The organism is Paenibacillus sp. FSL R7-0345 (assembly GCF_038595055.1).
Taxonomy (GTDB): Bacteria; Bacillota; Bacilli; order Paenibacillales; family Paenibacillaceae; genus Paenibacillus_AQ.
Genome location: NZ_CP152002.1, coordinates 602,809 through 660,479 on the forward strand (window position 1 = coordinate 602,809; position 57,671 = coordinate 660,479).

Annotated in this window: 48 protein-coding genes and 1 pseudogene (2 of these 49 only partly in view); 36 read left to right on the top strand and 13 right to left on the bottom strand. The window is 53.5% G+C overall.

What is annotated here, in order from left to right:
- The 3 genes from NST84_RS02645 to NST84_RS02655 all read left to right on the top strand — a co-directional run.
- Positions 1 to 322: the final stretch of a glucose-1-phosphate adenylyltransferase gene (locus NST84_RS02645; protein WP_342564120.1), read on the top strand. It extends 842 nt beyond the left edge of the window; the window shows 322 of its 1,164 coding nt (coding positions 843–1,164); its start codon lies off the left edge, out of view; the stop codon is at positions 320 to 322.
- Between the two features lie 21 nt (positions 323 to 343).
- Positions 344 to 1,447, top strand: a complete 1,104-nt coding sequence (gene glgD / locus NST84_RS02650; RefSeq protein WP_342564121.1) for a glucose-1-phosphate adenylyltransferase subunit GlgD — start codon at positions 344 to 346, stop codon at positions 1,445 to 1,447.
- A 106-nt stretch (positions 1,448 to 1,553) separates the two neighbouring features.
- A complete protein-coding gene (locus NST84_RS02655; RefSeq protein ID WP_342564122.1) occupies positions 1,554 to 3,983 on the top strand; it encodes a glycogen/starch/alpha-glucan phosphorylase in 2,430 nt (809 codons plus the stop codon).
- A gap of 78 nt (positions 3,984 to 4,061) precedes the next feature.
- Here the strand turns inward: NST84_RS02655 and NST84_RS02660 are convergent, their stop codons facing one another.
- Positions 4,062 to 4,541, bottom strand: a complete 480-nt coding sequence (locus NST84_RS02660) for a GAF domain-containing protein (RefSeq protein ID WP_342564123.1) — start codon at positions 4,539 to 4,541, stop codon at positions 4,062 to 4,064.
- Between the two features lie 208 nt (positions 4,542 to 4,749).
- Here NST84_RS02660 and NST84_RS02665 point away from each other — a divergent pair, with 208 nt between their 5' ends.
- The 3 genes from NST84_RS02665 to NST84_RS02675 all read left to right on the top strand — a co-directional run bounded on the left by NST84_RS02665 (position 4,750) and on the right by NST84_RS02675 (position 7,389).
- Complete coding sequence (locus NST84_RS02665; protein WP_342564124.1) at positions 4,750 to 5,046, top strand: hypothetical protein; 297 nt, start codon at positions 4,750 to 4,752, stop codon at positions 5,044 to 5,046.
- Positions 5,047 to 5,293: 247 nt separating this feature from the next.
- Positions 5,294 to 5,851: a GNAT family protein gene (locus tag NST84_RS02670; protein WP_342564125.1), complete on the top strand. Its 558-nt coding sequence runs from the start codon at positions 5,294 to 5,296 to the stop codon at positions 5,849 to 5,851.
- A 29-nt stretch (positions 5,852 to 5,880) separates the two neighbouring features.
- Positions 5,881 to 7,389: an MDR family MFS transporter gene (locus tag NST84_RS02675; protein ID WP_342564126.1), complete on the top strand. Its 1,509-nt coding sequence runs from the start codon at positions 5,881 to 5,883 to the stop codon at positions 7,387 to 7,389.
- Between the two features lie 411 nt (positions 7,390 to 7,800).
- Here NST84_RS02675 and NST84_RS02680 read toward each other — a convergent pair whose 3' ends face one another.
- Complete coding sequence (locus NST84_RS02680) at positions 7,801 to 8,268, bottom strand: MarR family transcriptional regulator (RefSeq protein ID WP_039869523.1); 468 nt, start codon at positions 8,266 to 8,268, stop codon at positions 7,801 to 7,803.
- 380 nt (positions 8,269 to 8,648) lie between these two features.
- Between NST84_RS02680 and NST84_RS02685 the strand changes: the two genes are divergently transcribed.
- Both NST84_RS02685 and NST84_RS02690 read left to right on the top strand, forming a co-directional pair.
- A complete protein-coding gene (locus NST84_RS02685) occupies positions 8,649 to 9,380 on the top strand; it encodes an ABC transporter ATP-binding protein (RefSeq protein ID WP_342564127.1) in 732 nt (243 codons plus the stop codon).
- Entirely contained in the window at positions 9,377 to 10,672 is a 1,296-nt protein-coding gene (locus NST84_RS02690) for an ABC transporter permease (RefSeq protein WP_342564128.1), read from the top strand. The genes NST84_RS02685 and NST84_RS02690 overlap by 4 nt, the downstream gene beginning before the upstream one ends.
- A gap of 87 nt (positions 10,673 to 10,759) precedes the next feature.
- Here NST84_RS02690 and NST84_RS02695 read toward each other — a convergent pair whose 3' ends face one another.
- Positions 10,760 to 12,022, bottom strand: coding sequence for an NAD(P)/FAD-dependent oxidoreductase (locus NST84_RS02695; protein WP_342564129.1), 1,263 nt, complete (start codon positions 12,020 to 12,022; stop codon positions 10,760 to 10,762).
- A 151-nt stretch (positions 12,023 to 12,173) separates the two neighbouring features.
- On the opposite strand from NST84_RS02695, the gene NST84_RS02700 reads away from it, so the two are divergent.
- The 3 genes from NST84_RS02700 (at position 12,174) to nadE (ending at position 15,343) form a co-directional block, all read left to right on the top strand.
- On the top strand, positions 12,174 to 13,883 hold the full coding sequence (locus tag NST84_RS02700; RefSeq protein ID WP_342564130.1) for an ATP-binding protein: 1,710 nt from the start codon (positions 12,174 to 12,176) through the stop codon (positions 13,881 to 13,883).
- Between the two features lie 118 nt (positions 13,884 to 14,001).
- Positions 14,002 to 14,436: a BrxA/BrxB family bacilliredoxin gene (locus tag NST84_RS02705; protein ID WP_342564131.1), complete on the top strand. Its 435-nt coding sequence runs from the start codon at positions 14,002 to 14,004 to the stop codon at positions 14,434 to 14,436.
- 97 nt (positions 14,437 to 14,533) lie between these two features.
- Complete coding sequence (gene nadE, locus NST84_RS02710; RefSeq protein WP_342564132.1) at positions 14,534 to 15,343, top strand: ammonia-dependent NAD(+) synthetase; 810 nt, start codon at positions 14,534 to 14,536, stop codon at positions 15,341 to 15,343.
- Positions 15,344 to 15,442: 99 nt separating this feature from the next.
- On the opposite strand, the gene NST84_RS02715 is transcribed toward nadE, so the two are convergent.
- A complete protein-coding gene (locus NST84_RS02715; RefSeq protein ID WP_342564133.1) occupies positions 15,443 to 16,276 on the bottom strand; it encodes an alpha/beta fold hydrolase in 834 nt (277 codons plus the stop codon).
- Between the two features lie 173 nt (positions 16,277 to 16,449).
- Here NST84_RS02715 and acpS point away from each other — a divergent pair, with 173 nt between their 5' ends.
- The gene (gene acpS, locus NST84_RS02720) at positions 16,450 to 16,842 is read left to right on the top strand and encodes a holo-ACP synthase (RefSeq protein WP_342564134.1); all 393 of its coding nucleotides are present in this window, start codon (positions 16,450 to 16,452) and stop codon (positions 16,840 to 16,842) included.
- Between the two features lie 65 nt (positions 16,843 to 16,907).
- The gene (mutY, locus tag NST84_RS02725; RefSeq protein ID WP_342564135.1) at positions 16,908 to 18,182 is read left to right on the top strand and encodes an A/G-specific adenine glycosylase; all 1,275 of its coding nucleotides are present in this window, start codon (positions 16,908 to 16,910) and stop codon (positions 18,180 to 18,182) included.
- A gap of 1,129 nt (positions 18,183 to 19,311) precedes the next feature.
- On the opposite strand, the gene NST84_RS02730 is transcribed toward mutY, so the two are convergent.
- Positions 19,312 to 19,920, bottom strand: a complete 609-nt coding sequence (locus tag NST84_RS02730; protein WP_342564136.1) for a superoxide dismutase — start codon at positions 19,918 to 19,920, stop codon at positions 19,312 to 19,314.
- A 597-nt stretch (positions 19,921 to 20,517) separates the two neighbouring features.
- On the opposite strand from NST84_RS02730, the gene NST84_RS02735 reads away from it, so the two are divergent.
- The 6 genes from NST84_RS02735 (at position 20,518) to folE (ending at position 24,614) form a co-directional block, all read left to right on the top strand.
- Positions 20,518 to 20,937 (top strand): GNAT family N-acetyltransferase, encoded by a 420-nt coding sequence (locus NST84_RS02735; RefSeq protein ID WP_342564137.1) that lies wholly within the window; start codon positions 20,518 to 20,520, stop codon positions 20,935 to 20,937.
- Between the two features lie 206 nt (positions 20,938 to 21,143).
- Positions 21,144 to 21,761, top strand: a complete 618-nt coding sequence (gene lepB, locus NST84_RS02740) for a signal peptidase I (RefSeq protein ID WP_342564138.1) — start codon at positions 21,144 to 21,146, stop codon at positions 21,759 to 21,761.
- A gap of 50 nt (positions 21,762 to 21,811) precedes the next feature.
- Entirely contained in the window at positions 21,812 to 23,011 is a 1,200-nt protein-coding gene (gene queG, locus NST84_RS02745) for a tRNA epoxyqueuosine(34) reductase QueG (RefSeq protein ID WP_342564139.1), read from the top strand.
- Positions 22,998 to 23,573, top strand: a complete 576-nt coding sequence (locus NST84_RS02750; protein ID WP_342564140.1) for a methylated-DNA--[protein]-cysteine S-methyltransferase — start codon at positions 22,998 to 23,000, stop codon at positions 23,571 to 23,573. The genes queG and NST84_RS02750 overlap by 14 nt, the downstream gene beginning before the upstream one ends.
- A gap of 134 nt (positions 23,574 to 23,707) precedes the next feature.
- The gene (locus tag NST84_RS02755; RefSeq protein ID WP_342564141.1) at positions 23,708 to 23,968 is read left to right on the top strand and encodes a YneF family protein; all 261 of its coding nucleotides are present in this window, start codon (positions 23,708 to 23,710) and stop codon (positions 23,966 to 23,968) included.
- Between the two features lie 52 nt (positions 23,969 to 24,020).
- A complete protein-coding gene (gene folE / locus NST84_RS02760; RefSeq protein ID WP_342564142.1) occupies positions 24,021 to 24,614 on the top strand; it encodes a GTP cyclohydrolase I FolE in 594 nt (197 codons plus the stop codon).
- Positions 24,615 to 24,710: 96 nt separating this feature from the next.
- Here the strand turns inward: folE and NST84_RS02765 are convergent, their stop codons facing one another.
- Positions 24,711 to 25,895, bottom strand: coding sequence for a Fe-Mn family superoxide dismutase (locus tag NST84_RS02765; protein WP_342564143.1), 1,185 nt, complete (start codon positions 25,893 to 25,895; stop codon positions 24,711 to 24,713).
- A gap of 165 nt (positions 25,896 to 26,060) precedes the next feature.
- Positions 26,061 to 27,101: an alpha/beta fold hydrolase gene (locus NST84_RS02770; RefSeq protein WP_342564144.1), complete on the bottom strand. Its 1,041-nt coding sequence runs from the start codon at positions 27,099 to 27,101 to the stop codon at positions 26,061 to 26,063.
- A gap of 226 nt (positions 27,102 to 27,327) precedes the next feature.
- Between NST84_RS02770 and NST84_RS02775 the strand changes: the two genes are divergently transcribed.
- Both NST84_RS02775 and NST84_RS02780 read left to right on the top strand, forming a co-directional pair.
- Complete coding sequence (locus NST84_RS02775) at positions 27,328 to 28,071, top strand: IclR family transcriptional regulator (protein WP_342564145.1); 744 nt, start codon at positions 27,328 to 27,330, stop codon at positions 28,069 to 28,071.
- A gap of 2,280 nt (positions 28,072 to 30,351) precedes the next feature.
- A pseudogene (locus NST84_RS02780) lies at positions 30,352 to 30,555 on the top strand (helix-turn-helix transcriptional regulator); the annotation flags it as partial.
- A 105-nt stretch (positions 30,556 to 30,660) separates the two neighbouring features.
- On the opposite strand, the gene acnA reads toward NST84_RS02780, so the two are convergent.
- Positions 30,661 to 33,405: an aconitate hydratase AcnA gene (gene acnA, locus NST84_RS02785; RefSeq protein WP_342564146.1), complete on the bottom strand. Its 2,745-nt coding sequence runs from the start codon at positions 33,403 to 33,405 to the stop codon at positions 30,661 to 30,663.
- A gap of 332 nt (positions 33,406 to 33,737) precedes the next feature.
- On the opposite strand from acnA, the gene NST84_RS02790 reads away from it, so the two are divergent.
- From NST84_RS02790 to def, 8 genes are all read left to right on the top strand, one after another.
- On the top strand, positions 33,738 to 34,766 hold the full coding sequence (locus NST84_RS02790; RefSeq protein ID WP_342564147.1) for an amidase domain-containing protein: 1,029 nt from the start codon (positions 33,738 to 33,740) through the stop codon (positions 34,764 to 34,766).
- Between the two features lie 19 nt (positions 34,767 to 34,785).
- Positions 34,786 to 35,877, top strand: coding sequence for a D-alanine--D-alanine ligase (locus NST84_RS02795; protein WP_342564148.1), 1,092 nt, complete (start codon positions 34,786 to 34,788; stop codon positions 35,875 to 35,877).
- A gap of 56 nt (positions 35,878 to 35,933) precedes the next feature.
- Positions 35,934 to 36,251: a hypothetical protein gene (locus NST84_RS02800; protein WP_342564149.1), complete on the top strand. Its 318-nt coding sequence runs from the start codon at positions 35,934 to 35,936 to the stop codon at positions 36,249 to 36,251.
- On the top strand, positions 36,248 to 37,255 hold the full coding sequence (gene uvsE / locus NST84_RS02805; protein WP_342564150.1) for a UV DNA damage repair endonuclease UvsE: 1,008 nt from the start codon (positions 36,248 to 36,250) through the stop codon (positions 37,253 to 37,255). Before NST84_RS02800 ends, uvsE begins: the two co-directional genes overlap by 4 nt.
- A 145-nt stretch (positions 37,256 to 37,400) precedes the next feature.
- Positions 37,401 to 38,285 carry an inositol monophosphatase family protein gene (locus NST84_RS02810; RefSeq protein WP_342564151.1) on the top strand — a complete coding sequence of 295 codons (885 nt, stop codon included), beginning with the start codon at positions 37,401 to 37,403 and terminating at the stop codon, positions 38,283 to 38,285.
- A 14-nt stretch (positions 38,286 to 38,299) separates the two neighbouring features.
- Positions 38,300 to 38,596 (top strand): hypothetical protein, encoded by a 297-nt coding sequence (locus tag NST84_RS02815; RefSeq protein WP_342564152.1) that lies wholly within the window; start codon positions 38,300 to 38,302, stop codon positions 38,594 to 38,596.
- A gap of 109 nt (positions 38,597 to 38,705) precedes the next feature.
- Positions 38,706 to 40,001: a stalk domain-containing protein gene (locus tag NST84_RS02820; RefSeq protein WP_342564153.1), complete on the top strand. Its 1,296-nt coding sequence runs from the start codon at positions 38,706 to 38,708 to the stop codon at positions 39,999 to 40,001.
- 62 nt (positions 40,002 to 40,063) lie between these two features.
- Entirely contained in the window at positions 40,064 to 40,624 is a 561-nt protein-coding gene (gene def, locus NST84_RS02825) for a peptide deformylase (RefSeq protein ID WP_342566333.1), read from the top strand.
- A 70-nt stretch (positions 40,625 to 40,694) separates the two neighbouring features.
- Here the strand turns inward: def and NST84_RS02830 are convergent, their stop codons facing one another.
- Together NST84_RS02830 and NST84_RS02835 are read right to left on the bottom strand one after the other, a co-directional pair.
- Positions 40,695 to 42,014, bottom strand: a complete 1,320-nt coding sequence (locus NST84_RS02830) for a glutamate-1-semialdehyde 2,1-aminomutase (protein WP_342564154.1) — start codon at positions 42,012 to 42,014, stop codon at positions 40,695 to 40,697.
- Between the two features lie 175 nt (positions 42,015 to 42,189).
- Positions 42,190 to 43,236, bottom strand: a complete 1,047-nt coding sequence (locus tag NST84_RS02835; protein WP_342564155.1) for an LCP family protein — start codon at positions 43,234 to 43,236, stop codon at positions 42,190 to 42,192.
- A 126-nt stretch (positions 43,237 to 43,362) separates the two neighbouring features.
- On the opposite strand from NST84_RS02835, the gene bcp reads away from it, so the two are divergent.
- Both bcp and NST84_RS02845 read left to right on the top strand, forming a co-directional pair.
- Positions 43,363 to 43,830: a thioredoxin-dependent thiol peroxidase gene (gene bcp, locus NST84_RS02840; RefSeq protein WP_342564156.1), complete on the top strand. Its 468-nt coding sequence runs from the start codon at positions 43,363 to 43,365 to the stop codon at positions 43,828 to 43,830.
- 122 nt (positions 43,831 to 43,952) lie between these two features.
- Positions 43,953 to 48,233 carry an acyl-CoA dehydratase activase-related protein gene (locus NST84_RS02845; protein ID WP_342564157.1) on the top strand — a complete coding sequence of 1,427 codons (4,281 nt, stop codon included), beginning with the start codon at positions 43,953 to 43,955 and terminating at the stop codon, positions 48,231 to 48,233.
- 377 nt (positions 48,234 to 48,610) lie between these two features.
- On the opposite strand, the gene NST84_RS02850 is transcribed toward NST84_RS02845, so the two are convergent.
- Positions 48,611 to 49,282 carry a DinB family protein gene (locus NST84_RS02850; RefSeq protein ID WP_342564158.1) on the bottom strand — a complete coding sequence of 224 codons (672 nt, stop codon included), beginning with the start codon at positions 49,280 to 49,282 and terminating at the stop codon, positions 48,611 to 48,613.
- A gap of 318 nt (positions 49,283 to 49,600) precedes the next feature.
- Here NST84_RS02850 and NST84_RS02855 point away from each other — a divergent pair, with 318 nt between their 5' ends.
- Positions 49,601 to 50,050, top strand: a complete 450-nt coding sequence (locus tag NST84_RS02855; protein WP_342564159.1) for a MarR family transcriptional regulator — start codon at positions 49,601 to 49,603, stop codon at positions 50,048 to 50,050.
- 2 nt (positions 50,051 to 50,052) lie between these two features.
- Positions 50,053 to 51,585: a DHA2 family efflux MFS transporter permease subunit gene (locus NST84_RS02860; protein ID WP_342564160.1), complete on the top strand. Its 1,533-nt coding sequence runs from the start codon at positions 50,053 to 50,055 to the stop codon at positions 51,583 to 51,585.
- Positions 51,586 to 51,655: 70 nt separating this feature from the next.
- Here NST84_RS02860 and NST84_RS02865 read toward each other — a convergent pair whose 3' ends face one another.
- A complete protein-coding gene (locus tag NST84_RS02865; RefSeq protein ID WP_342564161.1) occupies positions 51,656 to 52,615 on the bottom strand; it encodes a YafY family protein in 960 nt (319 codons plus the stop codon).
- A 157-nt stretch (positions 52,616 to 52,772) separates the two neighbouring features.
- Between NST84_RS02865 and NST84_RS02870 the strand changes: the two genes are divergently transcribed.
- Complete coding sequence (locus tag NST84_RS02870) at positions 52,773 to 54,044, top strand: MFS transporter (RefSeq protein WP_342564162.1); 1,272 nt, start codon at positions 52,773 to 52,775, stop codon at positions 54,042 to 54,044.
- Positions 54,045 to 54,481: 437 nt separating this feature from the next.
- Here the strand turns inward: NST84_RS02870 and NST84_RS02875 are convergent, their stop codons facing one another.
- Entirely contained in the window at positions 54,482 to 55,150 is a 669-nt protein-coding gene (locus NST84_RS02875) for a DedA family protein (RefSeq protein WP_342566334.1), read from the bottom strand.
- Between the two features lie 108 nt (positions 55,151 to 55,258).
- Here NST84_RS02875 and NST84_RS02880 point away from each other — a divergent pair, with 108 nt between their 5' ends.
- Both NST84_RS02880 and NST84_RS02885 read left to right on the top strand, forming a co-directional pair.
- Positions 55,259 to 56,605, top strand: a complete 1,347-nt coding sequence (locus tag NST84_RS02880; RefSeq protein ID WP_342564163.1) for a polysaccharide deacetylase family protein — start codon at positions 55,259 to 55,261, stop codon at positions 56,603 to 56,605.
- A gap of 161 nt (positions 56,606 to 56,766) precedes the next feature.
- A protein-coding gene (locus NST84_RS02885; RefSeq protein ID WP_342564164.1) for a DUF58 domain-containing protein crosses the window boundary here: on the top strand, positions 56,767 to 57,671 show its 5' portion. It continues 481 nt past the right edge of the window; 905 of the gene's 1,386 nt are visible here — the first part of the coding sequence; the start codon lies at positions 56,767 to 56,769; the stop codon falls past the right edge of the window.

Here is a 57,671-nt window from a genome sequence, read left to right on the forward strand (position 1 = left end):
CCAGCCTGCACAATATGTGGCTCCGGAAGCCAAAGTGTCGAGCTGCATTATCAATGAGGGCTGCATTGTGCGCGGGGAAGTCAATCATTCCGTGCTGTTCTACGGTGTGGAAGTGGGCGAAGGCAGCGTCATTACCGACTCTGTTATTATGCCCAAGGTGAAGATCGGCAAGAACGTGAGAATTCATAAAGCAATCATAAGCGAAAATACAGTAATCGAAGATTATATGGAGATCGGCAATGACCGGGAGAATGAGAATGAGATTCTGCTGATCGACAATCGTAGCAAAAAGCGCAAAACAGTTGCAGCCAAAACCATATAATTATAGAGGACGGTGACCGCGATGAAAGAGCTTATGGGCGTAATCAATCTTGATCATGAACTGGACAAATTAAACGAATTAACCTATTTCCGCTGCGGGGCGGCCGTGCCTTTTGCCAGCCGTTACCGGCTGATCGACTTCGTACTGTCTAATATGATGAGGGCGGAGCTGGAGAGTGTCGGATTGTTTGTCCGCCGCAAATACCGTTCGCTGATGGACCATCTCGGTGACGGCAAGTCCTGGGATATGAACCGCAAGCACGGGGGGCTGTTCATCCTGCCTCCTGACTGGAACGATCCGACTGATACATCAATCGGCGATCTGCAGCATTACCATAACAACCTCGACTTTTTCAAAAGAGCATCCGCCAAGTACATTGTTTTCTCGGGCAGCCAGCATATTAATACGGTTGATCTGCAGGACGCTTTCCAGTATCATCTGGAAAAAGGAGCCGATGTCACGCTTGTCTACAAGGCGACCGACCAGCTTCAGCCTGAGCATGACCCTTGTCTGCGGCTTGAATTAAATGAAGATAATCTCGTAACAGAGATTCATCAGGAGAAACATCATCCCAATGTGTATCTGGACATCTTCATCATGGAGAAGAAATTGTTCCTGGAGCAGGTGGAGTATTGCATAGCGCACGGGGAGAGCTTTTTCTTCCGCGATGTGATCCAGAAGAACCGGGCGAATTTCAAAATCGCCGGCTATGAATATAAAGGCTACCATGCCGTAATCAATTCACTGGAGAGCTATTACAAGAATAGTCTTGAGCTTCTTAAACAGGAGAATTATCTGGGTCTGTTCAAAGAAAATCCGGTACAGACCAAGATCAAATATGAAGCGCCGACCCGTTATCTGGACAGCGCCAACGTTACTAACTCCCTGGTCGCCAACGGCTGTGTAATCGGCGGAACCGTCGAGAACAGCGTGATTTTCCGGGGCGTGCAGATCCGTGAGGGTGCGAGAATCGTCAATTCGGTCATTATGCAAAAGTGCGTCATTGAAGCGAATGCGGTAATCGAGAATGTCATCATGGATAAGGACGTGCATCTCAGCAAAGACAGGATACTCGTAGGGGATAGCAAGCGTCCGTTTGTCATCGCCAAGAGCAGCAAAATTTAACCCCAGGATCAGCTGGACTGCGTAAGCATGCAGTCCGGCTGGTCCTGAATTTCCATAAAGGCCATGTATCTCACAAAAATACACATCCGACTGGAGGAACCTGCTGTTGTTTAACGACAAAGAAAGCTTCAAGAAGGTATTCCGCGAGACACTTATCGGAAAACTGGGCAAACCGCTGGAAGAAGCATCGAATGGTGACGTGTACAAAATTCTGGGCAATATGATCCGTGAAAATGCGGGGAAAAACTGGGCTGAAACGAATCACAAATATAAGATCAGCCAGGAGAAGCAGGTTTATTACTTCTCCATGGAGTTTCTGATCGGCCGGCTGCTGGGCAATAACCTGCTGAATATGGGTGTGCTTGAGGTAGTACGGGATGGTCTGCAGGAGCTGGGCTTTGATCTGCGCGAGGTGGAGGAGGACGAAGCAGATGCAGGGCTGGGCAATGGCGGCCTCGGCCGGCTTGCCGCCTGTTTTCTTGATTCACTGGCCTCCCTGCAGTATGCAGGCCATGGCTGCGGCATCCGTTATAAATACGGCTTGTTCGAACAGAAGATTGTTGACGGCTATCAGGTAGAGCTGCCTGATTACTGGCTGCAGAACGATAATGTGTGGGAAGTGCGCCGGGAAGACAAACAGGTGGAGGTCCGCTTCTGGGGCCGGATTGAGACCCGTGAGGAGAACGGCGAGCTGGTTTTTGAACATAAGGATTATGAGGCAGTGCGTGCGGTACCGTACGATGTTCCGGTTATCGGCGCTGACCGCAAGCATGTCAATACGCTGCGCAACTGGAGTGCCGAGTCAATCACCCCGGCTTCCCGGATGTCCGGCTCGCTTGCCGGCTCGGATTACCACAAGTTCCTGGAGTACAAACGCTCCGTGGAATCCATTTCGGAATTCCTGTATCCGGACGATTCGCAGTATGAGGGCAAGCTGCTCCGGCTGAAGCAGCAGTACTTCCTGTGCAGCGCCGGCGTGCAGAGTATTCTGCGCACCTTCAGCAAGACCGGAGCGCCAATCGAAGCACTGCCGGACAAAGTAGCGCTGCATATCAATGATACTCACCCGACACTGCTTATCCCTGAGCTGATGCGGATTCTAATGGATGTGCACGGCCTAGGCTGGAATACAGCCTGGGATATGACAACCCGGATGGTCTCCTATACGAATCATACCATTCTCAGCGAGGCGTTAGAGAAATGGCCGATGAACATGGTAAAAGAGCTGCTGCCGCGGATTTTCCTGATTATTGAGGAGATCAACGCCCGGTTCTGCGGTGAGCTGATGAGCAAATACCCCGGTGACCAGAACCGGATTAACCAGATGGCGATTATTCATGATGATCAGGTACGCATGGCCAATCTGGCGATTGTGGCCAGCCACAGTGTTAACGGAGTGGCCGCGCTGCATACGGAGATTCTGCAGAAGCGTGAGATGCGGCTGTGGAATGAGATGTACCCGCACCGGTTCAATAACAAGACCAATGGCATTACGCACCGCCGCTGGCTGCTGCACGCCAATCCCGAGCTGGCCGGCCTGATCAATGATTCTATCGGGACACGCTGGATTCATCATCCGCAGGAGATGATCGGGCTAATCAAATACTGTGAGGATGCTTCCTTTCAGGAGCAGGTGGCTGCAATCAAGAGGCGCAACAAGCTGCGCCTGGCCGAATATATCACCAAGAAGCACGGCGTTCAGGTCGATCCGGATTCGATCTTCGATGTGCAGGTCAAGCGGCTCCATGCTTATAAGCGTCAGCTGCTGAACATTCTGCATATTATGCATCTGTATAACCAGCTTAAGGATAACCCGTCTATGGATATGGTGCCGCGCACCTTTATTTTCGGAGCCAAAGCAGCCCCAAGTTATCATTTGGCTAAACGGATTATTAAGCTGATCAATACGGTAGCTGATGTAGTGAACAAAGACCCCGACATTAAGGGTAAGATCCGTATTTTCTTCCTTGAAAATTATTCAGTCTCCCTGGCGGAGAAGATTATTCCTGCCGCTGATGTAAGTGAGCAGATTTCTACGGCCAGTAAGGAAGCTTCGGGTACCGGGAACATGAAATTCATGATGAATGGTGCACTGACCATCGGAACGATGGACGGGGCGAACGTCGAGATGCATGAAATGGTCGGCGACAACAATATGTTCCTGTTCGGGCTGCGGGCAGAGCAGGTCATGGATTATTACCAGTTCGGCGGATACCGCTCCCGGGACATCTATTATGGTGACGGACGAGTGAAGGAAGTACTGGATCAGCTGGTTACTCCGGGACCAATCTGCTGTCATACCCAGGAATTCGATTCGCTGTACCAGTCGCTGATTGACAATAATGATGAGTTCTTTGTGCTTAAGGACTTTGCAGGCTATGTAGAGACTCATGTCAAAATCGACCTCGCTTACCGCAACCAGCGTGAATGGCTGAAGAAGTCGATCGTCAATATCGGACACTCCGGCAAATTCTCCAGTGACAATACGATCAGCCGCTATGCAGCTGAAATCTGGAAAATCAATCCGGTCAGATAATCGGCAGAGCTACACAAAGAGGCCGCCACAGCTTCAGGGGATCCCTGATCTGTGGCGGCCTTAAGTGTGCCGTATTGTCTACAGCACTGCAGAAATCATGGCTGCGAAGCGCTCCAGAAAACGCCGCTCTTCATCATCAAAGCGGTGCTTGAGCGGGCTGTCGATATCGAGTACTCCGATAAGCTGATCATCCTTGATCAGCGGGACTACGATCTCGCTGTTTGATGCGGCATCGCAGGCGATGTGCCCCGGGAAGGCATGGACATCGTCTACCACAAGCGTCCGCCGTTCTGCAGCGGAGGTTCCGCAGACTCCACGGCCCAGCGGAATGCGGATGCAGGCCGGCAGACCCTGGAACGGGCCGAGAACCAGCTCTGTGCCGTCGAAAAGGTAGAATCCGGTCCAGTTGGTATCCGGCATAGAAAATTTAAGCAGCGCTGAGGCATTGGCCAGATTGGCTATTGCACTTGGTTCGCCGTCGATCAGTGCTGCAAGCTGTGACAATACGGATTCGAACCGTTCACTGCGTGTCCCGTCATAGGGCATTGCCTGAAACATGAAGCATCACCTTCCTGTACCTTGAATCAGTAATGAAATATAACTGTAATTAACAACATAGTACAGGGGGACTCGGATCGTCAAGTATTACCGTATATTTGAATAAATCACAATAGGACCCTTATCTGGAGCTGTGATAATGTTTCCGCATCCCCCTGTCAGGGTAATGCTTAATATATCATAGGCTCTTGGCCGGAAGGAGTGGAATATGCGCGCCGATGTACAGAACTTGTTTATAGGAATCCATATGCTTTATATTGCACATGAAAGAGATTTAACCTTGTCGGATACGTTGCCGGAACTTGAAAGCCTTGGATACCGGGTGGCGGAACGCGAAGTGAAGCAGGAGCTGGAGCGGCTCACCCAGGAAAACTTCCTGACTGCCCATGGCGATGCATTCAGCATCACCGGTACGGGATTGGAAGAGTTTAAACATATTCAGAAGAAGCTTCAAGTAGTATGCTCTGAGGTGCTTACTCCGGCTCAAGCAGCGGCAAAAGCCTAAGGCCGTTTCCGGCTTGGGGCGAGCGCAGGCCATAGGAGTTTATGCAGGAATGTGAAACGTTTATACAAGCAATGAGCAGCGTCAGTATCAGGGCGGACTTCCGCCCGGTGTGGCGCTTTTTGTCATGTTCAGGCTGGCCGGGAATATCAGGACGGCTGATTTTCTGTTCTGCTCGGGAAATCCTTACATATCATGTATACTTATATAGAATCGAAAGGGGACGGATAGGGTGTATATGTGCGGCGGAATGACTCCGGTGTTGCGGGGAACAAGAATAGAGCTGCAGGCAATTGCTGCTCCTCATGCGGCAGCACTGTATGAGATCTGGACTCATCCGGCCGTTGGCCCTTGGCTCAATGCCCCGCAGCTGGCCTCGGCCGCTGATGCTGAACAGCTGATTGAGCTGCTGCTGCAAATGTCCCGGGAGGAAGAAAGCCTGCGCTGGAGTATCGCTCTGCAGGGCGGCAGGATCATCGGCAGCTGCGGCTTTAACCAGTGGCAGCTGGCTGGAGCATTCCGGGGAGAGATCGGCTGCGAGCTGTCGCCTGCCTTTTGGGGTCAGGGTTATATGCGGGAAGCCATGGAGCTTATACTGGACTTCGGCTTCGGCACAATGGGGCTCAACCGGATCGAAGCCTTATGCCATCCCGGCAATGTCCGGGCAGCAGGGTTGTTCAGTGGGCTGGGCTTTTCACAGGAAGGGCTGCTGCGCCAATACCGGCATACCGGTGCCGGTTTTCAGGACGCGGTGCTGTTTGCCCTGCTTCGCAGTGACAGACAGAAGCGGCTTGCAGGAATGATTTGAGACAAAACAAAGAGAGGATCTGGATTTCATTGAGTACACCAGGAGCAACAGAGCGCAAGCTTATTTTAACCGGGGTCCTGCTGGCTACCTTTTTGGCAGCTATTGAAGGTACCGTTACCGGGCCTGCCGGACCGGCAATCGTCGGCGATTTTCAGGGCATCCAGTGGCTGAGCTGGATTTTTACCGCTTACCTGCTGACTATGGCTGTGACAACGCCGATCTTCGGCAAGCTGAGTGACCTGATTGGCCGCAAGCCGGTATTTCTGGGGGGCGCGGTTGTATTTCTGCTTGGTTCACTGCTGTGCGGAATTTCGCAGAGCATGGGCCAGCTGATCCTGTTCCGGGCCATTCAGGGTATCGGGGCAGGTGCACTTATTCCGATGACTTTTACAATTATTGGAGATATATACAGCATTAAAGAACGGGCTAAGACGCAAGGGCTCCTGAGCTCTGTGTGGGGAATTTCCTCGCTTGTGGGTCCGCTGCTGGGCGGCTATGTGGTGGATTACCTGAGCTGGCGCTGGGTATTTGTGTTTAATCTGCCGTTTGGCCTGCTATCACTTCTGTTTATCGCCCGTTACCTGAAGGAAGAGAAAGTAAAACGTGCCGCGAAGATTGATGTAGCGGGTGTACTGCTGTTCGCGGCAGGTGTAAGCGCGCTGCTGTTCGGCCTTACCGCAGGCGGGCAGAATCTGGCCTGGACCTCTCCGCTGCTGATTGGCCTGCTGGCCGCGGCGGTTATTTTGCTGGTAATGTTCCTGTTCGTGGAACGGCGTGCACCGGAGCCGATGCTTCCGCTGTCGCTGTTCTCTATCCGCAATATTGCCGTCTCCACGGGCGCCAATCTGCTGGTCAGCACCTTGATTATCGGCCTGTCCACCTATGTGCCGCTGTGGGTGCAGGGTGTATTCGGCAAAAGTGCAGCACTCTCCGGTCTGCTGCTGGCACCGATGTCTGTCGGCTGGACGCTCGGCTCCATTGCCGGGGGGCGGATGATTCTGCGCGCCGGATCACGCCGGACAGGCATGCTGGGCCTGTCCCTGATTGCCGCTGGTGCGATAGGACTTACGTTTATGACTGCAGATTCCTCGCAGCTGATGCTGCTGGTCCTGATGCTGTTCTGCGGTGTGGGCTTCGGCTATGCATCTACCGTATTCACCATCATCGCCCAGTCCTCTGTCGGGCATGAGCAGCGCGGCGCCTCGACGGCGCTGAATACGTTCACCCGTTCACTCGGCCAGACGGTTGGCGTTGCAGTGTTTGGCTCCTGGCTAAACCTGAGCATAGCCAGACTGCTGGCGGATCAGCCCGGTGCCGCGGTTAGCGGGGCGGATATCAACAGCCTGCTTAACCCGCACGGCGGCAGCACGTTAACCGGAGATGCCTGGAACAGCCTGCATGGGGCGCTCGAAGGCGGCCTGCATTCACTGTTTATCATTATGGCTGTACTAGCCGTCGTGTCGCTGGTTATTTCCTCCGGCCTGCGCCAGGGGGTACCTTCGCTAGGTGAGGAGAAGACTAAGCTGAAAGAAGCGTAATACCGGCTGTATATGGCTGTATGATTAAGTTAGACTGTATAAGTAGATACAGGACGATTTCCACCGTGATCAGCTGTGTAGAGCTTACTTAGAGCTTGCACTCCTTGCATTCACTAAACTAAGTGACTTTTTTCCACTTACTTATCGTAAATGCTGATAAGAGAGGAAAATAAGTAGCGAAAATCCACCTAAATGTATTGAGCTTAAGCGCAAGTAGGAAATCCGAGGATAAAAGTAGACGAAAGCCCAATCCTTTCCTGGCTGTATGTATCCACGCTCCTCATTTAAAAAGAAACGGCTGCACTGTCCATAAGGACGCTGCAGCCGTTTTTGTGTATTGATGTTTCAGTGAGAGTCGGTTTAGCTGAAAGGGATAGTGAATGAATTCACTATCTCTGCTTTAGCTGTAGGCTACTTGCGGGGTAGCGGGGAGAGCTTCTCGGCCTGCAAGCCCATCTTCTTGAGCAGGACAATCATTTGTTCCTTCTCTTCGTCATTCAGTCCGCTGAAGGCCAGGTGCAGGCGCTCCGAATATTTCGGATACATTTCGCTCATTAGCTGTTCGCCTTCGGCAGTCAATTCAGCGAAGATTACACGGCGGTCATTGGCACAAGGCTTGCGCTGCAGGTAGCCGCGTTCTTCAAGCTTATCAATGACATAGGTAACATTGCCGCTCTGCAGCAGCAGCTTGGCACCAATCTGCTGAATCGGCTGAGGTCCTTTATAATACAGAACCTCCATGACAGCAAAGGCAGTAGGATTAAAGCCTTCAATCTTGCTTCCGGTAACGGCATGCTCGTTAATGCTCTTGAAAGACTTGGCAAAAACCCGGTACAAATGCAGTGTTAACTGAGTGTCGCGTTCATAGGATTGTATCATGCTTCTCCACCCTCTATCGTTATCGTTAGTCATACAGGTTGCCCTGTACGTAAGGAATCATGGACCCGGTTGCACCATTTATTTGTGTAGTTACCTTGAGATATCCTTACAATACGGCAAACAAGGGATCAAGAACATGTGATTTGTCACAATGAGCACACTTTTAATTATTAAAAATCAAACAATTTTTTGACGGTGACTCATTTTTGGGCAAAAGAGTGTCAAATTCGCATGATATGCCCGGCTGAAGCAGATTTACGGCCCCGTACAGCAGCCCGCAAGTAATGTTTGAAGTGTCTCAGCCATTGTACGTATAATGGTAGAAAGCCCGGAACATTTCCGGGATAACGTTGTATTCAACATTAGGAGATGGAAGCGGTATGGAAGAGTTGCAAGAGGTGGATGAAGAGCGGGAGATTGTTTTGGATGTGGAGATTGAGGAGGCAGGTTATGAAGCGGGAGATAAACGGATTTCCGATATTTCCTTTCAGGTCCGGCGGGGAGAGCTGCTGGGACTGATCGGTCCGAACGGTGCCGGTAAAAGCACGACGATCAAGACCCTGCTCGGCCTGCTCAAGCACGCCAAAGCCAGAGTGACGATTGGCGGAGCGAATAAATCCTACGCGTATGTGCCGGAGCAGCCGGTATTTTATGAGGACCTGACGCTCTGGGAGCATCTGGATCTGGCTGCCGCTGCTTACGGCTTGCCTTATGAACAGTTTGAGCCGGCAGCAGAGAAGCTGCTGGTGCAGTTCGGAATGAGCCAAGTGCGCGATGATCTCCCGGCAGGCTTTTCCAAGGGTATGAAGCAAAAAATGATGCTGATGCTCGGCTTTCTCGTCCAGCCTGACGTATATATCGTGGATGAGCCGTTTATCGGACTGGATCCCCGGGCCACCAAGGATTTCCTTCGTCTGCTGGAGGCGGAGCGGCAGCGCGGTGCAGGGGTGCTCATGTCTACGCATGTTCTGGATACGGCGGAAAAAATCTGCGACAGCTTCGTGCTGATTTCCGGAGGCGAAATAGCAGCAACAGGCACGCTGGAGGAAATCCGTGACAGTGCCGATCTGCCGGAGGGGTCGTTGTTTGATTGCTTCGACGAATTGACATGAGGGGGCGGGAAACCTCGGCTGAAGATAACAGCCCGCGTTCAGCAGGAGCAGGCTACGCCTTCCCTACTGGTCCCCGCTTGTTCAAGCGGCGGCTGTTCTCGCATTGGCGCGAGCAATCGGCTATTATCCGGACGGCTGCGGATTGGACAGTGCTGCTCTATATTGTCATTCCCGGCGGGCTGCTCGGCGGCCGGTTCTACTATGGCTTCTGGTCAGGAGAGATGCCTGGCTGGACCACAGTTGTACCCTTCATTGCGCTTCTGCTGCTGCTTGCCGTCCTGCTGCTGACCGGCGGAATGGTCCTGCTGCTGCAGGAAGGCGATCTGCTGTTTCTCAGACAGCGGCAGAACTGGATAAAAAGCATCCTGCTGCGCGGGATAATCTACAGCCTGACCGTGACTGCACTCAAAATAGCCGCTGTCTACGCCATTCTCCTGCCCTTTATTATCCGCGGCTACGGGCTCAGTGCAGGAGCAGCCGGAGCACTGCTGCTGTTGACAGTCACTGCCGGCTGGAGCATCAAGCTGCTGGGGCATGTCATCAGGGTGCAGCGCCAGGGCTTCCGCCGCTGGCTGTGGCTGCTTCCGGCTGTTACAGTGCCCTCCGCACTTTACGTATGGCTGGCACTGCGCTGGCAGAACAGCCCGTTACTGCTCCTGGCCGCGGCCGCTGTATACACAGCAATAACCATCTGGGCTATGCGTTACCGGCTCCGGCTGCAGGGAACCTTTCTCAGCGATGTGCGCGAGGATTACAAGCAGCGGATGAGAATTGCCGGCCTGCTGCTGCGGGGCGTGCTGGATAAGCCGCGTCCTACCCGGTACAAGCCGTGGATTTTCCGTAAGTCCCAGCCGCTGCTGTCGTCCAGACAGCCGGAGAGCCGGTTTACAGCGGCAGGAATCAAGGCGCTGCTGCGTAATCCGGCGCACCTGAAGCTATATTTATCTTTTACCGGTGTATCCATGACTGCGCTCCTGATCGCTCCGGCCTTCCTGAAGTGGGTACTGCTTATCGTGCTGGCTTTATTAATGTGCTATTGGCTGAGCTCCTTCTGGCTGCTTTTCGCGGGAGATGATTATATCGGGATCCTGCCGTTTACGAAAGGGCAAAAGGCCGAAGCCGGCTCAAAAGCCATGCTGATTCTGGCCATACCGTATACAATACTGTGCTCCGCGGTGGTCTGCATCCCGCTGTACGGCTGGTGGGGGCTGCTGCTGTTTGCCCCGCTGGGCTTCGGCATCGGAACCTTTATCGCCCGGATTTACAGTACGATCCGCCTAACGGAGCATTAAGCGCCGTGATAACTCAAAAAGCGTTGCCCGCACACAACCGCAGGCAACGCTTTTTGACAATCTCAGAAAGTAAGAAAGAGGCTGCATTTATCCAATCCGTGATGCTGCATGGTCCCCGGCCATATAGCCTGTAGAGAAAGCAGCCGTGATGTTGTAGCCTCCGGTGTAGCCGTGAATATCAAGGATCTCACCGCAGAAATACAAGCCCTCCATTAGCTTGGACTGCATCGTTTTGGGATCAACCTCCTTGAGGTTAATGCCTCCGCCGGTGACAAAAGCCTCCTCAATCGACAGTGTGCCATACACCCGGATCGGAAAACGCTTGACCAGCTGGGCAAGCTGCTGCCAGTCCTGCTTGGGGATATTGTCGTAGGTAAGATTCTCCGGCAGCCCCGCCTTCTGCAGCAGGATCGGGATGATCCGCTCGGGCAGGTAGCCCTTCAGTACATTTTTGACCGATTTTTTGGACTCCTGCTCTGCAAGCTTTAGGGTCTCGCTATAAACCTCTTCCTTACTCTTTTCCGGCAGAAAATCAATCGAGGCCTCAATGTTTCCAGTCCCGAACTGCTTCAGGGCCTTAACGACAAACTGGCTGCAGCGCAGGGCGATCGGTCCGGAAATGCCGAAGTGGGTAAACAGCATATCCCCCTGATGCTCAATAAGCTTTTTGCCTTTAGGATTCCATACCGACAGTGATACGTCTCTCAGGGAGAGGCCCTGCAGTTCTTTGCTCTGAATAAAAGGCTCATTGGAGGTAAGCGGAACCTCGGTCGGGAAAAGCTCTGTAATCGTATGCCCGGCCTGCTCAGCCCAGGCATAACCGTCTCCTGTTGAGCCTGTTTGGGGCACGGACTTCCCGCCGGATGCAATGATGACACTGTGGGTCTCTATAAGCTCGCCGGTTTGCAGCCGCACACCGTCAACCCGGCCTTCCTTATAAAGGATCTCACGCACCGGAGCATGCAGCCGGATCTGAACTCCCTGCCCCCGTACCTGGTTTACCAGTGTGTCCACAACCGTTTTGGCCTTGTCGCTTACCGGAAACATCCGCCCATTGTCCTCTTCCTTCAGACGGATTCCCAGGTTCTCGAAAAATGCGATAATGTCCTTATTATTAAACTGGGAAAAAGCGCTGTAAAGAAACCGGCCGTTTCCCGGAATGTACTTGATCAGCTCATCAATCTCTTTGTTATTGGTGACATTGCATCTGCCGCCGCCGGAGATGCCCAGCTTGCGGCCCAGCTTGTCCCCTTTTTCAAGCAGCAGAACGCTGGCGCCTTTGCTGCTTGCGGCAATCCCGGCCATCAGCCCGGCGGAACCCCCGCCGATTATAATTACATCGTATCTCATTAGTTTAACTCCCAAACTGTTTGTTTCCTTTAATTTTACCATGATAGCCGTTTCAATGCAGCGTCCCTGATCTGCGCGGGATTTCCGTTGTCAGAACTGCCGGGCTGTGCTTTAATCGTAATTGGAAAGGGCATTTTGTCTAACTCAGGGAGTGATTTCAATTATTGAGGAAATTAAGGATATCCTGTTGCAGGTAGCATCAGCCTCCTCGTTTTTATTTTTATTTCAATGGTGGCTGGATCAAGGACATATGACCCGCAGAAGCCGGCGCCTCCCGGATGATCTGTTCTTTCTGGTTATCAGCTGTGCGGCCAGTATTGCCGTTTGTACAATCTTTTCAACCACTCTGGGTGAAGGGATGTATCTTAATCTGGGGGTTCTGCCGGCTTTTATCGGTATCCTGTATGCGCCTTTCCGTTCAGGGATGAGCCTGGCTGTATTCTTTTTGCTGTCTACTGCCCTGTTCTCGGAGCCTCCGGGGATGAGTGCCATTATCATTAATTCAGGGCTGCTGCTGTATCCGCTGCTGTTTGGATTAGCGCGTCCTTTTAAACAGGGGAAATGGGCAGAGAAGGTGATGCTGCTATGGGCTGTGCTGTTTCCATGCATGTTTTTTATTGCAATGGTGCCTAATATGAGAAAAATCCGCGAGACGGAGACACTTACCTCTGAGGTAATACTGGTTACAGTCTACCTGTTTGCTGCTGTGCTGCTCGGCGGGCTGCTGATCTTTTGCCTCGAAACCGCTTGGGATAAGGTTCAGGTAAAAGAGAAGATGCAGGGCCTGTCGGAGCAGATCATGCGGGAATCCAAAAAGCTGGAGCAGGTCACAGATATTGTCCAGCTTAATATTATGTCGATGAATCAGCTTGGCTATGTTACTGAGCTTAATGAGTTCATGCTGAAGCTGATCCGCCGGCATTACCCCGACTATAGCAGAGAAATGATCCTTTCCAGGCCGGCATCAGTACTGTTCGCCGACAGTGTAGATAAACAGACCTTTATGCAGATGAAGGCTATTTTTTATAACAAGCAGCGCTCCAATGCTAAAATAAATTGCGGAGACTACAGTTATCAAATCTATACGGCTCCGGTTCAGCAAGGCTCCGAAGCACCGGATGGAGTCGTAATGATCGTGCAGGATGTGACGGAGGAGGAAAAGCTCCGCACAGAGCTGAATCATGTGGAACGGCTGACGCTGGTGGGTCAGATGGCCGCCGGAATCACCCATGAAATCCGTAATCCGATGGCGGTGGTACGCGGCTTTTTGCAGCTGATGCGTGAGAAAAGCCCGGGGGAGCTTGATTCGTATTATCAGATCGTAATGGAGGAGCTGGACCGTGCCAACGGAATTATCAATGATTTTTTGTCCCTGGCGCAGAGCAGGGTTTCCGATAAAGAACGGGTTCAGCTTCAGCATATAATAGAAGAACTGTCTCCGCTCCTCTGGGCGGATGCCAATCTGCGCGGTCAGAGTGTCGAGCTGAGCATAGCTCCTGCGCTGCCGCCGCTCAGTCTGAATGTCCGGGAAATCAAGCAGCTGATCCTGAACCTGGCCCGTAACGGGATGGAGGCCATGGATGTGAAGGGAGTGCTGACCCTGGAAACCCGGATGATCAATGATCATATTGAATTGGTGGTAAAGGATACCGGCAGCGGGATTGATCAGGATAAGCTCGCAAATCTGTTTACTCCCTTTTTTACTACCAAGACTCACGGGACAGGACTTGGCCTGCCGCTGTGCCTGAGCATTGTTGAGCGGCATAACGGCACCATCCGGGTGGAATCTGTGACGGGGGAAGGCACGGCGATTACGGTATCCCTCCCCCATGAAGCGGAAGAAGGAAACCTTGCCGTATAAGGGGAAGTGCGCTGTGCATTCCTTGCTTTCACAGGGTATGTATGTATAATAAAGTTAGTGATTGCTGCGGTAATGCAGCCTAACCCTACATTTAAGAGGCAAAGGAGAGTGCAGGAAAATGTCCATGTCATTTAATCAATATATGCGTGATTCGATTCAGCCTATGCGTGACGACCTGACAAGTATCGGGTTTCAGGAGCTGCTGACTCCGGAAGAGGTGGAAGCCACTCTTCCAGCTGCAAAAGGAACAGCGCTTGTTGTTGTGAACTCGGTCTGCGGCTGTGCAGCCGGCCAGTGCCGTCCAGGCGTAGCCCAGGCTCTGCAGAATGAGCTGCAGCCGGACCACCTGTATACAGTGTTCGCAGGCCAGGAGAAGGAAGCAACCGCCAAAGCGCGCGAATACTTCGCTCCATATCCGCCTTCTTCACCTTCCATCGCTTTGATGAAAGACGGAGAGCTCGTTCATTTTATTGAGCGTCATGGTGTTGAGGACCGTTCGGCAAGCGAAATCGCTGCTGAATTGAAAGAGGTTTTCAACCGTTATTGCCAGTAAATTACGGGTAATAAATCAAAGGAATCTCGCGGCAGCCGGAAGTCCGGCTCTGCGGGATTTTTTAAATATCAGGATATGCAGAAAGTGAGGAATGGTTATGAGCCTGCAAGAAGAGATTATTGCTGCCCTTGGCGTCAAGCCAACCATTGATGTGGAAGCAGAGGCACAGAAACGGGTGGACTTCCTGAAGTCTTATGTACGTCAGGCTGGTGCCCAGGGTCTGCTGATTGCGATCAGCGGCGGTATTGACAGTGCAGTGGCTGCCGGCTTGTGCAAACGGGCGACGGACGAGCTGACTGCCGAGGAAGGCAAGGAATATATTACACTTGGCGTTTTCCAGCCTTACGGGGAACAGGAGGATATTGAGCACAGCTATGCGGTGGCCGAAGCATTCGGGCTTACCCACAAAGCCGAAACCAATATTGAGGAAGCCGTTAATGAGATTGCGCTTGAAGTGGAGCACAGCCTGAAGGCACTGGGACAGCACCGCCATATCACGTATCAGGGCAAAGGTAATGTAAAGGCCAGAACGCGGATGGTGATGCAGTATGCGCTCGCTTTTGAAAATAACCTGCTGGTGGTAGGCACGGATCATGCTTCCGAGGCAATTACCGGCTTCTATACCAAATGGGGCGACGGTGCGGTTGATATTACGCCGCTAAGTACGCTTAACAAGCGTCAGGTACGCCAGCTTGCGGCCTATCTCGGAGTGCCGGATGAGATTGTAAACAAAGCACCGACAGCGGGACTGTGGCCCGGTCAAACGGATGAAACCGAGCTTGGTATTACGTATGATGAGAACAGCGATTATCTGGAGGGCAAGCCGGTCAGTCCGGAGGCAGCAGAGAAGCTGGAGCGCTTTTACAAGAGATCCGCACATAAACGTAACGTGATCCCGGGAATTTAGCAGGGGCGGAGTTTAGACGTTATACATCAGGATTTATAGGTCCAAAATAAACCGCCGGGAGTTAGCCTGTAACACTTCCCGGCGGTTTTGCTGTGCGGGTTAGAGCGGGTTGCTCCCGTTCTCCAGCGTGCGGAGGATAAAAGCCTCCGAAGCCGCAATAGCCTGTTCCAGCTGCGGGGTGGTCCCGGCAAAAGGATGTACGGTGCAGAAGGTATGATCGCCCCCGGCAATCTGTATCCAGCCGATATCCGGACGGAGTCTGGTTAGCTGCTCAGAGCCCCGGCGCAGCCGTGCGCTGTCCTCCGTTCCCTGAATCAGGACGGCTGGAAAGCGGGCGGATTTCATCCGCTCCAGGATATTGTAACGCTCAGCCTGGCGTTCCAGGTCTTCGATAATTACGGCATCGAGCGGCATCTGCTGGCCGGTGCGGCCGTTAAGGACATAGCTGCGGCCAGAGGTTTTCATTTCCTGTTTCTGCTCATCTGTAAACAGATCAAGGTCAGTGATTCCGTTCCAGGAGATGACTCCGGTAATTTCATCCGGATGATCCAGCGCATAAAGCAGGCTGTCGCCGCCGCCCCGGCTGTGTCCCAGCAGGAACAGGGGCAGGGCTCCGAATTTATGATGCTGGCTGAGATAAGAGAGCAGGATCTCCATATCCTTAATCTCCCGGTTATACGTGTTGCGGGCGAACTTCTCAAGCTCGGTAAAATTCTGCAAATCCCCGCCGATCCCGGCATGGGAGAAGTTGAAGGAGATCACTTCATGCTCATGGCTGAGTACGGCTGCGGTGTAGGGGAACATCCCCCAGTCCTTAAACCCTTTATAGCCGTGTGCGATGACGATCAGGCTTTTGGCCTGGCTGCGGGCCGGAAAATGGGAGCAGCGCAGGACCGCGTCTTCTCCGGCAGGCAGCTCGAAATTACGGTTCATCGGGCGAATCTCCTCTCTCTGATCAGAGATAATATGACAGAACATAAAACCCGGACTATAATGATTTCAGAATACCAAGAATATATATAAAGATAATACCATTATTGAAGCGGTTAAAGAAAGATAGCAGATTATTGCGCAGAGGGCAGAAGGTTTATAAGGGGTGTGGAATTGTGATTTATGGAATCGGGCATGATGTGCTGGAGATCGGGCGCATGCGCAGGATACTGGCCAAAGAATCCGGCCCCAGGTTTATCCGGCGCATTCTTACGCAGGCCGAGCTGCAGCTGGCAGACGGGCGGACAGGCAGGCTGCCTGAGTTCGTATCCGGCCGGTTTTCGGCCAAGGAAGCGGTTGTGAAAGCGCTGGGCTGCGGGATCGGGAGTGAAGTGGGCTTTCTGGATATTGAGATTTTACCGGATGGATCCGGCAAGCCGGGCGTGACGCTCTCGGAGGCTGCCTGGTTCAGGCTGGGCCTGAGCAGTGAGGATTATATTCTTCACCTGACCATCACCCACAGCCAGGAGCTGGCCTCGACTTTTGCAGTGGTGGAGCGCAGGGACTGAAGGATATGGAAAAGGTAAGGACAGCCATTTTATATAAAGAGAATTTACAAGCAAGGAGACTAAGAATGACAATGCATGAACAGCAGGAGCAGCAGGAGGTAAAGTTATTTTTCAGCACGAATCTGCTGGAATGGTATAAGGTGCAGAAGCGGGATCTGCCGTGGCGGCGCCACCGGAATCCGTATTATATCTGGATTTCGGAAATTATGCTGCAGCAGACGAGAGTGGATACGGTCATTCCCTATTTTAACCGGTTTATCGAGAGGTTCCCCACAGTGGAGTCTCTGGCGGATGCGCCGGAGGAAGATGTGCTGAAATGCTGGGAAGGTCTCGGTTACTATTCACGCGCCCGGAATCTGCAGCATGCGGCCAGACAGGTCAAGGAGCTGCATGGCGGTGAGGTGCCTAACGACCGGGATGCGGTGTTCGGACTGAAGGGAGTCGGGCCTTACACAGCCGGGGCAATCCTCAGCATCGCCTTCAACAGGCCGGAACCGGCGGTCGACGGTAATGTCATGCGGGTGTTGTCCCGCTATTTCCTGCTGGAGGATGACATTGCCAAGGTGCCGACCCGGGTCAAAATGGAGCGCCTGGCGGCTGAGCTGATCCCTGAGGGAGAGGCATCGCATTTCAATCAGGCGCTGATGGAGCTGGGCGCGCTCATCTGCACGCCGAAATCACCGCGCTGCCTGATCTGCCCGGTGATGGAGCACTGCGCGGCGCGCCTGGCGGGCTGCGAGACCTCGCTGCCCGTCAAGACCAAGGCCAAGCCGCCGCGCCCGGAAGAGCGGCTGGCGGCCCTGGTCACCGGCAGCGGCGAGCACGCCGGCCGGGTGCTGATCCGGCAGCGGCCACAAAGCGGGCTGTTAGCCCGCATGTGGGAGCTGCCGCATTGGCCGGCGCCGCCTGCTGACGGCGGCGTCTCTGGTGCGCTGCCGGAAGCAGCAGCGCTGGACCGGCTGCGCCGGTCTCTGCGTCAGGCCGGGATTCTCGCCCGGCCTGAGGGGCACTGGACGGCTGCGGAGCACACGTTCAGCCACATTGTGTGGACCCTGCAGGTGTACATCTGCAGGGAGGAGGACGCCCTTGCGCAGCCGCTGGCGGCAGAAGCGCGGGCGTCCTATGCGGCGGCGGCACCAGCCGCCGTGGAGGGCGCAGCCGGCAGCAGTGCGGCTGCAGGGCTTGCGCCGGCGGAGCCGTTCGCGGATGGGGACCATCCGGAGGACGCCGGCGCCGTGCGCTGGATCACCCGTGCGGACATGGCGGATTACGCCTTCCCGAACGTATTTCTCAAGCTGCTCAACAGCTATTTCGACGAGGTAGAGAAAGAGCTGCCGTAGGTGCAGCGGCAATGTGGGTTGTACAGGCAATGCGAAGATGCTGCTAATAAAGCTGTGAAGTAACGTTAGATGCAGGTGGAAGTAAAACGGATGCTGCTCAACTGTAAATATAACCGCAAGCGCAGCTGCAAGTACGTATAATTGCAGCTGCAGATGTAGCTGAGACGTACATTAGTTTGCTTGTAAGAGTAACCCGGGCTCCAAATTAACCAGCACGCACCAGTGTAACTTTAAAATGCGACTGTAGCTGCAACACCAATGTAACTGTGATGTAATTATAAGGATAACCGCAACTTTAGCGGATAAGAATCTCACGACAGGAAAGAGTCACAACAGAAAAGAGCCTTGACAGAAAAGAGCCTTTCCGGCATACACGGCAAGGCTCTTTTTTGTTCCACAGATGCGGCCCGGCTGCAGACACTCAACGCTATTAAATATTGCTCCAATGTACTTATGCTACCCAGGCTACTCCAAAGTATTCCACCCAATGGGTGAGCCGTTACGCGGATTCTCGCTCATAAAATATTTAAGTGGATTTTCGCCATCTAATTCTACTGTTTCTCTGAATTTATGACTATTAGTTGGAAAATAGGCACTTATATTGGGTGTAATCCACCTTTGAGCACGAAAATAGTAGAATTAAGTGTCCTTTTTCCAATTAGTCCCTCTCCTCAGGCCAGATAGCTGATAATAGATAGCGAATTTCCACTTACAGAATGCAGCTAAACAGAAGGGGAGGACAAGAAAAAGGTGTTTAGGAGAGGGAGCGTAGCCGCACATTTGTCGTTTACAGTCACTTATCATTAAGTATATTCGTTCGTAGTCAGTAGTAGCGGCTCATAGTCACTAATAGTCATGCACAGTCACTCATAGCCACTCAACGTCACTCATAGTTACTCAAATCCGCCATAGTCACTCCTAGCTGAACTAAGTCGCTCAAGCCGCCTATTAGCCATATTGAATTACTCCCATCCGCTCCTACCGGCCCTTTAACCACTCTTATCCGCACCTTCACCACCAGCCAACCACTACCAGAGCCCGCTCATCCCCTAAAAACAAACAAAAACGGACACCGCCCCAAAGGGCAGTATCCGTTATGTTCACTCCAGCCGCTTATGCGGTGAGAATCTTATTTTGCGCTTTCGTAGCGTTTGCCGACTTCTTCCCAGTTTACTACGTTCCAGAACGCTTTGATGTAATCAGGGCGTTTGTTCTGGTAGTTCAGGTAGTAAGCATGCTCCCATACGTCCAGACCAAGGATAGGTGTAGCACCTTCGCTGATCGGGTTGTCCTGGTTAGGTGTGCTTGTTACAGCCAGCTTGCCGTCTTTTACAACGAGCCAAGCCCAGCCGCTGCCGAAACGGGTAGTTGCTGCTGCAGCGAAATCTTCTTTGAATTTGTCGAAACCTCCAAGCTCGCTGTCAATAGCTGCCGCAAGTGCGCCAGTTGGAGCGCCGCCGCCGTTTGGTCCGATTACTTCCCAGAACAGGGTGTGGTTGGCATGGCCGCCGCCGTTGTTGCGAACAGCAGTGCGGATGGCTTCAGGTACCGCGTTCAGGTCAGTAAGCAGCTCTTCGATGCTCTTGTCTTGCAGTTCAGGCGCCTTTTCCAGAGCAGCGTTCAGGTTCGTCACGTAAGTGTTGTGATGTCTGTCGTGGTGAATTTCCATCGTCAAAGCGTCGATGTGTGGTTCAAGTGCGTTGTTCGGGTAAGGAAGTGCCGGTAATTGAAATGCCATGGAAAAATCCCTCCTGAGTTTATGAGAATTTGTATGATAAAGAATTTTGGCGGTCTTGACGTCAAAACCCCTTATTTCCAATACGTCTTATAGGGTATGTAACCACTAAGATATTATTATTAAACCGTATCTGGAAGAAGAATGCAACATTAAACAAACATAAATGTTTAAAAAGTGACGGACGTGACAAGCTAACGGTAAGTGTAAATACTATGTTAAAGAGATAGATTGACCTGAAGCAGAGCCTTTTATACACAGGGATTTACCTTTATAAAGAAAATGTGTAAATAGTTTTAATGAAAGCGTTTGATATAAAGCGCTTACTAAAGAAAAGTGATGATATCGCCAGAAAAGTGTGCTTTAATAGTGTTAAAAGCAGGTATTCCTCGGTTTTTGAACATTAAAGATGTGCCCGGCCGTTTACATTCGGTTAATACTTCTTTGACCACGAGAAAAGCTTCTACGTTAAGATGGATTCGGCAGCTTCTTCTAAATCACATCCATTTATTTTTTTATGCTTTTTTTTCTTTGTTTACTTTTTGCGGGAACTCCTTCTTTTTGTAAAATCCAAGCCATAGACAAGGGAGATTTTAAAGAATGCACGTTCGTTCCTTTCAATTAAGCGACGTTACCCCTGTGACTGAATTACTGCAGTCCGCATTGTCGGAAGAATGTTTCGAGAACACGATGGAGCCTTTTTCCAGGCAGCTTTCCTGGGATTCCGATCTCATTGTAGTTGCTGAAGAAGAAGGAGAAATTGTCGGTGCGCTAATTGGTACGATTGAGAAGAATCATGGCTGTTATTTCCGTATTGCCATTCATCCCGAATACCGCCGCAGAGGAATCGGCAGAAGCCTGGTTTCGGCGATGGAGAACAGATTTCAGGCACGCAAGGTTAGCGGCATTTATGTAGCCGTTGACGAGCATAACTCGTTTGCGCTGCCCCTGTATGAAGCTATGGGTTATAACGAGAACCAGATTTTCAAATCCGTACGGAAGCTTAGCATTGTCGGTTAGGAGCCCTTATTATCCGGATTGACGTAAGCGGAAACATTTACTAGATTAGAGAAGCATGACGGCTTATATAGTCTGTTCCATTATACTAAAGCATATCTCCCCCGTTGTCCGTTGCAAATGGCCGGGAGATATGCTTTTCTATTGTTATGGGCTGAAGCTGCAGCGGCGGCAGTACCTTACTAATCATCGGAGCAAGAAGGTGGCATATGAACGAAGAAATCAACGAAGAATTCATGCGCAGCCGTAAGCAAAAATACCGCTCAGTCACCCATAACGGCTCCAGAAGAGGGCCATGGGAAAGATGGACCCGCGAGATTCGGGACTGGATCGTAACGGCTGCACTTGTATTTGCAGTCATGTCACTGCTTAATCTGTTTGTCTTTAATGTCTCCACCGTGATCGGGCAGTCTATGCAGCCGACGCTCTATGAGGGTGAGAAGCTTGTCATTAACAAAATCACCCTGAGCTTTGCAGACCCCGGGCGGGGGGATATTATCGTGCTTCATGATCCGAGCATCGGGCCTGACCGGAAGGAATATCTGGTTAAGCGGGTGATCGGGATACCTGGCGACGTTATAGAAGTGAAGGAGCATCAGCTGTATGTCAATGGTGTATTGGCGGATGAGCCTTATATTGATACGGTTATTCAGGACTCGGATTTCTCGGCGGTGACGGTTGAAGAAGGCACCTTTTTTGTTATGGGTGACAACCGCCATGCCGGAGCCAGTAAGGACAGCCGTTATTTTGGCGCTGTTCCGCAGTCATCCATTGTGGGCAAGGCTGTATTTATCTGGTGGCCCCTGTCCAAGCTGAATGCACTGTAAGCAGTACCTGTAAGACAGGCTGAATTTGCCCCGAAAAGGAGAACGCGGAAATGAACATCAAGGCCCATTCAGCATATGCCCCGCCGGCTTCCCGGTGGGAGCAGCTGAAGGCTGAAATAAAAGAGGCTGCCCCGCAGCTCGGAATTGACGATATCGGGTTCACTACGGCTGACCCCTTCCTATATTTGAAAGACATTCTTCAGGATCACCGGGACAAGGGCTATGAGTCCGGCTTTGAGGAGCAGGATCTCGAGAAGCGTACCGTGCCGGCCCTGAAGGATGGTGTGCCCAAATCTATCATTGCAATTGCAGTAGCCTATCCGTCCAAAATGGAAAACCCGCCGAAGTCTGAACCGGGAGCACGGCGGGGTATTCTCGCCCGGGCTTCATGGGGCCGGGATTATCATCATGTGCTGCGTGAAGCGCTGGCAAAGCTCGAAGGCTTCATCCGTGAGCGTGTTCCTGATGCTGTACTTGAAAGTATGGTTGATACGGGAGTGCTGGTTGACCGTGCCGTGGCGGAAAGGGCCGGAATCGGCTTCAGCGGTAAAAATTGTGCGGTCATTTCGCCTGCCTGGGGCTCGTGGATCTACCTGGGTGAGATGGTCACGAGTATTCCGTTTCCTCCGGATACGCCGGTAGAGGACGGCTGCGGGGATTGCACCAAATGTATTGATGCCTGCCCTACAGGAGCGCTTGTCGGACCTGGACAGCTGAATGCCCAGGCGTGTATTTCTTTTCTGACGCAGACTAAGGGGTTTCTGAGTGAGGAATATATGACGAAGATCGGCAACCGCCTGTACGGCTGTGATACATGCCAGATTGTCTGCCCCAAAAACCGGGGCAAGAACTGGAATCACCGCCCCGAGCTGCAGCCTGATCCGGAAGTCGTCAAGCCGCTGCTGCTGCCGATCCTTGATCTCAGCAACCGGGAGTTCAAGGAGAAATTCGGTACAAGCTCGGCGGCCTGGCGCGGCAAAAAACCGATCCAGCGCAATGCGGTTATTGCGCTCGGGAATTTCAAGGAGGCTGCTGCTGTACCCAAGCTGACGGAGATTGTCCTGCGCGAATCCCGCCCGGAGATGCGCGGCACCGCAGCGTGGGCACTGGGTAAGATCGGCGGCGCTGAGGCGCTGGCCGCTGTAGAAAAGGCGCTGGAGCATGAAGAAGACAGCGTGGTACGGGAAATGATGGACAGGGCACACGGCAAGCTGCTGAAGCAGGAGGAGACAGGCAGTGAAGAAGCGTAATCCGGCAGAAGCCGCAGGTATAACACCGGTATATTACAGTGAGATGGAATCGCTGATCGGCATCTTGACGCTATGCGCAACAGACCGGGGTCTGTGTCTGCTCATGTTCGGTCCGCTTGGTGATACGCGGGGGGCCATGGAGAAATGGCTTGCGGTCCAGGTGGGTGCCGTGGAGCTGCTGCCGGGCGAAGAACAGCTTGCCGGGGCGAAAGAACAGCTTGCGGAGTATTTCAGCGGGCAGCGGCAGGACTTCTCGCTGCCGCTGGATATGCGCGGCACTCCATTTCAGCTGCAGGTATGGGCAGCACTGCGTAACATTCCTTACGGTGCGTCAGCCTCTTATAAGGATGTAGCGCTCGCGGTAGGGAACGCCAAGGCGGTACGGGCAGTGGGCGGAGCCAACAACCGCAACCCTGTTCCTGTTATTGTCCCCTGCCACCGGGTCATCGGAGCAGCGGGCGCCCTTGTAGGCTATGCCGGCGGGCTCGGAATCAAGGGCTGTCTGTTGGAGCTGGAGGCCGGGCAGTCAGCAGGCGATCGGGCAGGAATTTATCTTTTCTGAAAGATAAGAAAGGATAGCCGGTTTAACTTGACCCATGGGATTTACCAATTGCTGTCCAGATGTTGAAATGCTATGATAGAATCGCGTGCCCTAGGCGGGCAATGCCGACAATTGAGCACAGAGGTGGACTTTAGATGAATATTGCATTGCCTATTATTACGCTTGTCGTAGGTCTGATCGGCGGATTCGCCATTGGTGTGTTCTATCTGCGCAGACAAATGACAACGATGCAGAATGATCCGGAAATGCTCCAGAAGGTTGCCAAGCAGATGGGCTATAACCTTAACGGCAAGCAAATGCAGCGTGCACAGCAAATGCTGAAGAACAATAACCAGCCTGGACGGCCAGGGCCTGCGCCTGCAGCCAGACAGAAACAAGGCCGCAAAGGCAGATAAAAGGTTCTCGTAATAGATAACTACAGATACGGGGACGAAAGGGGGAGGCTTTATGGGGGGCATCAAGGAATATGTGAACGGTACGGTATCTGAGAACCGTGAACAGATCGAGTATCATGTTGCCAGAATATTGGAGTTAATCGGTGAAGACACCAGCCGTGAAGGCTTGCTGGATACGCCGGCACGCGTCACGCGGATGTATGAGGAGATCTTTGGCGGTTATTCAATAGATCCCCGGGAGGCGCTCGGTGTAACCTTTGATGAGTCTCACGAAGAGCTGGTTATTGTAAAAGATATCGTGTATTACAGCCAGTGTGAGCATCATATGGCCCCTTTCTTCGGTAAGGTCCACATCGGCTACGTACCCAGCGGACGGATTGCCGGGCTTAGCAAGCTGGCCCGCCTTGTGGAGGCTGTAAGCCGGCGCCTGCAGGTGCAGGAGCGGATTACAGCGCAGATCGCGGACATTATGGCCGAGGTGCTGAGTCCGCATGGTGTGATGGTTGTGGTGGAAGGCGAGCATCTGTGCATGTGCGCCCGCGGGGTCAAGAAGCCCGGCAGCAAGACGGTGACCATGGCTACCAGAGGCACCTTCCGTGAAGATGCGGCTGCCCGTGCGGAGTTCCTGGCCTTGATCAAAGAATAAAGCGGAGCAGGCACTAAGCTGCCCCGGATAGATTGAAAGCCCGCCCTCACTTCGGTGATGGACGGGCTTTTTGCTGTGCATCCGGCGGTAGCCGGGTTAGTAAGGCTGCCACATCAGCCTGCGGGCAGCAGCATAACGCTCGGAGACATACGGCCAGTTGACGACCTTCCACCAGTCTTTAATGTAATCTGCCCGGTTGTTCTGGTGTTTGAGGTAATAGGCATGTTCCCAGACGTCCAGCGCCAGCAGCGGGACAACATCCCATTGCGACAGATTTTGATGCTTCTCCGCGGTCAGAATTTCCAGCCGGCGGCTGCGCGGGCTCCAGACAAGAATAGCCCAGCCACCGCCTTCGACCTTAACTGCTGCCTCAGTGAACTGTGTTTTGAAGGCATCGTAGCTGCCGAAGCTGCGCTCGATCGCATCCAGCAGGGCTCCGGTCGGCCGTCCGCCGCCCTGGGGCGACATGACATTCCAGAAGATAGTATGCAGATAATGGCCCGCACCGTTAAAGGCCAGCTCCCGCTCCCAGTGCTTAACCAGATCGAAATCGCCGTTCTTGCGGGCTTCCGCCAGCTTGAGCTCAGCCTTGTTCAGTCCGTCAACATAGCTCTGGTGGTGTTTGTCATGATGGATGACCATAGTCTTCTCATCAATATAGGGCTCCAGCGCGTTATAGGCGTAGGGCAGCGGCGGGAGAGTATGACCGCCGATGGGGACTGTGCCTGGCTCGCGCAGCTCCGGCACAGAAGTTCCGAAGGCAGGCGGTTCGGGGGTAACTGCAGTCTCATACCTGAGGTCTGTATCATACCCCTCCGGCTGATCTATAGCTGCTTCCCGCATAAGGCCGGCTACCTGGCCCGGAGCGCTAAGCGTTCCCAGCACGGCCAGGAAATACTCCGATTCACGGATGATATGCAGAATCACGATGCCTGTCAGCTGCTGGGCATTTACAGTAGGGCTGGCTTCACGCAGTGCATAAAGCTGGCGGATAAATTCGCGGGACTGGCTGCAGGCGGTTTGGACCAGCAGCTCCGTGTCGGCTGCGAGCCCGGGGTGTCCGCCCGGTGCCGGACCCAGCGAAACCTCCAGCAGCCGCCGTGCGGCCTGCTCTGCGGCGCCAAAGACAACAGCCCATTCATCCAGCAGCTTGACGTAAGGGTCCTCCAGACGGGGAACAATACCTTTTATAACCTCGGTATGCTCCTTCTCCTGGGTTTTCCAGAAAATGATCTCTTCGAGAATGCGCACAGGCAGCAGCGGCCCGTAAATATACAGCATTGCTGGCAGACCTCCTGTCTTAGGCTCAATAACGGTTCATTATATGATCCCGAAAAAGAGAATATGTGGATTCCTGCCGGGCTCCCGGGCGGAGGGTGTGCAAAAAAACGTACAGAGCTGTATGATCATACAGCTCTGTACGTTCCTGTTAAAAGCTTTAGAATGCTATTTGTTTGCGGCTGTGACCGGGCTGCCCTCCTGCGACCGGGCGAGCTGCACATTGCCAAGAAAAGCAGAGACACGGCGCAGATACTCGCGCGGATGCTCGCGGAACAGCAGTTCATGATGACTGCCCTCAATAATCCAGGAATCGGAGTACGGGTTGCTCTGATTGGCTGCCAGCTCTTCGGCAATCGGGTAAGGCGCCTTGTCATCCTGTGTACCGTGCATGAACAGGATCGGGAACGGATAATCCTCACTTTTTACTTTGGCGTAGGGAATCTGGTTCAGTCCGGTTCCGTTCAGTACAGGGAACAGCAGCTCCATAATTTCCAGGGACGGCTGTCGCGGCAGATCGATATTCTGCTTGATATTATGATACAGCGTATCCGGCTCCAGCAGGAAGGTGCTGTCCAGAATCATCGCATCGACATCATCGGTAACCAGTCCGGCCTGAAGCGCAGTGCCTGCACCCATCGAGAAGCCCCAGACGACAATCTCCCTGGCTCCCCGCTCCTTGGCAAAATTAATGGCGCCGAGCAGCTGCTGGGACTCCTTTTTGCCTCCGGTAGCAATGTCCTTGTTAGTCTGGGAAGCGAAGCCGTAGTCAAACATGACAACGTTGAAGTTCAGGCTGTGCGCATAATGGGCCAGATCATACATCGGAACCCAGGTCTCCTCACGGTTGGCGCCATAGCCATGACTGAACACAATCGTTTTGGTGGCGCCCTCAGACGGAATATACCAGCCCTGCATCGTCCGGCTGCCATCCTGTGCCGGGAAATTCACATCCTCATATTCCAGCCCTTTGGCAATCATCGGTGTGGAATAGAGCGGAGCTACCGTGGGATTGGACAGCACCCAGGCGATATAGGCATGCAGTGCAATGAAGCAGAAGACAAAAAAGAAAAATACCGACAGCAGCAATGCCACAATAATATGTTTGACGCGGATCATCCGCAGAGAAATCTGATGTGCTGCACCCGGGTTTTGCTTATCAGGCTTGTGCGGGACCGGCGAGCCGGAAGAGAGTGTTGCCAGATCCATAGTGTCCACTCCTAAAAGAATAATTCATATGTTTAATCGTAGGTTGATGACCTTGCAAAGTCAATGAATTAGCCGCTTTTGTAATGTAAATGTAAACTGCGCCCCAGCCTTTTCCGGGTCCGTTATTATGCTGGACTTTCCTTGGACTTTTGCTCTAAGATAGAATTGGCTATGTAGAATATTGTAACCGGGTTTCATTTGATGAAACAGGTAAGGGGAGAAGATCGTGGAGGACCGTAAACTGACTGTTCGCGCTGTAGAGAGAGCGCTGGATATATTGCTTTGCTTTACCCAGGAGAGCGATTTGAGCCTGACGGAGATTGCCGGAAAGATCAGTCTGCATAAAAGTACAGTACACCGGCTGCTGACCACATTGGAGGAAAAAGGGTTCCTTCTGCGAAATGATGCGACGGATAAATACCGGCTGGGCATCCGGATCTGGGAGCTCTCCACCCACCTGCCGATACTGGATGAGCCTGCTGTGCTGCTGCTTCCGGCAATGGAGAGGCTGCGTGACCGGCTTGGTGAAACGGTCAGCCTGTATTTGCGGGATGATCTGGAGCGGGTGCGTATCCAGGCTGTACAGAGCCATCAGGCTATCCGCCGTGTGGCGCAGATTGGCGCCCGGCTGCCGCTGTCGGTGGGCGCTTCCAGCAAAGTGCTTGCCGCCTATGCGCCGTCTGAGGTTCAGGTGCGCCTGCTGGCGGACCCGTCCTGGCCGGAGAGCGTCGACCGCAGTCTTTATCTGGAGCAGCTTAGAGAGATAGCGCGCTGCGGATATGCGACCAGCTTTGAGGAGCGGGAGTCCGGCGCGGCTGCAGTAGCAGTGCCGATTATCGGACGAAGCGGTAAAGTGGTAGCAGCCCTCTCCGTTTCAGGACCGGTCAGCCGGCTGTCCAGGGAGACGCTGGAGCAGTATGCGGTCATTCTGACGGAAAAGGCCGCAGAAATGGGTCTTATGATCGGTTAACCGGTAAAATGCGCCGCCAGGCGGAAATTACCGTTATGAAAGCGATTAATTGGGTTAAATAAAAGTAAAGCTAAGGTAAAAACGGAGTTAAATGGAAATGTAAGGAAATCTGTATTTGCCATTCTCCCGGTTTCTAATATTTTTATAGTAAATGAAAATTGTACCTCCGCCCAAAATGAACTATTATAAAAAACTATATATGGAAAGTGGGGAAGTGGCGATTTTTTTGGCACATCATAAGTTTTTTAATCATTCCGGGCATGGGGGGATTCTATGGATACGGAAGTACCCGATTCTTTAATGAAGGAAATTCAGGAGCTTCAGGATACGTTCGGGGCTGCGATGGATCAGGCCATTGTGCTCACTGACCTGGAGGGGCGCATGATCACCCGGCCAACCATCCCCGGCATACACTACAAGGAAATGCTCAATGCATTGGAGGGCTCCTTCCCGACTCATAGCCAGGTATTGCAGCGGCTGGGCGGACTGTCCGATCCGGCTGTGATGGAATGGGTTCCGGGCCTTAAGTACGTGGTTACTCCGCTGGCTGCAGGATACGACCGGGTATATTATTTATGGATAGGGCTTTATATGGAGCAGGAGACCCGGGGACAGGTGGCTGCCCTATTTAAGGAACGGATGGGTGAGCATCCCGCTTATGAGCAGTTGCAGGCCGGCCTCATTGAACTGCCGGAACTCAGCCGGGAGCGGATCGCAGAGATCAGGGGGAGTATTTCAGCACTTGGCAGCATTATGTGTAAGCTGTTGGCCAACTGGGTGCTGAAGCCGCATAAAGAACATAACAGCAAGCTTTTTACTATGCTTCTGAAGCGGCTGGAAGCGGATTTCCTGGATATTGAAGCGGTTCTTCGCCTGCTGGCAGAGATGACAGAGGGCGATGTATATGCCTTTGCCCTGGAAACGGATGAGGGGAATTTCCAAGTGGCCCATGCTGCCGGCCGGGAGGCACACCTGCTGCTGAATGCTGCCTTTCAACAGGGGGAGGGCTTTTTAGGTCAGGCTGTACTCGGAAAAGAGCCCCGGCATTGGCAGGCGGTATCCAAAGATCCGCGGGTACAGTTTTTTACCAGGCTCGGGTTTCCGGCACCGGATTATTTATCCTGTTATCCGGTGAAGATCGACAATGTTCAGCGGGGGTTACTGCTTGCTGCCGGGGGAAGCCGCCAGGAGGGCAGCGGAGAACAACAGGAGCAGATGATAGCTTCACTGCTGGGCATATCCCTGCGCGGAGAACTGCTGCTGCGCAGAGCACAGCTGGGTATAGAAGGGACTCTGCGGCTTAAGGAAGCTGTAGGACAGCTCCAGAATGCCGGATCCCTGCAGGAGCTGGGGACGATGCTGCTTGATATCGTGATGGGTCTGCCCTTTCCGCTCTCTTCAGTGCTGGTGCATTTCCAGACCGGGGAGCATGCTGCTCATACATACTATGCGAGAGGCTGGGCTCCGGAATCAGAGGATTATTACGTAAAGGATCTGGAGGGACGTTATTCCCGGCAGTCTTTTTTGTCTTCAGCCATAATCCGTGAGGTTGGCGGCACGCAGATTCTGCTGGAGTGTCCGTTACTGTCCGGAAATGAATTCAAAGGCGTTCTTTCCGTCGGCTTCAGACGGCGCGGGGAAGCTGAATTATGGATAACCCAGCTGGAAACTATCGCAGGGCTGGCCGGAGCAGCCATCCGGCTGATCGAAAGAGACAGCAGGTGCTCGAAGCAGTCCGAAATGTTTTTGGCTAACTTCCGCGATTTTCTTCAAGTTAATAATACCCAGCTTTATTATCTTTCCCTGGATGCCGCTGAGCTGATCCGTGAATTTGCCCGTTACCTGGAACGTCCGGAGGCTGAGGCCGAATTGCTGAGGCGCGCCTGTCTGCTGGCGCCGTTCCGCAGTGATCTTTTGGGTGTATATGGTTTCCTCAACAGGGAGATTGAGCTGCTGGAGAAGGTGGACAAGCTTAGGTTTCAACACTTGGCGGCGGATAAGCCGGCTCTTTCATTTCCGGCTGAATTGCTTGTACTTGTTCTTCAGCATATGAGCAGTCTGGCGGACCGCAGCCAGCTTGCCGGCCAGCCGCAGAAGTGGATTGATCCGGCCCGGTTCATCATGGAGCCTGAGGCGGCAGCTGCGGTTGAGGAGAAACTGCTGTCCTCCTTTCGGCTGTTTCAGCAGAGCCGTACCCATTCTCGTCCTAAAAAACGGGTAATCAGCGGATCGCGCCTGCTGGACAATGCTGCACTGACGCTCCCAAAAGAAGAATGGGGGATCTCACCGCGTGAGGAAGAAGTGCTTGAGCTGATTGTACAGGGTAAGACGAACAAGGAGATTGCCGGCGCCCTGTTTATCAGTGAGCATACCGTCAAAAACCATCTGAGCCGCATCTTCAATAAAATGAATGTGACTGACCGTTCGCAGATTATCGCTCTCATTTATAAACGGATTCTGAATTCGGAACGGATTGAAATTTAAATAATAAACAGCCCCCGGTGCTCCTGAAGAGCGCCGGGGGCTGTTTGTTATTCAAAATATTAGAAACGGCTTCCCCGTAGGACGGCGAAGCCGTTTTCTACTTGTTTATTCTACAGGCAAAGCGTTTTCTGAGGCAGTAGCATCAGCCAGCATCTGGCGGAGTACAGTCTGCAGAATACCGCCGTTGCGGTAGTAATCAATATCGACAGTGCTATCCAGGCGGGCGATAACCGGGAATTCAAACTGTGTGCCGTCTTCACGGGTGGCTGTAACGGTCAGCTCCTGACCCGGAAGCACATAGTTATCGAGACCGGTGATGTTGAAGGTCTCGCGTCCGGTCAGTCCCATGCTGCTCCAGCCGTGACCTTCCTGGAACTGCAGCGGCAGTACGCCCATGCCGACCAGATTGCTGCGGTGAATCCGCTCGAAGCTCTCGGCGATAACCGCCTTGACGCCCAGCAGCAGGGTACCTTTGGCTGCCCAGTCGCGCGAGCTGCCTGTGCCGTATTCCTTGCCGGCAATAACGACCAGGTTCTGGCCGGCCGACTGGTACAGCATGGAAGCATCGTAGATGGACATGACTTCTTCGCTTGGCAGGAAGGTAGTCACGCCGCCCTCCGTTCCCGGAGCAACAGCATTACGGATACGGATGTTGGCGAAAGTACCGCGCATCATCACTTCATGGTTCCCGCGGCGTGAGCCGTAGGAGTTGAAGTCAGCGCGTTCCACACCGTGGCTGCGCAGGTATTCCCCGGCAGGGCCGGATGTGGAGATGTTGCCCGCCGGCGAAATATGGTCCGTGGTGACGGAATCGCCCAGCAGCGCCAGTACGCGAGCATTAGTAACGTCTTTAATATCGCCGACGCCGTCAGCAAGATTCTCGAAGAACGGAGGATTCTGAATATAGGTGGAATTGTCATCCCACTCATACAGCTCGCCTTCAGGTACAGGGATCGCGTTCCAACGTTCATTGGCGGTGAACACATTCTCGTATTTGCGGCGGAACATCTCTGGACTCAGCGACAGTCCGATCGCCTCGCGGATCTCGGCAGTTGTCGGCCAGATGTCCTTCAGGAAGACCGGCTCACCCTGCGGATCATAGCCAAGCGGCTCTGTCTGCAGGTCAATGTTAACTGTACCGGCCAGGGCGTAAGCCACAACGAGCGGCGGTGAAGCCAGATAGTTGGCTTTGACCTGGGCATGCACGCGGCCTTCAAAGTTACGGTTACCGGATATAACAGCGGCTACAGTCATATCATTGTCAGTAATAGCCTGGCTGACTTCATCCGGAAGCGGACCTGAGTTACCGATACAGGTAGCGCAGCCGTATCCGGCCAGATAGAAGCCGAGTGCTTCCAGCGGCTTCAGCAGATCAGCCTTCTCCAGGTACTCGGTAACGACGAGGGAGCCCGGGGTCAAGCTGCTTTTTACATAACCCGGCTTGGTCAGTCCGCGCTCTACAGCCTTCTTGGCAAGCAGCCCGGCACCGAGCATAACGCTTGGGTTAGAGGTGTTCGTACAGCTGGTAATTGCGGCAATAACAACAGCTCCTGTACCCATCTTGCTGGTGGTTCCGTTCTTATGCTGCACTTCTACCACTTCAGCGATTTTCTGATCGCTGAGGCCGTAGCCGCCTTTATCAACAGGTGTACGGACGATCCCTTCAAAATTCTCCTTCATGTGCGTCAGCTCAACACGGTCCTGCGGACGTTTAGGTCCTGCCAGGGAAGGTACAACGGATGCCAGATCAAGCTCGATTACATCGCTGAACTGCGGATCTGGAGTATCGGCAGTACGGAACATACCCTGTGCTTTATAGTAATCTCCGACCAGCTCAACCAGCTCATCCGGGCGTCCGGTGCTGCGCAGGTAAGCCAGAGTCTCTTCGTCTACAGGGAAGAAGCCGATGGTTGCCCCGTATTCAGGAGCCATGTTAGCGACAGTAGCGCGGTCAGCCAGACTGATATTAGCAAGGCCCGGGCCGTAGAATTCGACAAATTTGCCGACAACACCCTTCTTCCGCAGCATCTCGGTAACAGTCAGTGCGAGGTCAGTTGCCGTAGCACCCTCCACCAGGCTGCCGGTAAGCTTGAAGCCTACAACCTCTGGGGTAACAAAATACAGCGGCTGTCCCAGCATTCCTGCTTCAGCTTCAATTCCGCCGACACCCCAGCCGACAACGCCAAGCCCGTTGATCATGGTGGTGTGGGAGTCTGTTCCGACAAGGGAATCCGGATAAACTACAGTTTCCCCGTCAATGGTCTTGGTAGCTGCTACGGAGGCCAGATACTCAAGATTAACCTGATGGACAATCCCGGTCGCCGGAGGTACGGCGCGGAAGTTGTTGAATGCAGTCTGCGCCCAGCGCAGGAAGCGGTAGCGCTCCTCATTGCGTTCAAATTCGACGTTCATATTATATTCGAGTGCATCAGCTGTGCCGAATGCATCAACCATGACGGAATGGTCAATAACAAGATCTACAGGAACCAGCGGGTTAATCTTCTTCGGATCTCCGCCGGCCTTCTTGACGGTATCGCGCATAGCTGCCAGGTCGACTACCACCGGTACGCCGGTGAAATCCTGCAGCACGATACGTGCCGGAATAAACGGAATTTCCTTGTTGCGGTCAATGCCGCCGGACCAGCCGGCCAGCTGCTTTACATGATCTTCCGTGATCGCACGCCCGTCATACTGGCGGACAGCAGCCTCCAGCAGCACTTTGATGGAAAAAGGCAGGGAGGAAATGTCGCCCACACCTTGTTGTTCGAGAGAATTCAGATCATAGTAGCGGTAAGTTTTGCCGCCTGATTCCAGATTCTTAGACAGCGAAAAATGATCCTTGCTTGGCATATATGCGCCTCCTTGTTTCATCTGATGAAACTACATTTCAAATTTCGTATAATTAAAGTATAACGGTTACATAGATGAGAGTAAAGTTTTTTTTGCTGTTTAATTCGCCCAGTTTAGCCAGAGCTGCCGCTTATTTTGCCTGTCTGCAGCAGGTATTTTTTGTACACTATAACGGGATTCCGCCTGTCATTGCAAACCGGCCATGCGGCGGGAATGGTACGCCGTCTCTCGGCCGGCCTCTTTTCCCTCCTCCATACTGTTTCTGCCTGTATAGCAGCTCCTTTTCGCTCATATACATAGGACAGCAGCCAAACAGGGGAGGCGGGTATGAGATGGAGCAGGAATGGAAAAAAAGTCTTTATGCTTACGTGGATCTGTTGAATAAAGGACGGGTGGCTCCGGGATATGCGCAGGGGCGGGACACGGTCAAGGATGCCCGTTTTCACAAAATGCAGGTTGAGCGTTCGCAGCGGATTGCGAAGTGGTATGAACGGCGCAGCATTACGCCGCTGCGCGGTGAGACCGGAGTACGGACGCTTCGGACCGTGCGCCAGAACCCCGGTGAGATTGTAGCCGATGTGGCTCTGCACAGTGCGCTTTATTATGAGAAGGGCGGGATTACGCACCGCGAGGACAAGATTGAATCCGAACGTCTGACCTTTGTGCGGGCCGGGAAAGGCTGGGAGATCGTGAACATTGAGCGCAGCGTGCCTGAACGCAGTTCCCTGCGCAGGGCGGCTGAGGCAGAGCCGGCGCTGCGGCTGTCCAAATGGGGCGAGGTGCTGCAGGCGCCGCAGCCTTCACAGCCGCTGCTAAACCGCAACATCCTGCGCGGGACCGCCGGCGCAAGAGAGGTGCGGTACCGCCGCGAGGAGGCGGCTGCCTATGCCGACCGCTGGTGGAAGGACGGCAACCCGGAGTTTGAGATTTTTGAGGTGGACTGCACCAATTATGTCTCCCAATGTCTCTTTGCAGGGGGAGCACCGATCAACTATACTGGTAAAAGAGAAACGGGCTGGTGGTACAAAGGCTATAACGGAGCGCAGGAATGGTGGAGCTTCAGCTGGGCAGTGTCAGACAGTCTGGAACGGTTTCTGGGCGGCCAGCGCGCAAGCGGGCTCCGCGCTGAAGCCGTGGAGCGTCCGGACCAGCTGAGCCTGGGGGATGTCATCCAGTATGACTGGGACGGCAACGGCCATTACCAGCACAGCACGATTGTTACCGCTTTTGATGCGGAAGGAATGCCGCTGGTGAATGCCCGGACGGTCTCAAGCCGCCACCGGTATTGGGATTATCGTGATTCCTATGCATGGACCGACAGAACGGCCTACCGTTTTTTTCATATTAATGACTACTTATAATTCAGAAAGAGGTTAGGGCATGGGGAACACGAAATGTACCGTAGGACTGGTGTACGGGGGCAAATCCGGGGAGCACGAGGTATCGCTGCAGACCGCATTTGCGGTCATGAACGCTTTTGACTACGATAAATATGAAATTATTCCATTCTATATTTCCAAGCAGGGGCTGTGGAAGGTCGGTGAGACCCTCGGCGCCCCATACGGCAAGATTGAGCAGCTGAAGCTGGAGGGACCGTCGGGAGACATGGGCATGGCCCTGAACACGGTGTTCAGCGGACTGAGCGGGGAAGAGAAGATTGTCGATGTCATGTTCCCGCTGCTGCATGGCACGAACGGGGAGGACGGCACCATTCAGGGGCTGTTCGAAATGGCTAATGTTCCTTACATCGGTGCAGGCGTTCTGGCGTCTGCGGCAGGCATGGATAAGGTAGTAATGAAGAAGCTGTTTGATGAAGCAGGACTTGAACAGTGCAAGTATTGTTATTTCAGCGCCTCTGCCTGGAAGCGCAAAAGCCACGAGCTGATCGTCGGTGTGGAAGACCGGCTAGGCTATCCGGTGTTTGTAAAGCCGGCTAATCTCGGGTCAAGTGTAGGCATCTCCAAAGCCGTTGATAAGGAAAGCCTCATCAAAGCTGTGGAATTTGCCCTCAAATACGATACCAAGGTTATCGTTGAGGAGTTTGTGGATGCCCGTGAGGTGGAGGTAGCCGTATTGGGTAATGAAGAGCCTGAGGCTTCGGTTCCGGGTGAAATCGTCTCCTCCGGTGAATATTATGACTATGCGGCCAAGTATATCGACGGTAAATCGCAGATGCTGATTCCTGCACCGCTTGACCCTGAGGTGGCCGACAGTCTGCGTGAAGCGGCGCTCCAGGCTTTCCGGGCGATTGAAGGAAGCGGAATTACCCGGGCAGATTTCTTCCTGCGGAAGTCCGACGGTAAAATTTTGATCAATGAAGTGAATACAATGCCCGGCTTCACGCCTTTCAGCATGTATCCGCTGCTGTGGCGCGAGACCGGTGTATCTTACCAGACGCTGCTGGACCGTATGGTTGAGCTGGCGCTGGAGCGGTATCAGTTCAGACAGAGCCTCAAATACGATAACGAATAATACTTAAATAAGCGAAGCGGCGGAGGCAATCCGGCCGGGAAGGAGAATCGAATAGCATGGGATTTCTATCGGAATTCAATTCAGTCTGCAAGTTTAAGAATGAGCAGGAGCTATACGAACTGCTGGAGTACGGGCGCACCAAGATGGTAAAGCAGGGCTTCCGCGTCTACCCGACCGGCCAGAAGGTCATTGCATACACCCCGGAGAATGTAGCAGTGGCGATTGTGAAAATTTCTGCCTCCATCGCCGAAATTAATTTTCAGGGCAATGAGGTTACGGCTGTTGAGATGGATCTGGTACGCAGGCTGAATGAGGAAGAGTCGCGGGTGCAGACTGCGCTTGCCTGCGAGATGTTTTTCGGGGAAGAAAGATGATAGTCCGCTTCGGTTATGTGGCCATGTCGACTGTCATCAAAGACTGCTCGCCCTCCAAGACCATGACCATGGCCAGCTTCAACAAGCTGGATGACCGGGAGGCCGGCCTGCGGCGCCTGGAGCAGATCGCCAGGATGAACCTGCACAACACGCTGCGCCTCCTGAAGCATAATGTCGGCTCGGATATTAAGGTATACCGGCTGACCTCCAAGCTGATTCCGCTTTCGACCCATCCCGACTTGCAGGACTGGAACCCTTTTACGGCGCTGGCCGGGGAGTTTGCCGAAGTCGGGGAATATATTAAAAAGCACGGACTCCGGGTATCGTTTCATCCGGACCACTTCACGGTGCTGAGCACGCCCCGTCCCGAGGTGCTGGCCAGCTCCGTCCGTGACCTGCAGTACCATACGGACATGCTGGATGCCCTGGGGCTGCCGGCAACGGCCAAGAACAACATTCATATTGGCGGAGCCTACGGGGACAAGCCTACTGCGGCAGAGCGCTTCAAGACGCATTTTGCCCAGCTGCCGGCAAGGCTGCAGGAGCGGATGACCCTCGAGAATGACGACAAGACATTCAACGCGCAGGAGACGCTGGCCGTCTGTCGCAGTCTGGGTCTGCCGATGGTGCTGGATATCCATCACCAGTGGGTGAATAACGAAGGCGAGCTTCCGTGGGAGCTGTGGCCGCAGGTGCTGGATACGTGGAAGAGCAGGCTTGCCCTGACGGACGTAGGTCCGGGAGAGGTGCTGCCGCCGAAGATCCATGTATCCAGTCCGCGCAGCCCGTCCGATCCCCGCAGCCATGCTGACGGGGTGGAGCCGGCGCCGCTGTTTGCTTTTCTGAAGCGGATTGCTGCGGATACACCTGCTGTTGATGTGATGATCGAAGCAAAATTAAAGGACGGGGCGCTGTTCGGCCTGATGGATGACATGAAGGAGCTGGCGGAAGCAGGCAACGGAATCACGGTTCTGAATGGGGCCAGTATCAATGTTGAGCCGTAGGCGAGGTTAGACTTGATAAGTATCCTGAAATAGGGTACGTTGAATGAAACTTAAGCGGAAGAGGTACTTGCTTAACTTGCTTAATCTGCTTAACAGGCAGGGTTTCACGGGAGAGCGATCAAGTTCAAGAAAGCGGAGTGAAGAGATGAATCCTTTGAATTCTGATAAACGGAATGAGCGGGAGCCCTATGTGGTAACAAGCAAGGGTTATACGGCGGCGGCGATCAACGCTGCGGCCAAAGCGGGGGAATGGATCAAGAGCAGACAGGGACAGGTAAAGGAGCTCGGCAGCAAGACGTCGGCGCAGGATCTGGTGACTGAAGTGGATAAAGGCGTGGAGCAGATGATCCGGCGGCTGATCCTGACCCATTATCCCGACCATGCCATCCTCGGGGAAGAAGGGGTTACCCCCGGTGCGGATGCAATAACCGCTGCCCTGGAGGAAGGACGCAAGCATGAATATCTGTGGATTGTTGACCCGATCGACGGAACAACCAATTTCGTGCACGGGTTTCCTTTCTATTGTGTATCCATTGCCCTGGCGATTAACGGAGAGCTGGCGGTCGGGGTTATTTATGATCCGATCCGTGACGAAATGTTCGTTGCCGAAAAAGGGAAGGGCGCTTATATGCACGGGATCAAGACCTCCGTATCCAAGGAGACGGAGCCTGGCAGCAGCCTGATTGCCATGGGCTTCCCGCCGGACCGCACCTTTGCCCAGCCGGCGAATATGGCCGGCCTGCAGCATATTCTGCCGCAGATCCGCGGCGTCCGCGCCGGCGGCTCGGCTGCGCTGCATCTGGCTTATGTTGCCGCAGGCCGGGTAGACGGCTACTGGGAAGTCGGCCTCAGCCCATGGGACTGCGCCGCAGGCGTGCTGCTGGTGCTTGAATCCGGCGGGACAGTAACCGATACGCTCGGCAATCCGTATGACATCGGTACACGTCATATTGTGGCAAGCAACGGGCAGATCCATGAATTCCTGGTCTCCTCGCTGCAGGAAGCGGAAGCCACCGGATTCAACCGTTAAGGAGGCAGCTGAGGATGGAAGATAACGTGTTGGAGCGTAAGCTGAGTGAAATGCTGAGCGAAATGCTGCAGGAAGGCGAAATGGAGCAGGGCGACCGTACAGCCAAGGAGGTCCGCCAGATTTCGCCCAGATACGAAATCCGGATTCAGACTGTGCATGATCCGATTGTGGAAGAAACCCTGCGGTACCGCAAGATTGCCCATGAGCTGGATGACCGTTATGATAAATACCTGAAGCGTTCAGGTCTGATTGACCATTCCCAGCAGGATTCAGACGGGAAGCCGGCTTCCGGGTCCGGAGGCGGACAATAATAGAGCAGAATAATGGAGCGGGTTGCCGGTTAACGGGAACCCGCTCTTTTGCTGCAGGCCGTACAGATGATAGAATGGAATCATATTAATGTAGAGGGGTACGATGCTGATGGCATGGAAACAAATAATCGCCGCCGGAACAAGCGGTATGCTTCTGTTCACTCTGCTGCTTGGGGCAGGAGCGGAGCAGGCAGCTGCCGCTGATACAGCGGCGGAACAGGGAACAGGGCAGGATGTCTTTCGCATCGTGGCGTTAGGGGATTCCGTCACAGCCGGTTATGAGCCGGGGATGACAGATCCGAATACGAAACCTTACGGATACGCAGAACGGCTGCTGGAGCAGGGCTGGTATCACGGAAGAAGCGCGCTGAACAATTACGGAATTCTCGGCTTAACCTCAGCCGGGCTCCTTAACTATACAGGAGCTATTAAGGCTGGCACTGTGACTACGCCTGACGGTATACAGGCAGGTTTGCCCGACCCGCGGATCAGCCAATTTGCAGCATTGGCACCGGCTATCCACACAGAGCTTGCGGATGCAGATCTGATTACAATTACAATTGGCGGCAATGATGTCAGCAGCCTGTTCCTGAATGTGAAGGAAACGGCCGCTGCTGATTTTGAAGCCCAGCTGGAACAGCGGCTTGCGGCTTACAGCACCAATGTGAAGGCTGCGCTGGAGAATATCCGGGCTGTGAATCCTGGTGCAACCATCCTGCTGGCCGACCAGTATCAGCCGGCTCCCAAAATCGCCCTCGGTGCTAATTACACGACACTAATGAGCGCTGCAGAACGGTTTACAGCGGCTGTTGACACTGTTACAGCAAGCCTGAATACAGCGGCAGCGCCGGTACTGACAGCCCATGTTGCTGCAAAGTTTGCCGGAGTAGAAGCATCGCTGACCCATATTATTGGTGCGGGGGCCGCAGATTTTCATCCGACTCAATTGGGCTATGAGAAGATTGCCAGAGTATTTGCCGAGCTGGAGTGGGGAGAATACCGTACACCATCAGCTGTAGCCATGACAGGCGCAGGTGCTACAGCAGCTCCGATGTCGATTGTAGTCAAGGGAGTGGAGCTGAATACCCCGAATAAGCCGATTCTGAAGAACGGCCAGAACTTCCTGGCCCTGAAGGATATCCTGAACGCAGTAGGCGCTACCGGCAAATGGGACAACAAAACGTCCAGCGCAACCATCGTCTACGGCGGACGAACAGTGGTTATTACGATCGGGTCCAAGTTTATTAAGGTTAACGGAGTAAACCAGGCAATTGATACCCCGGCTTTTCTGCAAAAAGTAGGCAAAGAGGACAAAACCTATCTGCCGCTCGCCGCACTTGCTACCGGTCTTGGTTTTGACGTGAACTACAGCAGCAAGCTGCGCACGGCATTCATAAATTTATAAAAAGCAAAGGTGGATGAATTGCGTTGTCCAGTTCAAAATTCAAGGCAGACTATATCATTACAATGGATGATATTATACGTGAAGGCGATCCCGTACTCCGCAGTGCTGCTGCGCCGGTAGCGCTGCCGCTTGGGGCAGAGGACCGGGAGGCGCTGGAATGCATGCTGCAGTTTCTCAAGAACAGCCAGGACCCGGAGCTGTCTGCCAAATACAAGCTGCGTTCCGGTGTAGGACTGTCCGCGAACCAGATTGGCCTGCTGAAGCGGATGTTCGTGATGTATTCGAAGGATGAAAAAGGGAAGATTGTCGAGCATGCCTGGGTCAATCCGCAGATTATCAGCCATTCAGTCTCCATGGTCTATCTGCCTGAGAGTGAAGGCTGCCTGTCCGTGGACCGGCCGGTGCACGGCTTTGTACCCCGCTATGAAACAGTGAAGGTAAGGGGTTTTGATCTGGAAGGCAAGCCGGTTACCGTGAAATTTAAAGGGTATCAGGCGATCATTATCCAGCATGAAATGGATCACCTTGACGGCGTGATGTTCTACGACCGGATTAATCAGGAGAATCCGTTCAAGCTGCCGCAGGACGTGGAGATTCGCAGTCTGTATGACCTGAAAAAGTAAACAAATAACCCGCTGCCTCTTCGGCAGCGGGTTTGCTTTTGCATGGTAACAATGGTGGTTAGTGATTACGTTACTTACTCTCTGCCGCCATAGCCTCAAAGGACGCTTCAGCCGCCTCCAGGGTAGCATCGATGTCAGCATCCGTGTGCGCTGTGGTCAGGAACCAGGCCTCGTATTTGGACGGGGCGAGATTGATGCCTCGGTTCAGCATATGACGGAAAAAGCTGGCGAACAGCTCGCCGTCGGTATCCTGCGCCTCGTCATAGTTCGTGATCGGATGATCACAGAAATGGGTCGAGAACGCGCCGCGGATGCGGTTGATCGTCAGCGGAATGCCGTGGCGGCCGGCAGAGGCCTGCAGCCCTTCGGTCAGGCGGATGGCCAGGCGCTCCATTTCCTCATAGACACCTGCTGCGCTCAGCACTTCCAGGCAGGCGATTCCTGCCGAAATGGAAGCCGGGTTACCGGCCATCGTTCCTGCCTGATAGGCCGGTCCGAGCGGAGCAACCTGCTCCATAACATGCTTGCGGCCGCCGTAAGCGCCGATTGGCAGTCCGCCGCCGATGATTTTGCCCAGCGCGGTCAGGTCCGGAGTGATGTCCTCGTGATTATCGAGCCCCGCATAAGTCTGGGTGGAGCCGTAGTGGAAGCGGAACGCGGTGATAACCTCGTCGTAGATGACGAGCGAGCCGTTATCGTGCGCCAGCTTGCATAGTCCTTCAAGGAAGCCTGGCTTCGGCATAACCATGCCGAAGTTGCCGACAATCGGCTCAACCATAACGGCAGCCACGTCGCTGCCCCACTTCTCCAGTGCTTCACGCAGCCCGTCCAGGTCGTTGAACGGAACGGTGATGACCTCATGGGCAATGCTGCCCGGGACACCTGCACTGTCCGGAATGCCGAGTGTGGAAGGACCGGAGCCGGCGGCAACCAGCACCAGATCGGAGTGTCCGTGATAGCAGCCGGCAAATTTTACGATTTTGCTGCGTTTGGTATAGGCACGGGCAACGCGGATGGTTGTCATTACAGCCTCGGTACCGGAGTTGACGAAGCGGACCTTATCCATCGAAGGGATAGCTTCCTTGAGCATCTTGGCCAGCTTGATCTCAAGCCGGGTCGGCGTTCCGTACAGAATACCGTTCTGTGCGGCTTCCGTGATTGCTTCAGTAATATGAGGGTGGGCATGGCCGGTAATGATTGGACCATATGCTGCAAGGTAATCAATGTATTCGTTGCCGTCCTCATCCCAGAAGCGGGAGCCGCTGGCACGCTTCATAAATACAGGGGCGCCGCCGCCGACGGCCTTGAAGGAGCGGGACGGGCTGTTAACCCCGCCGACGATATGCTGGAGGGCTTCCTGGTATAATTGTTCTGAGTTACTGCGGTTCATGAGAATCATCCTTTCATACTACTAGAGAATTTTAAATTTATCGGGGTCCCCGCAAAGTACCTGATTCAGCATCGATAAAAAGGCTCCACTTTGTGGGGGTGTCTTATGTACGTCATAGGAACGGGCGAACAACGTGAGATGCCGTTGTCCGCCCGTCCGTTGAGCGAGTGGTAATTTATTCTGCCGCTGCGGAAGGACTGCTCTCCGGGGAAGCTTCCGGTGTGGCCGTTGGCTCCGGTTCGGCCATTGCATCCTGCACGAACTGCTGCAGCTCCTCTTCACTCTTGAAGCCGATGACTGAAGCGCCGCCGCTGGTTCTTTCCTCGGTCAGCAGGTCCATAGGCGGTATCTGCTCGCTGCCGCCCATGGAGCTGTCATAACCGACGGTGCCCAGCTTCCACATATCATTCATGTCCAGGTTCGTGTCGATGAAAGGTGTAACCTGAGACAGGATGGATGGCAGCTTGATAATGGAGGTGGTGCTGATCACCTTATCGGCTACAGCCTTCAGGAAGCCGCGCTGGCGTTCTGTCCGGGTGAAGTCGGAGGTTGCGTCATGACGGAAGCGCACATATTGCAGCGCCATGCTGCCGTCGAGATGCTGGAAGCCTTTTTTAAGATCGATGTCATATTCAGGCCCGTCGGCAATAGTCTTGTAGACCATGTCCTTCTCAACCTCATAATCAACACCGCCGACCGCATCTACCAGCGCTATGAAGCCCTGGAAGTCTGTATATACATAATACTGAACCGGGATGCCCAGCAAGTCGCTTACGGTCTGCATTGCTACCTCGGGACCATGTGTGATTGCAGTGTTAATGCGCTCCTTGCCATAGCCGGGAATGTCCACGTACGTATCACGGAGAATGGAAAAGACAAAGAACTTCTTCTTAACCGGATCAAGAGAGGCAACCAGCATTGTATCGGAGCGCGGAACTTCGCCTTTCTTCACGCCGCGTGCATCGACACCCATGAGCAGGATGTTGACGGGCTCGGTACCTTCCCATTCAGGGACCTGTACAGCTTCGGCTGACGGTGTGGGAACTCCTGCAAAAGGTGAATCCTCTCCGGTCTTATGCAGATTGTCCAGCTGGTTGTAGATACTGGTGAAGTAATAAGTGGCGCCGCCGACAATCAGGAGAAGTATAATGGCCAGAGTCCAGATCAGTGCTTTCTTGTTTGATTTGCCGGTTTTTGCGTGCCGGTTCTTTCTTGGAGGCATTTCGTTCTTCCTTTCGCATTCACATTCTCTACATTATAATTTCTTTTAGGAATACAAGCAATTTCGGAATATTTCCCCAAAATATTTAGAACGATACGAAAGTAACAGATTAGGAGTGGTATACATATGACGAAACCAATCGAAATCGGGCAAAAAGTCCCGGACTTTACGCTTCCGGCATCCACGGGCGGAGAGATCAGCTTAAGCGATTACCGCGGGCGTAAAGTCCTGCTTTATTTTTATCCGAAAAATATGACGCCTGCCTGCACCCAGGAGGCCTGTGAATTCCGTGACGCCCATGATGAGATATCCGCCCGCGGAGCGGTCCTGCTGGGGATCAGTCCGGACAGCCTGGCATCCCATGGCAAGTTCACAGACAAGAACGGCCTGCCGTTTCCGCTATTGTCTGATGAAGAGCATCGGGTAAGCGAAATGTTTGGGGTGTGGCAGCTCAAAAAGCTGTACGGCAAAGAGTTTATGGGAATCGTACGCTCCACTTTTCTGATTGATGAAGAAGGAAAACTGGCGGCAGAGTGGCGTAAAGTCCGCGTAAAGGGCCATGTTGAAAAGACTTTGGAAGAGCTGGCGAAATAATTAAGTATGCTGGTAATGATTTGAAATTGTCTGTAACATTTCTAACAGCCTTTATAAGGCGCTCTCATGATATAGTTGCCTCATATTACTTCAAATTTGGAGCAAGGCAAGGGGATGGCATGATGATGCGTATAGGGCTGGATGTCGGATCTACTACGGCCAAATTAGTTGTTATGGAGCGTAATACCATTGTTTATCAGGATTATGTGAGACATTTCAGTGATATAAAAAAAGCCGCGCTTTCCCTTCTGTCCGATGTCCGGGACATGTTCCCGGACAGGAAGGCGGCACTCGCTGTAAGCGGTTCCTCGGGCATGTCCTTATCCAAGCTGGGCGGCATTCCCTTTGTCCAGGAGGTTATTGCCTGCACCAAAGCGATCAGCGAGCTGATCCCGCAGTGCGATACGGCAATTGAACTTGGCGGGGAAGATGCCAAGATTATTTATTTGAACGGCGGGATCGAACAGCGGATGAATACCGCCTGTGCAGGCGGTACAGGGGCATTCATCGACCAGATGGCTGCGCTGCTGCAGACTGACCCTGCCGGCCTGAACCTGCTCGCCGGGAAGCATGAGCGGATCTATCCGATTGCGTCCCGCTGCGGGGTGTTTGCCAAAAGCGATGTGCAGCCGCTGCTTAATGAAGGGGCGCGGCGTGAGGATATCGCCGCTTCGATCTTCCAAAGCATCGTGAACCAGACGATAAGCGGTCTGGCCTGCGGGCGTCCGATCCGCGGCCGGGTGGCTTTTTTGGGCGGTCCGCTTACCTTCCTTCCTGTACTGCGTGAGCTGTTTGCGAAGACGCTCGGCCTTAAGGAAGGAGAGGTGCTGTTTCCGGAGCGCTCCCAGTATTTCGTCGCGATCGGCTCGGCGCTTTCACAGGCAGAGCCGCTTGTGCTGCCGCTGAATGACTGGATTTCCCGGATTGCCGCAGTTGATTTCAAGGCGGACCGGGCCGAGGATGCCGATCTTCCGCCTTTGTTCGAGACGGATGCCGATCTGGCGGAGTTTAGGCAGCGCCACGGCAAGGCTGCAGTTAAACGGGCCGATCTGGCCGATTACAGCGGCCCTTGCTATCTGGGGATTGATGCCGGATCAACGACGACGAAGCTCGTCATTACCGGCGCTGACGATCAGATTCTGTACACCTCTTACGGAAGCAACAAAGGCAATCCGCTGCAGTCGGTCAGCGATGCCCTGCAGGAAATCTACCGGCTGCTCCCGGAGGCTAGTTATATTGCTGGTTCTTACGCCACCGGTTACGGCGAAGGCCTGATCAAGGCTGCACTGCGCACAGACGGCGGGGAAGTAGAGACGGTAGCGCATTACAAGGCAGCGTCCAAGTTTATGCCGGAGGTCGACTTTATTCTTGATATCGGCGGCCAGGATATGAAGTGCATCAAGATCCGCGGCGGCGCAATCGACAGCCTGATGCTGAATGAAGCCTGCTCGGCAGGCTGCGGCTCTTTCCTGGAGAGCTTTGCTTCCGCTCTGGAGCTGGGCATCGCCGAATTTGCCGAGGCTGCGCTGGAATCCAGCAAGCCGGTCAACCTTGGCTCACGCTGCACCGTATTCATGAATTCCAAGGTGAAGCAGGTACAGAAGGAAGGGGCTTCGCTGGCAGACCTTTCCGCCGGGCTGGCCTACTCTGTTATTAAGAATGCCCTGCAAAAGGTAATAAAAATCCGCAACGCCGAGGACCTGGGCCGTAATATTATCGTGCAGGGCGGCACCTTCTATAATGAAGCCGTGCTGCGGGCGTTCGAGCTGCTGACCGGCAGAACGGTGGTCCGGCCGGACATTGCCGGCGTGATGGGTGCTTACGGCTGCGCCCTGCTGGCCAAAGAACAGGCTGTTCCCGGAGAAGTGAGCACGCTGCTCGGTCCAGCCGAGCTGGACGCCTTCACCTACGAGGTTTCTCCGGGCCGCTGCAGACTCTGCGCCAACAACTGCGCGCTGACGATCAGCCGCTTCCCGGACAAGAGCTTCCATGTGACCGGCAACCGCTGCGAGCGCGGGGCCGGGGGCAAGAAAGCCAAGAATACACTGCCTAATCTGATGCAGTATAAATATGAGCGCTTCTTTGATTATGAAGGACTGCCTGAAGAACAGGCGGAGCGCGGAGTCGTCGGCATCCCGCGGACCATGAATATGTTCGAGAACTATCCGTTCTGGCATACCTTTTTTACCAAGCTGCGTTACCGCACGGTGCTTTCCCAAAAATCCAGCAAAAAGCTTTATGAAAGCGGGATGGATACCATCCCGTCCGAATCGATCTGCTATCCGGCCAAGATGGCTCACGGGCATGTACAGAGTCTGGTCGGCCAAGGCGTGGACTTTATCTTTTATCCGGCGGTTGTCTACGAGAAGAAAGAGGATGACGCGGCGACGAATCATTTCAACTGTCCGGTGGTTGCCTCCTATCCCGAGGTCATCCGTAACAATATGGACAGCCTGAAGGAAAAGGGGGTTCCGCTCGTCAGCCCCTTCCTGACCTTTGACGATATTTCTGCCCTGATCAAAGGACTGACGAAGACCTTTACCGGTATTCCGCGTGAAGAGATTGCAGCAGCCGTACAAGCGGGGCTGGCCGAAGCGGAGAACGCCAAAAGGGATGTGCGCACCAAAGGTGAGGAGACCCTGGTCTTCCTCAGCGAGACGGGCACCAAAGGCATTCTCCTGTGCGGGCATCCGTATCACGCTGATCCGGAGATTAACCATGGCATCGCCGATATGATCACCGGTATGGGGCTCGCTGTGCTGACTGAGGATTCGGTCTGCCATCTGGACCGCAGCGAAGGTGACGTGGCGGTGGTTAATCAATGGACCTATCATGCCCGGATGTACCGCGCCGCCCGGCTGGCCTCGGCCCGGACCGATCTTGAGCTGGTCCAGCTGACCTCCTTTGGCTGCGGTATCGATGCGATCACCTGCGATGCCGTGCAGGAGATTATGGAGCGGCACAACAAGGTGTATACGCTGATCAAGATTGATGAGATCAGCAACCTGGGGGCAGCCCGCATCCGGCTCCGTTCGCTGCTGGCGGCGATGCGCGAACGTGAGAAGAGCGAAGTACAGCCGCAGCTGCTGTACAAAACCCAGGCCAATATTACCTTCACCAAAGAAATGAAGGATACGTATACCATTTTGTCGCCGCAAATGTCACCCGTGCACTTCGAACTGTTTGAACGGGTCTTCCGCGATGCCGGATACCGGCTCAAGATCCTGGAGACTACCGGGCCGCAGCAGACAGAGGAAGGGCTCAGGTTTGTTAACAATGATGCCTGTTACCCGGCAATCGTGACCATCGGGCAGATCCTGTCAGCGCTTAAAGGCGGAGACTATGACCTGAACCGTACGGCGGTTATCATGTCACAGACAGGCGGCGGCTGCCGGGCAACGAATTATATCTCGCTGCTGCGCAAGGCGCTGAAGGACTCGGGGCTGGGCCATATTCCGGTCATCTCGCTGAATGCCTCGGGGATGGAGAACCAGCCGGGGTTCAAGATCAGCCTCAAGCTGGCTAACCGGCTGGTTGCTGCAGCCTGTTACGGCGATCTGATGATGCGGCTGCTGCACCGGTTCCGCCCGTATGAGCAGATTCCGGGCAGCGCCGAATCGCTTTACCGCAAAGGCATGGAACGCTGCAAGAGCAGCCTGTCGACCTTCTCCTTCCGGGACTACAAGCGGCTGGTCCGGGAGATCGTCGCTGAGTTCAGCCGCCTGCCGGTGCATGATTACGAGAAGCCGAAGGTGGGCATTGTCGGTGAGATTCTGATCAAGTTCCATCCGGACGCCAACAACCGGATCATTGATATGATTGAAGCGGAGGGCGGCGAAGCGGTAATGCCGGACTTTCTGGACTTTATTTTCTACTGCATCTACAATCCGATTTACAAGGCGGAGCAGTTCGGCAAAAGCAAAAAGCTGGGCTACATTAACCCGATGCTGATTTCTTATCTGGAGATTTACCGCAGACCGGTAAAAGTGGCGCTCGAGGAAGCGGGCCTGGCGAAAAGCCGCGAGAATATTTACGGGCTGGCCGAAAAGGCAAGCCGGCTTGTCTCAGTCGGCAACCAGATGGGTGAAGGCTGGTTCCTGACCGCAGAGATGATGGATCTGCTGGATAACGGGGTGAACAATATCGTCTGCATTCAGCCGTTTGCCTGCCTGCCGAATCATATTACCGGCCGCGGCACCATCAAGGGGCTGAAGGAGCTGTATCCGGGGGCTAATATTGCAGCGATTGATTATGATGCCGGCGTCAGCGTAGTGAACCAGGCCAACCGGATAAAGCTGATGATGTCCATAGCAAGCGAGCTGGTCAGCAGCAGAAAGACTAAGCAGACATCCAGCCGTGTGAGCAAGCCGGTTAAGCTGGAGACGTTTAGCGGAAGCGTTTAGCCTGCTTGCTTCGAGGAGCTGGGCTCTGCACAAACGTTTAGTTGGATTTGTGCTACTTATATTTATAATTTTTTAATGGTTCATTAATTTAGTTGGATAATCGCTGCTTAATTTGGGCAAAAAACCTCTATTAGAGTGAAAAGCATAGATTTAAGTAGCCTTTTTCCACCTAAGTGATCTCATTTGTACTTTTTTTAAAGAATTAGTTAGCTTTTTTCCACTTGGATTTATGAGCCGGGCTCATAGCAGAAGGTATAAGGGTATTGGGATGCCTGCAGATTAGGAAACCTAGAGGCAGGCGGATGACGGATTCAGGATACGTGTACAAAAAGCGGAGCAGGAAAGATTTCCTGCCTCGCTTTTTTTCTTACCGGCAGCTACCGGGAAACCGGCTGCTTCTGCAACTTCTGCTTTACCTGCATCGTCTTATTCAGATGCAGGAAGTTGTGTCTTGTGGCCGGCATCAGGATAAGACCGGCTGCGGTTTTGCCGCCCCAGTAATCAAGCAGCCACTGCTCGGAAGCTTTGACCGCTCCCTGATCACTAACCTGTCTGAGCCGCGATACAGTTACTTTAGCTTTTAGCTCTGCGGCGCTTAGCCCGGAAATAATGGAGCGGGTCCGCCCGGCAACAGCCAGCCTATAGACCCTTAATGCCTCGAAAGACAGAGCTGCACTAAGCTCAGCCATCTCTGCCTCATCCATCCCATTGCCCGAATGTATAAACCGCGTATGCAGTTTCTCCGCATGCCCTTCGCTGTGCAGCACTTGTTCCCGGCCCGAGACCAGAATATTCATCGTAATGTCTTCGATCCGCGCTGCGTGCCAGAGATGCCAGGCGATGGAGTTCCTGCTGCCTGATGTTTGTACCGGATAAGCGCGGAAAGTCTGCACTGTGAGGCCGCACACAATATTATCCTCATAAGTCGGTTGTCCGGAAGCCTCTGCTTCCGAGGCATACAGCCAGCGGTGCTGATCCAGAAACAAGGCTACAGCCTCAGAGTGCTGATCAGCCCGGGTGAGCATTTCCGTCAGTGCCTTGTGATTCACGTTCCACAATTTCCGCTGCTCAAGATTCAACCTCTCCACCATCTTTCCGCAAAGTTCCTTTCTTCTTGAATTATAAATAAAATCCAGAGCTGGTTTGTTTTTAGAAGTGTCTGCTCTGCGTCAGAAGCTCATACTAAGTAGAAAACCGCTCAGGAGTCAGAGTGAAGATAGCGGTGTATAAGAGAATAAGGTGTAAATGAAAGTAAGACGTTGTATTAACTTTCAGAAATTTTCAGCAAAGCATTGACGAAAAAATACGTAAATAGTAAAATAGTTCGTATACGAAGTATTAACGATGAACGAATAAGCGGGGTGATCATGTTGGAGGAAAAAGAGCAGCAGCTGGATGATATTCTGTCTTCATTCCGCTGCATCACCCATAATTACCAGCAGCTGCTGTGGAAGGATGCGGAAGAGCTCAACGTTACGTCCACGCAGCTGATGGTGCTGCGCAAGCTGGCTATGCATCCGGATATCGGCATTACTGAGCTGGCCGATCTGCTGCATTTGGGCAATAGCGCTGCAAGCGGAGTAGTGGACCGGATGGTTAAGGCGGGCCTGCTTACCCGGCAGCGCTCTGAAACTGACAGACGGATTGTACAGCTGACGGTGACGGAGAAGGGGCTGGACATCAGGGAGCGCAGCAAGCAGTCGATCAGAAAGCATCTGCAGCCTCTGGAGAACATTCCTGCTGAGGACGTCAAAGAACTGCTGCGGCTGCATGGTGAAATCATTAAAATATTAGTCCAAGGGAGAGAAAACAAATAACTATGAGTACAATAAATGCTAATGCTGCGGGCGGAGCCAAGGCGATCCGCAGAGGGCCGATTATCGCCGCGCTGCTGATCGGTGCATTTGTCGCGCTGCTGAATCAGACGCTGATGAACGTGGCCCTGCCCAAAATGATGGAGGATCTGAATATTGTGGCCAATACGGCGCAATGGCTGACAACCGGATTTATGCTGGTGAACGGGGTATTGATCCCGATCAGTGCCTATCTGGTGGAGAAGTTTACCACCCGCCAGCTGTTTATTACGTCAATGATCTTATTTTCTATAGGTACGCTGATTTGTGCGGTTGGCACAGGATTTGAAATGATTATGGTCGGCCGTGTCGTTCAGGCGGTCGGCGCCGGTATTTTGATGCCGCTGATGAACATCGTGTTCCTGCGCATCTTCCCGATTGAAGAGCGCGGTAAAGCGATGGGTCTGATGGCAGTCGCAATGATCTTTGCCCCGGCGGTTGGACCGACCCTGTCCGGCTGGGTTGTACAGAACTATTCGTGGCGTGTGCTGTTCTATATCGTACTGCCGCTAGCCATTTTCTCCACCCTGCTGGGGATGAAGGCGATGCAGAATGTCGGGCAGCTGACTTCTCCCAAGCTTGATAAAATAGGGATTGTCCTGTCGACGCTCGGTTTTGGCGGACTGCTGTACGGCTTCAGTGATGCCGGAACAGACGGCTGGAACAGTGCGACCGTTATTACCTGCCTGATCTTAGGGGCGCTTTCCCTGGTGCTGTTCGTATGGCGTGAGCTTACAACAGATACACCGCTGCTGGAGTTCCGGATTTTCCGTTACAACATGTACTCGCTGACTACTGTAATTAACATTATCGTTACAATGGCAATGTACGCCGGTATGATTCTGCTGCCGATTTACCTGCAGACAATCCGCGGCTTTACGCCGATGGAGTCCGGTCTGATGCTGCTGCCGGGTGCGATTCTGATGGGGATTATGTCTCCGATCACCGGTATTATTTTTGATAAAATCGGGGCAAGATGGCTGGCCGTTATCGGACTTCTGATTACAACAATTACAACCTGGGAATTCAGCCAGATTTCTGACACTACAACATATACTCATCTGATTCTGACCTATACTGCCCGGATGTTCGGGATGTCGATGCTGATGATGCCGATTGTAACGGCTGGACTTAATCAGCTGCCGCAGCGTCTCAGCTCGCACGGAACAGCAATGTCAAACACCCTGCGTACAGTAGGCGGAGCACTTGGGATGGCTCTCTTTGTCAGCCTGATGACCAACCGTACCAAGAGCAATATCACCGATGCTGTAACAAGCGGAGCTGTGTCGCAGACCGATAAGGCAGCGATGCTCAAGCTTACGCAGGAAGCGACGATCAACGGGATTACGCATGCATTTGCGGTTGCAACATGGGTAACAGCGGTGGCTCTGGTGCTGGCCTTGTTCATCAAGAAGACCTCGCCGCAGGCAGATTTCATCAAGACAGATGTAGCTGAATCTGCAGCATCCCATAGCGTTAAAACTCAACCTGTAAAGTAAATGTAAAAAAAGGGACAACTCCCGCTGCCGCTATGGCCGCCGGGGTTGTCTCTTTTTATGGTTTGTAGGGTTAATTTAGGTTGCCGGGCTGTGCAGGGGCGTTATAGACTGCGGCAATGCCGGCGGCGATTTCGCCCACCCTGCGGCGGATGTGCTCCGGCTCCAGCACTTCAGCATAAGTTCCAAAGCCGAGGAGAAAGCCATACAGCCAATTGTCTTCCGGGTAATATACAGTCACTGTATAGCCGCCATTTTCGTCTGGATGAAGCTGGCTGCAGTCAAAATAGTCCTCGGCAAGATGTCTGCCTGCAGCAGAGAACCGCAGCACAACAGGCGTTGTGCCTGACGGATCGCACCAGCCGCTGCCCCAGGGCAGCTCCTGTACAGGAATGTCCTGCCGGACATAGCGGCGCTCCTCTTTGGCCAGCGACTTCATACGCAGCAGCTTGAACAGCCTGAAATCGCCGCGCTCTGCACAGAAGCCGTACAAGTACCACGACTGGCCTTTTAAGACAAGCGTATAAGGTTCTACCGAGCGCCTGCTTGCTGCACCGCTGGCAGCCACATATTCGAAGGAGACGGCGGCGGATTCCTCCAGCGCTTCCTTGAGCAGCGCGAGCCGTTCCTCCAGCGGACCCTGCATTCCCCAAGGGGAGAAATCGACAACGAGCTGGGCGGTTTTGCTGCGGAAGGCGGCGGACTGGGAGGGCGGAATGACGCTGCTGATCTTTTCCATGAGCAGTGTATGTTCATTCCCGCCATATGAGGAGACGCTCTGCAGCGCAGTAAAAATATCAGCGAGCTCATGCTGGGTCAGCAGATTACGGTCAAGCCGGTAGCCCTCCATTAATCCGATACCCCCGCCTGCCCCCTGGTAGGTTACGACCGGTATTCCTGCACCGTTAATACTTTCAATATCCCGGTAAATGGTGCGTACGGAGACCTCGAACATATCAGCCAGCTCTTTGGCCTGGATCAGAGGGCGGTTCATCAGGAGAATCACAATGGAGAGCAGACGGTCTATTTTCACGGCGGGGCACCTTCTTTATTAAGATAAATTTCGCATAGCGGTCAACAATCATTCTATAATTTGGGCGGAGGAAAGAAAAGAAGGCATTGTCATAACTCTTTAATTCGACTAATATCTAATTAGATATTATATTAATTAGAATAGCGGGGTTATTGCGATGATTAGAGGGACTGCCGGTGCTGGCGTGCTGCAGCGCAAAGGATACTCCAGACTGTTTGCTGCCGGGCTGGTCAACGGAATCGGTGACCGCTTCAGCAGTGTGGCTATGCTGGCGCTCGTCCTGCAGCTGACAGGCTCGGGAATGGCTGTAGGGATTACTTTGGGAGTCAGGGTGCTCCCCTATTTGTTCATGGCGCCTCTGGGAGGGATGCTGGCAACCAGACTGCCGCGCAAAGCGATCATGATTGCCGTCGATTTGCTGCGTGTACAGGTCGCGCTGTCCTTTCTGCTGGTGGACGGGGAAGAACGGCTGTGGCTACTGTATGCCGGCAGTTTTATTATGGCTGCGGGGGAGGCGGTCTACAGTCCAGTGCGCAAGTCCGCGATCCCGCTGCTTGCTGATGCCTCAGCGCTGCTAAAAATAAACAGTCTGGAGCAGCTGATGAACGGTAGTGTGCTGATAATCGGCGCCTTCATCGGCGGTGTTGTGTCACTCTGGTTTGGCCCGGACATGGCTTTTGTAATGAATGCGTTGTCCTTTCTGACAGCAGCTGTGCTGCTGTGGGGGATTTCTTTTCCGCAGCCTGAGTCGGGGAACAGTTCAGAACGGAGGCGGCCTGAAAAAGGCGATGAGTCTGCTGCAAAAGAACAGTCTGAAGGAGGACGGCTGCAGACGCTCAAATATGTGGCCCGGGGCAGCCTGGTGCTGCAGATTGTAATTGCCTATGAACTTCTGGTGCCGGTGATAAACGGGTGGGACAATGTGCTGATCAGTGTGTATGCGGTGCAGGAATTTCATGCCGGAGATATCGGGGTGGGGGCTTTTTACGCGGCGCTTGGGATCGGGCTGAGCCTCAGCTTTTTTGCCGGAAGACTGCTGAAGAAACGGCTGCTTGCAGTTGCGCTCACCGGGCTGCTGCTGGAAGGAATACTGCTGATGGCCATCAGTAACAGCGGGAGCTTTGTGCAGGCGTTTTTCTTGTATATCCTGCTGTCTCTGGCGGGCGGTATCGGCAATGCCTGCCTGGATACGCTGGTTATGCGCGGGACGCCGGTCCGGCTGCAGCCGGTTATCTTCGGCATGCTGTCTGCGGTCAGCGGCACCCTGCTGGGTCTGTCCATGCTCACGGCAGGCTGGATGCTGGATTATGTGGAGCCGAGAACGCTCGGTTTTGCCGGGGGAGCCGGATTCGCGAGTATTGCGCTGTTGCTGGGCGGTTATGCTGCATTGCGCGGGAAGATGGGCAAAAGGGCCTCTGAATTAGGCTAATGCGGCGAATTGGCTGGAATGAGAGGAAAAAGGCCTCTGAATTTGGCTCATAGGGCGAATTGGCTGAAATGAGAGGCAAAAAGGCTTCTGAATTAGGCTGATGCGGTGAATTGGCTGAAATGAGAGGCAAAAATGCCTCTGAATTAGGCTCATGCGGTGAAATGGCGGGAATGAGAGGCAAAAATGCCCTTGAATTAGGCTCATACGGTGAAATGGCTGAAATCAGAGGCAAAAATGCCTCTGATTCTGGATAACTCTGCAAAAAGGGGAGGAGGGAGCATATTGTTAGTTGTGCGCAGAAAACAGTAGGGTGCAGGGTGAGGCCAGGACATAACATTTTAACAAGCGCAGAAGTCTGGTCTGTATTCTGCAGCCGCTGCGTTTAACGGGAGATGCCCAGCGCAGGGCTTTTTTTTGCTGAATAAATGGATCCGGTACTAGCGTTCTTTAGACGTTTCTCTCTGTTTGGTTTTCAGTTCAAGCTCAGGACTGCGCCGGAATACGCGTACAGCCAGAAAGCGCCGGTAGCGGATCAGAATAATCAGAGCGGCAAGTGCGGCAACACCCGAGACAATCCAGAGCGCGTACAGTTCAAACAGGTGGAAGATGCCCATCCACTGCGGTCCGAACACTTTTCCGATACCCAGAAACAGGATAACCCAGATCAGGGCGCCGCCATAGGCGTACAGAGCGAATTTCCGGAAAGGCAACGCGATAATACCGGCAAAATAGCCGGTAAAATGCCGGACGCCGGGAATAAAATATCCGATGGAAATCAGGAAGCTACCGTAACGCTCGAACCAGTGCTGCGTCTTTTCCAGCTTGGCCGGCGAGAACAGAAACCATTTGCCGTAGCGCTGGATAAAGGGAAGCCCTGCTTTTAGCCCGATAAAATAAGTGATGGTCATGCCTGCAGTTGTTCCTGCAAAAGCAACCGCAACCAGAGTCGGGAAATCCAGCCTTCCGGTGTAGGAGAGGAATCCGGCAAAGGCCATAGTGGTTTCCCCCGGAAAGGGCAGGGCCACAAATTCCAGCAAAAGCCCAAAGAACAGCACATTATAGCCATAGTCGGCGAACAGCTCCTGTATCCACTTCAGCATTTCCATAATAAAGTCACTCTCCAAAGGCAGCGCGCCTAATTCTATTTCCAAGCTTGTCTTCATACAATCTACCAAATGGTTGTCAAAGCCAATAGAATGCTGGAGGTAGAGAAGATGAAGGGTAGCAAAAGAACCCTGATCCGCCGGAATATGATCCGCGGGCTGGTTGCTATGGCTGTTGCATTATGTGTTTTGACAGGTTGGGGTGTAGAGTCCCTTCCTGAGCAGAAGGCTGCCCCTCTGCAGGCAGGTGGAACCATGCCTGTTCTCTCTAAGAATAATCTTCCGGCTGCCGTGACGCAAGATTTGAGCGCTCCGGCTGTGAAACAAGACGGCACTATGGTAGTTGCTGCAGTACAGCAGGTGAAGACAGTTGCGGTACAGAAAACCAAACAAAAGACAGAGCAAAAGACAGTGTACCTTACCTTCGATGATGGTCCCAGCAATATAACACCTGCTGTGCTGGAGATTTTGCGGAAGCAGAATGTAAAAGCAACTTTCTTCGTGCTGGGGCAGCAGGCAAAAAGCCATCCTGAGCTTATTAATGCCATCTGGGAACAGGGGCATGTCATCGGCAATCATACCTATAATCATAATTACCATGATTTATATAGCGGATTCACAGAATTCTGGAGCCAGATCAAACAGACAGAGGAGGTGGTTCGGGAAATTACAGGAATCCGCCCTCAACTGGTACGGGCTCCGGGCGGTACATACGGGCATTTTGACGCCACTTACTTCGAGCTGTTAAAAGAGGCAGGATACACCGTCATGGACTGGACTGTGGATAGCGGGGATTCCAAACGTAAGGGGGTGCCGGCTGCAGAAATCCTGCAGGAGTCGGTATCGCTGCAGGGTTCACGGATTATTCTCCTGCTTCATGACGGTGCGGGTCATGCAGAGAGTGCGAAGGCACTGCCGGAGATCATTGCCCGGTACAAGGCTGCAGGCTACAGCTTCGGTGTGCTGGATGCAGATCAGGAGCCGGTGCAGTTCAGAGTGTCAGCTGCTGCGGCAGCGGCAGGGCGGAGCAAGCCGTCTGCAGCCTGGATTGCCTCTAATATTATGCCGAATGCAGGGCTGTTTGGGCCGGGCAAGCCGCTGATTCTGGAGGTGGGCAAGCTGGAGGCGAAGCTGGACCCGGGGGAATTCCGGATCAGCAAAGGCCAATATATAGTTCCGCTAAGGGCGGTTATTGAGCGGTTAGGCGGCAGGGTCGGCTGGGATACGGCCAGCCGCAGCGGAAGGGTCTACTGGAACGGCCGTGAGGTGAGCGCAGATGCCCGGAATAAGCGGCTTACCCTGACCTCCGGTGACGGAACGCTTGTTACGAGGAGCTCGGATATACAGATGATCGGTTCTTCCCTGTGGCTTCCGCTTCGTGATCTGCTTGAGGAGGCGGGGCATCCTTTACTGGAGGTTAAGGTAACGGCAGAGGAGCGGAGGGTGAAAGCGTTTTAAGCATCTGAAAGGTAAAAATGATCGGTGGATGCAAAAGACTTCAGGGGTTTGGGCACCCTTTTTCGTGGGAAGAATAAACAATAGTAGGCTCTTATGCATTGCACTTAAATAGTGCTGCTGCATCCATAGGGCTATTCTATGACCACGAAGGAAGGGTGCCGATGTCCTCTTCATCACTAATGGAACCAACGCCTGAAAAGCGTAAGCTGCACGAACGTTCTTCTGATGTCCAAGGCCTGCTGTTCCGCCGGAGCCGCAGCATTGCAGCGGAGTGGCTCCGGATGCTGGCAGTTATCCTTGTTCTCGGAGTCTTATATTTCTGGCGGGGGGGTGCCTCGCTGCTGTTCCTGCTGATTGTCAGCGGCTTGCTGGCGGGCGGGGGACTGCTGCTGCAGGCTTTCGGGCCGCGGCGGTTCAGGATTACCCGCAGCATCACCCCGAGCCGTCCGGTAGCCGGGGACAGCCTGCTGATTGAAGTGCAGGTCAGTTTTGCGACCAGGCTTCCGCTTCCGTGGATGATCATTACGGATTATTGGGGCGGAAGCTGGCATCGGGAGCTGCTGTTTCCCGGCTTCCGGCGTTCCTTCCGGTATTCCTACAGGCTTCATGAGGTACCGCGCGGCATTCATCAGCTGTATGGCAGCCGGATCACCTGGGGAGATCCGGCTGGGCTTTTTACCGGCGAAAGCCGGGTTGAGGGGAAGGACAGCCTGAAGGTGCTGCCCAAACCGCTTTATACCGGTGCAGCTCTGCCGGAGAGCAGCCGCAGCATAGAAGATATGCTGTTGAAGCGGGGCCGTACCGGCGGGGAAGCGGCAGATATCCGTAATTATGTACCAGGTGATCCGCAGAACCGCATTCACTGGAAGAGCAGTGCCAGCAAAGGCACCCTGCAGAGCCGGATACCGGATAAGGAGGAAGGGCGGATGTCCTGCATTGTGCTGGCCAACTGTCCGGAGAATTATGAGATTCCCTCTGGCGCCTTGTTGCCGCGCAGCCAGCGGGATAAGGCAGATCCGCCCTTTGAGCGGGCTGTATCCGCAGCGATGGGACTGATGCTCTCTGC

What these genes read in the sequence shown, in the direction of transcription:
- glgD (WP_342564121.1), top strand. Translation starts at nt 344, where the DNA reads ATGAAAGAGCTTATGGGCGTAATCAATCTTGATCATGAACTGGACAAA.
- NST84_RS02660 (WP_342564123.1), bottom strand. Translation starts at nt 4,541, where the DNA reads ATGTTTCAGGCAATGCCCTATGACGGGACACGCAGTGAACGGTTCGAA.
- NST84_RS02665 (WP_342564124.1), top strand. Translation starts at nt 4,750, where the DNA reads ATGCGCGCCGATGTACAGAACTTGTTTATAGGAATCCATATGCTTTAT.
- NST84_RS02670 (WP_342564125.1), top strand. Translation starts at nt 5,294, where the DNA reads ATGACTCCGGTGTTGCGGGGAACAAGAATAGAGCTGCAGGCAATTGCT.
- NST84_RS02680 (WP_039869523.1), bottom strand. Translation starts at nt 8,268, where the DNA reads ATGATACAATCCTATGAACGCGACACTCAGTTAACACTGCATTTGTAC.
- NST84_RS02685 (WP_342564127.1), top strand. Translation starts at nt 8,649, where the DNA reads ATGGAAGAGTTGCAAGAGGTGGATGAAGAGCGGGAGATTGTTTTGGAT.
- NST84_RS02690 (WP_342564128.1), top strand. Translation starts at nt 9,377, where the DNA reads ATGAGGGGGCGGGAAACCTCGGCTGAAGATAACAGCCCGCGTTCAGCA.
- NST84_RS02695 (WP_342564129.1), bottom strand. Translation starts at nt 12,022, where the DNA reads ATGAGATACGATGTAATTATAATCGGCGGGGGTTCCGCCGGGCTGATG.
- NST84_RS02705 (WP_342564131.1), top strand. Translation starts at nt 14,002, where the DNA reads ATGTCCATGTCATTTAATCAATATATGCGTGATTCGATTCAGCCTATG.
- nadE (WP_342564132.1), top strand. Translation starts at nt 14,534, where the DNA reads ATGAGCCTGCAAGAAGAGATTATTGCTGCCCTTGGCGTCAAGCCAACC.
- NST84_RS02715 (WP_342564133.1), bottom strand. Translation starts at nt 16,276, where the DNA reads ATGAACCGTAATTTCGAGCTGCCTGCCGGAGAAGACGCGGTCCTGCGC.
- mutY (WP_342564135.1), top strand. Translation starts at nt 16,908, where the DNA reads ATGACAATGCATGAACAGCAGGAGCAGCAGGAGGTAAAGTTATTTTTC.
- NST84_RS02730 (WP_342564136.1), bottom strand. Translation starts at nt 19,920, where the DNA reads ATGGCATTTCAATTACCGGCACTTCCTTACCCGAACAACGCACTTGAA.
- NST84_RS02735 (WP_342564137.1), top strand. Translation starts at nt 20,518, where the DNA reads ATGCACGTTCGTTCCTTTCAATTAAGCGACGTTACCCCTGTGACTGAA.
- lepB (WP_342564138.1), top strand. Translation starts at nt 21,144, where the DNA reads ATGAACGAAGAAATCAACGAAGAATTCATGCGCAGCCGTAAGCAAAAA.
- queG (WP_342564139.1), top strand. Translation starts at nt 21,812, where the DNA reads ATGAACATCAAGGCCCATTCAGCATATGCCCCGCCGGCTTCCCGGTGG.
- NST84_RS02755 (WP_342564141.1), top strand. Translation starts at nt 23,708, where the DNA reads ATGAATATTGCATTGCCTATTATTACGCTTGTCGTAGGTCTGATCGGC.
- folE (WP_342564142.1), top strand. Translation starts at nt 24,021, where the DNA reads ATGGGGGGCATCAAGGAATATGTGAACGGTACGGTATCTGAGAACCGT.
- NST84_RS02765 (WP_342564143.1), bottom strand. Translation starts at nt 25,895, where the DNA reads ATGCTGTATATTTACGGGCCGCTGCTGCCTGTGCGCATTCTCGAAGAG.
- NST84_RS02770 (WP_342564144.1), bottom strand. Translation starts at nt 27,101, where the DNA reads ATGGATCTGGCAACACTCTCTTCCGGCTCGCCGGTCCCGCACAAGCCT.
- acnA (WP_342564146.1), bottom strand. Translation starts at nt 33,405, where the DNA reads ATGCCAAGCAAGGATCATTTTTCGCTGTCTAAGAATCTGGAATCAGGC.
- NST84_RS02790 (WP_342564147.1), top strand. Translation starts at nt 33,738, where the DNA reads ATGGAGCAGGAATGGAAAAAAAGTCTTTATGCTTACGTGGATCTGTTG.
- NST84_RS02795 (WP_342564148.1), top strand. Translation starts at nt 34,786, where the DNA reads ATGGGGAACACGAAATGTACCGTAGGACTGGTGTACGGGGGCAAATCC.
- NST84_RS02800 (WP_342564149.1), top strand. Translation starts at nt 35,934, where the DNA reads ATGGGATTTCTATCGGAATTCAATTCAGTCTGCAAGTTTAAGAATGAG.
- uvsE (WP_342564150.1), top strand. Translation starts at nt 36,248, where the DNA reads ATGATAGTCCGCTTCGGTTATGTGGCCATGTCGACTGTCATCAAAGAC.
- NST84_RS02810 (WP_342564151.1), top strand. Translation starts at nt 37,401, where the DNA reads ATGAATCCTTTGAATTCTGATAAACGGAATGAGCGGGAGCCCTATGTG.
- NST84_RS02815 (WP_342564152.1), top strand. Translation starts at nt 38,300, where the DNA reads ATGGAAGATAACGTGTTGGAGCGTAAGCTGAGTGAAATGCTGAGCGAA.
- NST84_RS02820 (WP_342564153.1), top strand. Translation starts at nt 38,706, where the DNA reads ATGGCATGGAAACAAATAATCGCCGCCGGAACAAGCGGTATGCTTCTG.
- def (WP_342566333.1), top strand. Translation starts at nt 40,064, where the DNA reads ATGGATGATATTATACGTGAAGGCGATCCCGTACTCCGCAGTGCTGCT.
- NST84_RS02830 (WP_342564154.1), bottom strand. Translation starts at nt 42,014, where the DNA reads ATGAACCGCAGTAACTCAGAACAATTATACCAGGAAGCCCTCCAGCAT.
- NST84_RS02835 (WP_342564155.1), bottom strand. Translation starts at nt 43,236, where the DNA reads ATGCCTCCAAGAAAGAACCGGCACGCAAAAACCGGCAAATCAAACAAG.
- bcp (WP_342564156.1), top strand. Translation starts at nt 43,363, where the DNA reads ATGACGAAACCAATCGAAATCGGGCAAAAAGTCCCGGACTTTACGCTT.
- NST84_RS02845 (WP_342564157.1), top strand. Translation starts at nt 43,953, where the DNA reads ATGATGCGTATAGGGCTGGATGTCGGATCTACTACGGCCAAATTAGTT.
- NST84_RS02855 (WP_342564159.1), top strand. Translation starts at nt 49,601, where the DNA reads ATGTTGGAGGAAAAAGAGCAGCAGCTGGATGATATTCTGTCTTCATTC.
- NST84_RS02860 (WP_342564160.1), top strand. Translation starts at nt 50,053, where the DNA reads ATGAGTACAATAAATGCTAATGCTGCGGGCGGAGCCAAGGCGATCCGC.
- NST84_RS02870 (WP_342564162.1), top strand. Translation starts at nt 52,773, where the DNA reads ATGATTAGAGGGACTGCCGGTGCTGGCGTGCTGCAGCGCAAAGGATAC.
- NST84_RS02875 (WP_342566334.1), bottom strand. Translation starts at nt 55,150, where the DNA reads ATGGAAATGCTGAAGTGGATACAGGAGCTGTTCGCCGACTATGGCTAT.
- NST84_RS02880 (WP_342564163.1), top strand. Translation starts at nt 55,259, where the DNA reads ATGAAGGGTAGCAAAAGAACCCTGATCCGCCGGAATATGATCCGCGGG.